Below are 56,675 nucleotides of genomic sequence, written 5' to 3' on the forward strand. Positions count from 1 at the left end.
AACACGATCGAATGCGCGGAGGTGATGTGCTGGAGCGCAAGCGCCGTCAGCAGGGGGAAGCCGACCACCACGCCGATCGAGACGATGGCGAGCGAGGCGAGATCCTTTCGCTGCGGCCGCGCCTGACGGAGCAGGCCGAGCACGGCCGCGCCTATCAGCGCGGCGATGACCGCGCGCGCCGACGTCAGGAACAGCGCGGAGAAGCCGCCGACCGCCACGCGCGTCGCCGGCAGCGAGCCGCTGAAGATGATGACGCCGAGAAGCCCGTTGCCCCAGCCGCTGCCCGCCGATTGCATGTCCGCCTCGCCTTCTTGGGCAGCGATACTCGGCCTTCACCGGTGGCAAGAACAGCCACAATCCAGTACAATCCGGCCAAACTGTATGGGTATGGAAGGCAGTACACCTTGGACAGCGGGGCGCTGACGAAGGGCCGGGGCGGCACCCGGACCGTTGATGTGATGAGCGCGATCCGCACCAAGGTCGCGGTCCGCGCGCTCGGTGCCGGCGACCGCCTGCCGTCGATCCGCAGCCTTGCCGCGACGATGGGTGTTTCGCCCTCCACCGTCGTCGAGGCCTATGATCGCCTCGCCGCCGAAGGCCTGATCCGCCCTCGTCGTGGCTCCGGCTTCTACGTCTCATCGACCGTCACGCCGCCCCTTGCGTTGACCGAGGTCGAGCCGCGCCGCGACCGGGAGGTCGATCCGTTCTGGGTTTCGCGGCAATCGCTCGATGCCGACGAAAGCGTGCTCAAACCCGGCTGCGGCTGGCTGCCGCCGGAGTGGATGCCGGAAGAGGCCCTGCGCCGCGCCGCTCGCGCGCTCGCCCGCACGGATGCGAGCGTATTGACCAATTACGGTTCGACATCCGGCTCCCTCGCCCTGCGCCGGCTGCTGCTGACGCGGCTCGCGGAAGACGCAATCGAGGCTTCGGCCGACCAGTTGATGCTGACGGGTTCAGGCACGCAGGCAACCGACTTGATCTGCCGCTTCCTGCTCCGTCCCGGCGACACGGTGCTGGTGGACGATCCGTGCTACTTCAATTTTCGCGCGCTGCTGCGAGCGCATCAGGCCAGGATCGTCAGCGTGCCCTACACGCCGTCGGGTCCGGATGTCGCGCGCTTCGAGCAGATTCTCGCCGGCGAGCGGCCACGGCTCTACATCACCAATTCAGCGCTGCACAATCCGACCGGCGCGACGCTCTCGCTCCAGACCGCGCACCGGCTGTTGACCGCGTCCGCGGCGCACGACCTCACCATCGTCGAGGACGACATTTTTGGCGACTTCGAGCCGGAGCGCTCGCCGCGCCTGGCCGCACTCGACGGCCTCAATCGCGTGATCCGCATCGGCAGCTTCTCCAAGACGCTGTCGGCCTCGGTGCGCTGCGGCTACATCGCAGGGCGCGCCGACTGGATCGAGCATCTCGTCGATCTCCAGGTCGCAACCAGTTTTGGCGGCCCGAGCCCGGTCGCGACCGACATCATCGCCAGGGTGTTGGCCGGCGGCAGCTATCGCAAGCACATGGACGAGCTCAGGCAAAGGCTCACGCGCGCCCGGCGCGAGGTGGCACGCAAGCTCCAGGCGCTCGGCATCGAGCCCTGGCTGATGCCGCGCGGCGGCTTCTTCCTCTGGTGCCGTCTCCCGGATGGACAGGATGCCATCGCCGTTGCGCGCGCCGCGCTCGAAGAGGATGTCGTGCTCGCACCGGGCAACGTCTTCAGCGTGTCGCAGACGGCATCGCGCTTCATGCGGTTCAACGTGGCGCAGATGAGCGATCCGCGGATGTGGGACGTGATGCGACGAGCGTTGAAGGCCAAATGATCGGCGCCTAGGACGCTGGTTTGAGGTCGAGCCGAGTTCGGCCGACAGCGATGCTCTCTCCGTTCCCTCCGTTGGGGGAGCAGGCGAGTCTCATCTCATCGGGTCCTAGTACAACGGCTCCTCGTACACCGGCTCGCCGTCGAGCAGCAGGCGCTTGATCGCGGCGCGGCCTGAGGGCAGCACGGCGGCGACGACCCGCAGCTTCTGCTGGTTGCGGGCCTGCTCGAGCTTCTTGCCCTCGCCTTCGGGCACGAAATAACTTTCGAGACCGTATTTGATTGTGAGCTTGTCGCAGAAGGTGCGGCCGGGCGAACCGCAGGAATAGGGGACACGGCCGCGGATCAGCACTTCGGCCGCCGTGACCGCGACAGGCTCGGCGTGAACCGAGACGGCCTCGTAAAGCCCGTTGGCATTGGGCGCGAGCTTGACGAACACAACGGAATTGCGCTCGGCCGCCGGCTTGCCGGCAAGCGCGCCGGCCGGCAGTTGCGAGATGTCGTAGCGGAGCACGACATAGTCGCCGCGCAAGAGATCGCGGGGATCGACTGGCTGCGTCTGCAAGGTCACCTCACGGCCTTCGCGCAGGATCTGCATGCGATCGGCGACCATCAGGACCAGCAGCACGCATTGGACCAGGACGGCGACACCGAATAGCACAGCTTTCGGGATGCGCTGCCAGAGCCTGATGACGGAAGCGACCAGTTCCATCATCGCCCCGCCCTCGGCAGTGCGCGATTGAGCGCGGTTGCAAATGCGACGGCAACGACGCCGGCCGCCGCAAGGAAGGCCGAGCGGCGCAGCAGCGAGCCCTTCACCGCCCAGGTGATGCCGGCGATGACGCCGGCGATCCCGAGCCAGCCGGCCACGATCCGCGGACGCACATCATCGAGCATGCCGGAGACGACGAGGCTGAGCATGGCGCAGAGCAGCGCAGCGTAGGCGAACCAGGGCTCTCCGGCGGTGGATACCGGCCACAGCGGAGCTGCGAGCAGGGCGAGCCCGATTGAACATCCTGCAAGGATTTCACCTGCGCGCTTGGTGATCCCGGCGGACGCGAGAGCGAGGATCACACCCGCAGCCCCGCACAGGATCGCCCAAAGCGGCTGGGCTGGCGCACTGCCGGTCCGAAAGCGAATGATATCGTCGACCGTCGTCACCTCCAGGAACGCGACCACGGCCAGCGAAAACGCCCCGTAAATCGATAGAACGGTCCCGAGACGAAGCGCTCTCGGCGGCGGCGCTGCGGCGATCGCGAGCCCGGCGCCGAACAGCAAGGCGGCGCCGTTCGCGAGCACGAATGACGGCTGAGCACCATCGAATTCGAAGCGAAGCGACGTCGCGATCCACCACGGCAGCACCGCGATCGCGACGAGGTGGGCCGCGACGCGGGAATTCCACGCAAACGCAAGAGCGGCGGCGAGGAGCCACACCGCCACGAACGGAAGATGCAGCGCGTCCGGCGCGTCGTAAGTCCGCATGCAGGTCCAGATGCAGGCGGCCACGAGGGCGACCGCAAGCGCGCCGCGCGATTCGGTCAGCAGCGCCGCTGCGAACGCGCCGATCGACCACAGCAGCATGCCGCCGGCAAAATCCTCGCCGAGATGGTACATCTGACCGACCAGGGCAATACCCGCGCCGAAGATGACCGCGCCGATGCTCGCGCAGAGATCGGCAAGAATCGTGCGCCCCTTCGCCGCGAACCACGCCCCAAGGCCCCCTGCGACGACCATGCCGGCAAGCAGGATTCCGAACCGCAGCAGCCGCGCGATCTCCGTCCAGTGCGCCGCGACGAAGGCGAGGAAAGCTGCTGCGATCAACAGGCCGCCAACGATGCCGACGACCACCGCGATGTTGACGCCGGGCGACAACGGCGGCAGCGCATTGCGGATCGAGACGGCGGCCGCTGGCGCGATCACGCCGTCCGCTTCCCATTGCGCCAGATCAGCTTCGAGGCGCTGCCGGTAGGTTTTGTCGAACATCGTCGTGAATCACCTCGCTCCCAGCCGGCCGGCGGGCTGCTGTTGGTCGGGCCGCGACGGTAGCAGGTTCAACCCGTCACTGCTGCGGTTGCGGCACACCGGGTTGTGGATTGCTGCGCAGTCAGCCGACAAGGCTCCGTTCGCGGATCGCCTGCGCACCCGCGAGAATGCCGCGCTGGAGCGCGCGTGCGGCCGGCGACAGATCGCGGCCGATGCGCCAGGAAGCTGCCCTCGCGGACGGTGCTGACAAACGGTCCCATAGCCTGAAGGCGATCTATCTTTTCATATTCTGCAAAAGAGATGCTCGGACTGCGCCAATGGTTTGAAGAGACTCAAGGCTGTAGCCTTCGGTCAACATGGCCGTAAACGGCCACGCTGCAACGGGGGGACTGCATCCATGGAATTCTTGGCGCAGCAGCGCGGCTATCATCAGACCTCGCGACAGGTGATCAACAACGTGGTCGAGCAGACCGGCGCGCGCAGCGGCCTGAGCGGTCGCCCCGTCGGGACGGTGAGGAGAGCGCTCCTGTGTCTCGTCGCCGCGACGACGCTGGCGCTCCAGGCCGGCGCCGCGGGGGCCCAGACGGCCGCGGAATCCTGGCCGGACCGCGCGATCACCTGGGTGGTGCCGTTCGGGGCTGGCGGCGTCACCGACCTCGTCTCGCGCAAGATCGCGGAGCTGCTGCGGACGCGGCTTGGGCAGCCGGTGGTGGTGGAGAACCGACCCGGCGCTGGCGGGACCATCGGGACAGAGTTCGTTGCCCGGGCCCAACCCGACGGCTACACCGTGCTCTACGCCTCCGGCGGGCCTATGACGATCCAGCCGAACCTGGGGCTGGCGAAGCTCAACTACGACCCGCTCAAGAGCTATATCCATGTCCGCGGCGTGAGCTCGGCAAACCAGATCCTCGTCGCAACCTCGGCAGCGCCCTACAGCACGCTGGCTGAGTTCGTCGCCTACGCGAAGACCAACCCGGGCAAGGTCAACTTCGGCTCCCCCGGCCCCGGCACCGCCCAGCACCTCGCCGGCGAGATGTTCCAGGCGGCCGCCGGCATCAAGCTGACCCATGTGCCCTACAAGTCGGGCTCGAGCCAGATGACCGACATGATGTCGGGCATCCTGGACGTCTCCTTCGACTACCTCACCGTGCTCAGGCCGCTGATCGACACCGGCAAGGTCAAGGTGCTCGGCACCACCGGCACGGCGCGGCTGGCCGCGTTGCCCGACGCGCCGACGGTGCTCGAGGCCGGCTACCCGGACGCCGTCAGTGTCGGTTCGACCTGGGTCTCGGTCCCGGCCGGGACCGACCCGAGAATCGTGGGCAAGCTCTCTGAGGCGCTGGCCGCGGTGCTCGCCGACCCCGGCATCGTCGCGGACCTCGCCACCAACGGCCAAGTGTCGATTGCCGACAAGGGGTCGGCCGAGATGGGACCGTTCATCGTCGAGGAGACCGCACGCTACAAGCGGGTGATCGAGAGCGCGGGCATCGCCGCGCATTAGCTCAGGCGCACGGTTGCGGGCATCGCACACTCGAGGGAGCGGCCGTCGGCGTGGCGCCGACCGATCGTGATGCCAGTTCTAGTTCGCCTTGATGCCAGCTTCGCTGATGAGCTTGCCCCATTTCGCGCTTTCGCTTTGAATGAAGCGGCCGAACTGCTCCGGCGACATTGGCGCGGGCTCTGCGCCGAGGGTCCTGATCTTCTCGGCCACCGAGGGGTCCTTCAGGGCTTTCGTGAAAGCCTCGTTCAGCCTGGCGACGATGTCGGCGGGCGTGCCGGCCGGCGCAACCAGCCCGAACCAGCCGACGGATTCGAAACCCGCAATGCCGCTCTCGGCCAGCGTCGGCACATCCGGCAGGGATGCAAGGCGGCGCGCTGAGGAGACGCCGATCGCGTTGAGCTTGCCCTCGAGGATCAGTTGCTTCGATGCGGGAATATCCAGCACCGCGAAGGGGACATGTCCTGCGAGGACGTCGACCGTCGCGGGCGCGGTCCCGCGATACGGGACCAGCTCCATGGCGATCCCGGTCCTCTGCGTGAACAGCGCGGCCGTCAGATGCATGGCCGTCGAATTGCCGCCATGTCCGATCGACAGCGTACCCGGCTTTGCCCTGGCGAGCGCCACCGTCTCCGCCGGGTTGTGCGCAGGTATGTTCGCGGAGGCAACGAGCACGAAGGGAATTTCCGCAAGCAGCGTGATCGGCGCGAGATCCTTCAGCTCGAACGGCATCGACGAATTGAGATGCGGGTTCACCGTCAGCGCGCCCGCCGGCGCGACGCCGAGCGTGTAGCCGTCGGGCTTGGCCTGCGCGACCGCGGCCATGCCGATATTGCCGCCGGCGCCGGCGCGATTCTCGATCACCAGGCTCTGCTTGAGCTCGGCGGTGACCAACGGCTCGAGCGCACGGATCACGGTGTCGGCGCTGCCGCCGGGCGGGAAGGTCACGATGATCTTGATCAATTGCTCCGGATAGGCGGCCTTGCCCGCCGTCAGCGGCAGCACGGCGAAAGTCGCGGCCGTCAGCACGGCCAGAATGCGGCGCCCTGCAACGTGAAACACGTTCCCCTCCTCGGTACGTTCTTGTTTGTGAACCACGACCGGGCGGCCCGCGCCGCCAGACCGTCCGCTTCAAGTTGCCTTACGCCGCAGCGCCGGTGATGCGCGCCAGCAAGCCTTGTGGATCCGCGGGCGCGACCTGCCCGCGCCAGGCGATGTGCTGGTCGGGCCGCGCCAGCACCAGCTTCTCGGCATAGGTGCCGTTCGCCTCATCGGGCGCGATGTCGACCAGCGCGAGCGGGATGCCGCGCTCCCTTGCGGCGGATTGCAGCCGCGCCACATCGATCGCCGGGTCGAACCGCAACAAGGTGTAGCCGGCTCCGAATGCATCGTAGAGCGATCGTCCGTCGCGCAGGAACAGATGCGGCGCGCGGGCGCCCGGCACAGTGGAGGGCGTGAAGCTGCCCATCGCGTAAGCCGGCGGCGTTTCGCCGTCATAGGCAATGATCGGCGAGGCATCGTAGTAGTAGCCGAAATTGAGACCCGCGCAGCAATATTGCTGCACGTTGAGATCGTAAGCCGCCCTGGCCAGCGTTGCGCGCGCCGCCTGGCCGCGCGGCGTGTCGTCCTCGATCTCCGCGGACACGCCGCCGCGCTGCGCCATCATCTTCATCGCGTGGTCCATCGCGAAGCGCGACACCTGCTCGGTGATGGGCTGACGCTCCGCTTCATATGCGTCGAGGATCGAAGCCGGCGCCCACCCGTTCAGATGCGCCGCCAATTGCCAGCAGAGATCGACAGCGTCGGCAATGCCCGCATTCATGCCGTAGCCGGCATAGGGCATCCACAGATGCGCGGCGTCGCCACAGATGAAGACCCTGCGGTCGCGGAAGCGATCGGCCACGAGGCGACGCCCGACCCAATCCTCCTTGCTGAGGACGCGGTATTCGAAGCGCTCGTCGACGCCGAGGATGGCGCGGATCGCCCAGTCGCGATCGACCGAATCGAACTCGGGCTCGTCGGGCTTCAGATGATTGTGGATCAGCCAGCGGTCGTGGCCGTCGATCGCAACCGTCGTGCCCGAGCGTCGCGGGTTGAGCGAGAGCACCATCCAGGCCGGCTTGTGCGCGCCCATCAGCTCCTTGAGCTGCGGGGCTTCGATGAAGGTCGATTGCACGCGCTGGATCACCGGCGTGCCGGAGAGGCTCGCGCCGATCGATTTGCGAACCAGGGAACGGCTGCCGTCACAGCCGATCACGAAGGACGCTTCGATGCGAAGCGAGCTCCCGCTGTCGAGGTCGCGCGCCAGTGCGACCACATGGTCGTCGCCCTGTTCGATGTCAGTGATTTCCGTGCGCGCCAGAATGGTGATGCGCGCTTGAGCGGCCGCATGGCTGAACAGGATCGGCTCGAGGTAGACTTGGTTGATCCGGTGCGGCGGCTCGGGCGTCGGCCACCAGGTGTCGGGACCGCCGGTTGCGCTGTAACGGCGCGCGCGGGAGGGAATGTCGATGCGGCACAGCTCGATGCCGGTCGCCGTGGTCCGATAGGAGCAATCGTTCGGGAAGTCCGCCGGCAGGCCTGCGTCGCGCAGCTTTGCGGCGACGCCGAGCCGGCGGAAGACTTCCATCGAGCGCGCCGAGACGTGATTGCATTTGACGCTGGGCGGATCGCCGGCATGGCGGATCTCCGCGACGACGACGTCGATCCCGCGCGAGGCCAGATCCATCGCCGCGGTCAGTCCCACGGGCCCGGCGCCCACGACCAGCACCTGTGTCCTCATGCTCGTCTCCGCTCCCCTTGCCGTACGGCGGATTCTCCGACCGCGCGGCATGCATTTTATTGCAGGCTCGCTTATGAGATAAGCCAGAAAGAACTCATCAATTCATGAGCCCTGCCTATGAATGTCACCTTGCGCCAATTGCGGGCCTTCACCGGCGTCTATCGCACCCGCAGCATCACGCGGGCCGCGCGCGAGCTCGGGATCACGCAGTCGGCGGCGAGCCTGTTGATCCAGCAGCTCGAAACCCAGCTCGGCGTCAAACTGTTCGATCGCTCCACGCGTTCGGTGCAGCCGACCTTGGCGGCCGACGAGGCGTTCCATTCCGCCGAACGGATGCTGGGCGATGCGCTGGGCCTGTCACGGCGCATGCGCGACCTCGCGCAAGCGCGCGCCGGCCGCGTCGCGTTTCTGGCATCGGCCGGCGCCGCCTCGGCGCTGCTGCCCCTGGTGCTGGCGAAATTCCGTGCGGCCCATCCCGACATCGAGATCGACATGCGGGATGTCGCCGCCGACGATCTCGTTCCGCGCCTGATCGCAACCGACGCGGAGTTCGCCATCGGCAGCGTGGAAGGTGAATTCGCGGAGATGACGATCGAGACGCTGACCCGCGGGCGCCTGAGCGCGATTGGCCGGAGCACAGCCGACTTCGCCGCGCGGCGCGCGCTGACATGGGACGAACTGGCACAGCTCCCGACGATCGCGATGCGGCGCGAGACGCGGATCCGCATGCAGATCGATCAGGCGCTCGGCGCGCAGGGCAAGCACCTCAATCCAACCTATGAGGTGACGCTGATCAACACCGCGCTCGCTATGACCGCGCAGGGCCTCGGCCTCGCCATTCTCCCCGCGACGATGCTGCCGGCCGATCAGTTCCCGACGCTGATCGCAAGACCGCTGATCCGCCCGGCCATCACCCGGCCGGTGTCGCTGCTGCAGCGTCAGGGCCGGACGCTGTCGCCGGCCGCGCAGGCGTTCGTGGCGATGGCGCGGACGGTGCTGGCGGGTCCGTAATCAATGTAACCCCTGCTCGGGCTACTCCGCCAGATTGTGCTGCTGCCAGCGCAGCAGATAGGCCTGCAATCGCCAGATCAGCGCGGACAGCGCAACGCCGACCAGCATCAGCACGATGACGGCGACCATCATGCCCGAGGCCTCCGCGCGCGCTTCGGACTCGATGATCAGGCGTCCGATTCCGCGTTCGGCGCCGATGAACTCGCCGACGATCACGCCGATCAGGGCGAAGGAGATCGCAGGCGTCAGCGAGGCGAAGACCCAGGCCATGGTCGATGGGATGACCACCGTGCGGGTGATCTGCCACTCGCTGGCGCCGAGCAGCCGCGCCGCGTTGACAAAGCCCTCGTCGATCGATCGTGCGCCTTCGAACGTGTTGAAGAAGACGAGGAAGACGACCACGATCCACGACGTCACGACCTTCGAGGTATCGCCGATGCCGAAGGCCAGCACGATGATCGGGGCCAGCGCGATGCGCGGGATCGAATTCACCGCGGTGATGAAAGGCTGGAAAATGGCGCTCAGTCGGTCCGAGCGGCCCAGCACGAGGCCCGCGGCAAAGCCGCTGCTGACGCCGGTCGCGAAGCCGAAGAAGGTGTTCTTCAGGGTGACGGCGGTCGCGATCCAGAGATTGTTCTCGGATCGCGCCATGCAGCGGGCGAATTCGCCATTGAACCAGCCGTTGAACACGCCGAGCTTGGACTTGAGACAGCTCAGGATCAGGAAATGCTCGAAGATGTCCGAGGGTCTTGACACGAAGTAGGGGTCGAGCAGATCAGGCACCAGCCAGGGAAGCCGGCCGTGCAGATCGTAACCCCATTGCCAGATCGACAGGAAGCAGGCGCAGATCGCCATTTGCCAGGCCAGGGTCCTGCCGGCGTTGCGCGCGCGTCTCATGGCTTGCGGCCCTTGATGAACTCTTCGCCGAGCGAGTGCCAGATCAGCTGGAACAGCTCGGCATAACGCGGCGTCTCCCGGATCTTCACCGCATTGCGTGGGCGGGCAAAATCCACATCGAAACTCTCCTTGATCCGGCCGGGCCGCGCGGAGAACAGAATGATGCGGTCTGCCAGCGTCAGGGCTTCGCCGAGATCATGGGTCACGAACAGCACGGTCTGCTGCTCGCGTTCCCAGATGCGAAGCAGCACGTCGTGCATGTCGATCTTGGTGTGGGTGTCGAGCGCGCCGAACGGCTCGTCCATCAGCAGGACCTGCGGCTCAACGACCAGCGTTCGCATCAAGGCGGCGCGCTGGCGCATGCCGCCCGACAATGCAGAAGGGTAGGCGTTGCCAAAGCCCTCCAGCCCGGCCTGCACCAGGCAGGCACGGACACGCTCCTTTCGCTCCGCCACCGGGACGCCCGCCAGCTCCAGGCCGTAGCCGATGTTGTCGGCGACTGTCCGCCAGGGAAACAGCGTATCGCGCTGGAACACGTAGCCGACGTCAGACGTCGCCCGTCCGGGGACAACAGGCGTTCCGTCGATCAGAATCTGACCGCTGGTCGGCTTGACCAGTGTCGCTATCATGTTGAGGACGGTGCTCTTGCCGGAGCCGGATGGCCCCAGCAGGGCGACGAATTCGCCGCGCCGGACATTGAAGGAGACGTCGCGCACCGCCTCGATGGCGGTGCCCGCCAGCTGGAAAGTCTTGCACAATCCGCGCACGTCGATGCGCCGCATCTCAGGCGGCGCGTCGGCGTGCGGCGCATGTAAGGCCTGCACGCTCAAGCCGGATAGGCCTTGCGTGCCGCTTCGATGAAGCTGGTGGTGACGACGTCGGCCATGGCGAGCGGCTTGATCCCGGTCATTTCACGGAACCAGACCTTCTGCCCGCGTGCAAAACTCTCCGCATCGATGACGCATTCGTAGTCGGTGACCTTCTTCATGATCCCAATGTCGAAAACATTCGCATCGCGCGACGTGCTCCCGACATAAGGCTCGATCGCATCGTAGATCTCTTCGGGGGAGTGCCCCTTGATCCACTGGGTCGCGCGCCACAGCGCCGTGACGAACGCCTGCATCTTCTGCGGGTCCTTGTCGATGGTCGACTGCAAGGTGAAATGAGACGTCACCGGGACCTTGCCGCCGATATACTTGGCCCAGACCGCCTCGTCGGTTCCGTCGAACAACAGCGCGCCCCAGCCCTGCTCGATCGAATCCTTCAGGATCGACGGCGAGTTGATGAGGACATCGACCTGTTTCGTTTTCAACGTCCCCATCATGGTGTCGACATTGCCGGTGCCGATCCAGGTCACCTTGTCGTCGAGCCCCATGGTTTCCATGTAATAGGAGGCCCAGACGTGGTTGGTGCCGCCAAGCGACGACACCGCAACGATCGGCTTGCGTCCGTCAGGCCGCTTCCACTTCGCCAGCGCCTCCAGCGTGGTGATGCCCTGATCGAACAGATCCTTGCGGATGATGAAGATCGCGGCGTTGCTGCGGGTATCGACCGGCATCAGCACGCGCGCGCTGCGGCCGTGATTGCTGAGCTGCATCGGGTGGGTGATGTCGCCGATGCCGATATCTCCCTGGGACGAAGCAATGATCTCACGGGTCTTCACGCCGCTGCCGCCCTGGATCAGCTTGCAGTCGAGGCCGGCCTCCCTGAAGAACCCGGCACGGTCGGCGACGAATTGGGACTGATACACCGGAATGGCCACCGGGTAGATCACGCGGCCCGACGGGGTATCCGCCCACGCCCGCCCCGCCGCCATGGAGACACCGGCGCCGGCGACAATCGTCAGCGCCGACCGTCTTGTGACCCAAGTTCTCATCACGCGTGCTCCCTCTCCTTGCCGACCACCTTGTCGAGCGCGTTCAGCACCGCATCGCCCATCTCCTGGGTCGAAAGTCTTTTTGCGCCGGGTTCGGCGATATCGGCCGTTCTTGCGCCGGCGGCCAGGGCCGTATCCACGGCCTTCTCCAGCAGCGCGGCATCTTCAGGCCGATGGAGGGTAATGCGCAACATCATTGCGACGCTGAGGATCGAGCCAAGTGGATTGGCGATGCCCTTGCCCGCAATGTCAGGCGCGCTGCCGTGAACCGGCTCATAGAGCGCCTTGCGACGTCCGAGCCGGTCCGGCGGCCCGAGCGAGACCGACGGCAGCATGCCGAGCGAGCCCGACGCCATCGCCGCGCAATCGGAGAGAATGTCTCCGAAGATATTGCAGGTCACCATGACGTCGAATTGCGAGGGTGCCCGCACGATCTGCATCGCGGCGTTGTCGACATAGAGATGCGTCAGCTCGACATCGGAAAACTCCGCTTCATGCAGCGCGGTGACCTCCTCGCGCCACAGCACACTGGTCTCAAGCACATTGGCCTTGTCGACGGAGCAGACCCGGCCCTTGCGCGTCCGTGCCAGCTCGAACGCGGTTCGCGCCACCCGGCGGATCTGGCTGGTGGTGTATTGCTGGGTGTTGAAGCCGCGGCGCTGGCCATCGGGCAGCGTTTCGATGCCGCGCGGCTCGCCGAAATAGATGCCGCTGGTGAGCTCGCGGATGATGATGAAGTCGACGTCCTTCAGCACCGCGGCCTTGAGCGGCGCGGAGTCCGCCAGCGCCGGATTGGCGACGATGGGCCGGAGATTGGCATAGAGGTCGTATTTGCTGCGCAGCGACAAGAGGCTTCCCGCCTTGCGCGCGGCCGGAGGGACCTCCGTCGTCTCCGGGCCACCGGTCGCGCCCCAGAGGATCGCGTCGGCCTCCTCCATCGCCTCGACGGTGTCATCCGGCAGCACCTTGCCTGTCGCGAGATACGGGATCAGACCGTATTGCGCTTCGCGCAGAATCACCGGAGCGCCGCGCCGGTCCGAGAACCATTTGAGAATGCGATGGGACTGATCGGTCACTTCCGGACCGATGCCTTCACCACCGACCACGGCCACCTTGATCGTGTTCGAGAGCGTGTTCATGCCTGATGTCCTGCAAAGTGAATCCACGGCCGCGCGGTGCGGTCGGATGCCTGGAATCCGCGGATCTCTTGGTCGCGCCGCAAGGTCAGCGAAATTTCGTCGAGGCCTTCGAGCAGGCCCGCACGTCTGCGCGGATCAATCTCGAAGACGTGCCTTAACCCCGATGGCGAGGTGACCGTCTGCTCCTGCAGATCGACCGTGAGGCGTCCCGCGCCCTGGCTCGCTTCGATGTCGGCGGCGAGGCTGTCGATGATGGCCTTGTCCAGCACCACCGGCAGGATGCCGTTCTGGAAACAGTTGGCGAAGAAAATGTCGCCGAAGCCGGATCCGATGATGGCGCGGATACCCATCTCCTGCAGCGACCACACCGCCGCCTCGCGCGATGAGCCGCAGCCGAAATTCGGACCCGTGACCAAAATTTCCGCCGCGCGATACGGCTCGCGATTGAGGATGAACTCCGGATTGTCCGAGCCATCAGGCAGATAGCGGAGCGAGCCGAACGCCCATTTGCCGAGATTGCCGCGGACGGAATTTCCGATCATGCGATTGATGCTGATGATGACGTCCGTATCGACATTGGTGCGCATGATCGGCGCGGCAATCGCGGTCAACTTGGTAAAGGGCTCCGCCATCTAGCGCTCCATGGTTCGGACATCGGCGATGGCGCCGGAGACCGCCGCCGCCGCGGCCATGGCCGGGCTCGCCAGGTGGGTGCGGGCACGCGGCCCTTGCCGGCCGATGAAATTCCGGTTCGACGTCGAGACCGAGCGCTGGCCGGGCGGCACGGTTTCGCCGTTCGCGGCGAGGCACATCGAGCATCCGGGCTCACGCCATTCGAAGCCCGCGTCGATGAAGATCTTGTCGAGCCCCTCGGCCACCGCATCGCGCTTGACGGTCTCCGAACCCGGCACGACCCAGGCGCGCACGCCGGGCGCGACCCTGCGGCCGCGCGCGACCTCGGCCGCGGCGCGCAGATCGCTGAGACGGCTGTTGGTGCAGGAGCCGATGAAGACCCAATCGACCGGCGTGCCGGCGATCGGCGCGCCCGGCGTCAGGCCCATATAGTCGAGCGCGATCTCGATCGCGCCGCGGCGCGCCGGATCGGCAATGTCCCGGGGATCCGGGATGCGGCCATCGACACCGAGGACATGTTCGGGACTGGTGCCCCAGGTGATCTGCGGGATGATGGTTGCGACATCGATCGACACCTCGCGATCGAACATTGCGTCGCTGTCGCTCCGAAGCGTCCGCCACGCCGTGACGGCCCGCTCCCACATCTCGCCTTGCGGCGCGTAGGGACGTCCCCGGACATAATCGAACGTCGTCTGGTCCGGCGCGATCAGCCCCATCTTGGCACCGAGTTCGACCGACAGATTGCAGATGGTGAGCCGCCCTTCGATCGGCATGTCCCTGATCGCGCTGCCGGCGTACTCGACCGCATAGCCGGTGCCGCCGGCGGCGCCGGCATGGCCGATCAAAGCGAGGATGAGATCTTTCGCCGTGACACCGAACGGCATGCGGCCGTCGAACGTCACGCGCATGGTTTTCGGCCGGCGCTGGATGATAGTCTGGGTCGCCAGCACATGCGTGAGCTCGCTGGAGCCGATGCCGAAGGCAAGCGCGCCGAGCCCGCCATGGGTGCAGGTGTGGCTGTCGCCGCAGACGATCAGGCAGCCGGGCAGGCTGAGACCGAGCTCCGGCCCGATGACATGGACGATGCCCTGCCCCGGCTGGTCGATGTCGAACAGCCGGATGCCGCTGGCGGATGTCTCGGTCCGCAACGCCGCCAGCAGCTCCTGCCCGGTCGTGATCGTGCCTGCGCGCCCGGACGCCGTGGAAATCGCATGATCGGGCGTGGCAAAAGTCAGCTCGGGATTGTGGACCGGGAGGTTGCGGCTCTTGAGGTCGATCAGCCCGCGGGAGCCGCCGAGATCGTGCAGCAGATGACGATCCACATGAAGCAGATCGGTGTCATCGCTGACATGGGCGATGACATGCTGGTCCCAGATTTTGGCCAGCAGCGTGCGACCACGCGTGTCCACGATCCGTCCTCCCCTGATCGGCATCTGACGTGCCGTAGTGCCGCCGATCATGCCGACCGAGGGCAATCCTGGGAAGCAGGATAGAAGCGCGTCCCGCAAATGTGCAGTGACGGTTTGGCAGGGTGCCATCGCGGCCGGCGATGGCAGGCGTTGACACGGGCGATGTCAGCCCCTGCTGCGGACGACCGTCAGCCGGTCGGAGACGCTGCTCGTGGTGAGACCCGTATCATCCTGGGTCCGCAAATGGTCCACCAGCAGCTTCGTCACCGGCGGCAACGATTTGTAGTCGCGCACGCCCATGACCAGCTCGCGTCGCGCCCAGGACTCATCGAGCGCGACGGTGACGAGGCTGTCGACACCGTAGCGGCCGCGAACGATCTCGAGCGGCACGACCCCGACCCCCATCCTGGCATCGATGACGCGGAACAGCGCATCGAAGCTGCTGACGCGGATGCGCACCTTCAGGTGCTGCCCGAGAGCGGCCGCCGCCCTGACACACAGCGTCTCGATCGAGCTGCCCTTCTCCAGGCTGACGAAGTCGAAATCGACCAGCTCGCGGAAGCGAACGCTGCTGCGACCGGCCAGCGGATGGTCGCGCGTGACCAGCGCGACCAGGCTGTCGCTGCGATAGGACAGCAGCTCCAGATCCTGTGCGTCGATGTTGCCGCCGAAAATGCCGATGTCGGCCCGGTTCTCCATCACCGCGCGCACGATCGCGGGGCTTAGATCCTCCTCGATGTCGATATGCACCAGCGGATGCCGCTCCAGGAACAGGCTGAGCTCGTCGGCGAGAGCTTCGAGGATCGCGGACTTGTTGGCGCAGACCCGGATCAGCCCGCGCTTGCCCTGCCGGTATCCGGTCAATTCGGTCTCGAGCCGGCTCAGGTTTCCAAGGACGATGCGGGCATGCTCGAGCAAGGCAAAGCCGGCCGGCGTCGGCTCGATCCCCTTCGAATGGCGATGCAGCAGCTCGACCTGGAAACGGTCCTCGATATCCGAGATGCGCCGGCTGACCGCGGACGCGGCGATGTTCTTCTTCTCCGCCGCCTTCGCGATGCTCTGCTCCTCAACGATCGCCACGAAGAGCTGCAGCGTCAGCAGATCGATTTTGGCCGTCATCCGTCGGGTCCTCGGGGCGGGCTATCATGACGGACATTGTGGAGAAGCTTGCCGCCCCGCCGCAAGTGCGGTGTCGGATTGCGGTCCCCTGGAGGCGACACCAGAAGCTGCTGCGATCTTGAGGATTCAGTGCTTGAGGCGAGGCTTTGAGGCCGATTGATATGGCGGAGAGGGAGGGATTCGAACCCCCGATAGGCTTGCACCTATGCCGCATTTCGAGTGCGGTGCATTCAACCACTCTGCCACCTCTCCTGAAGGCGCCAAGTAAGGAGCAGGGCCCCTGTGGTTGGGGGCGTTAATAGGCGAGGATGGCGGGCCAGACAAGGCGCGAAAGGGGAAAATCCGCTGCCTCTTTCAACCCCCATCCTTCGCCCGGGAGGAACCGCGATGGAGCATCTGACGATCAAGGCCAATGGCGCCAATTTCCACCTGGTTCGCGCTGGAAAGGGCAAACCGCTGCTTTTGCTGCATGGTTGGCCGGAATTCTGGCTGACCTGGGAGCCGGTGATGGTCCGGCTGGCCGATCGCTTCATGCTGATCGCGCCCGACCTGCGCGGCTTTGGCGACAGCGACAAGCCTGACGGGCCTTACGGGCCGGACGGCCATGCCGCCGACATGCTTGCGCTGATGGAGGGGCTCGGCATCGAGCGATTCGCCGTGGTCGGCCACGATGTCGGCGGCGCCGTGATGCAGCCCCTGGCGCGGCAGGCACCGGGCCGGCTCGCCGGTCTCTTCTTCTTCGATTTCGTCTATCCCGGCATCGGACCGCGCATGGCGGCGCCCGACCGGCTCAACCACATCTGGTACCAGTCCTTCCACCAGATGGAGATGGCCGTGCGGCTCGTCGGCGCGAGCCGCGAGAGCTGCCGGCTCTATATCAGTCACTTCCTGAAGGGCTGGGCGCATCGAAAAGACGCCTTCGACGACGTCCTCGACGCCTTCGTCGACAATTTCTCTAGGGTGGGCAACCTTGCCGGCGGCTTTGCGCATTATCGCGCCTCGCATGCCGGGCGCGTCGCGATGATGAAGGGCGAAGCTCCACAGCTTCCGCCGATCGACGTGCCGACCTGCGTCCGCTGGGCCGAGCACGATCCGCTGTTTCCCTATGCGTGGACCGACCGGCTCGGCGAGACGTTCAGCGCGCTCGATCTCGCGATGTTTCCCGGCGCCGGCCACTTCCCGCATCGGGAAAATCCCGACCACGCGGCCGCGGAGATCGCGGCGTTCTTTCAGCGCGTCGGCTGGAGTTGAGTCCAGATAAGGGGTGGGACCGCCAGACGCGGTAAACACTGGCGGTCCCGTGCCGCTCATTGCAATACTGACCGGGAAGGGCGGCTTCGCCGGCCAGGTGAGGCGACAGATTCGACCGTAGCGGGTGCCCCATGCACCGCAACGCAATCCGTCCCTTAACCTAACCAGTCAAGGTTACTCCTTGTCAGACTTGGCCTTTTTCTTCCCATTCTCGGTAGAATCACGGTCTTTCCCATTGTCCTTGCGGCGGTTGGTGAAGCGCGCATTGCCGAGGCCCGTGCCGATGGTGAGCACGCCCCAGCGCTCGACATCCTGCATGAACGGCACCTCGGAGAGGCCCTGAACCACGCCGTCATTGTGCATCAGGATCGCGGTGTCGTGCTCGCCGATCTCGGGAATGCCCTCGATCAGGCTCGCCGGCAGGTTGAACTTGCTGCTCTCCCAATTGCCCGGCAGGTTCTGCGCGCCCTTCTCGATCGAGCCGTCGGCGTCGATCACGCCGGGACAGGCGATGCCGATGAAGGGCGCGAGCTTGAAGCCTTCGGTCTCGGCCTCGGCGATCAGCCCCTTCAGCATCTTGGTGAGCCGCTTCACCGCGCCTTCGCGCGTCGGCTCGTCGTCGGCATGACGCCACAGCTCGGATGTCACGACCTTGGCCTTCGACAGGTCTTTTGCCTTTTTCCAGCTCGTTTCCACCAGGCCGCAGCGGATGTTGGTGCCGCCGATATCGACGGCGAGGATGCTGTCATGAGCCTCGAAGATCCATGATGGCGCCAGATGCAGCGCGCCGATCAGGCCGGCCTCATCGGGATGGGCGCGGATCGGCACCATGTCGATCTTGAAATCCTCGGCTTTGAGGATGATCTGGGTGCGCGCGATCGCGAGCTCGCCGAGCCTGGAATCGCGAAAACCGCCGCCGACCACAATGCGCTCGGTCTTGGCCCAGGCCTTGGTCTTGAGGAAGCGGCGGGTGACATGGGCGAGCTGCTGGGCGAAATCCTCGATCGCGCTGTGGACCAGCGCCGAGGCCTCGGTGTCGTCGCCGATCAGGATCGCATCCAGCGTCTTCTTGCTGATCTGGTCCGAGGGCTCCTTGCCGAACGGGTCCTCGCCGGTCTTGCGCAGCGGCTTGCGCCAGCGGTCGAGGATCTCGCGGAACGCGCCCTTGCTGGCGCGGTCGCCGAGAAAACCGTCCTCGTCCTTGATCTCGATGTTGAAACTGTCGACGTCCACCGACGGCAGGCGGCTCGCGCCGTGCTGCGCAATGCCCGTCGTCGCGACCAGTTCGTCCGTTGCCATGGGACCCTTGCCCGCTTGCGAAATCTGGGGGACAACGGCGCGGGAACCCGTTGGTTGCAACGCCGGGGGAGAATCGGCGGACGGGCGGGCTCCCGCCCAAATCCTTCAAATCCGGGCCTTTTTCAGCGGTTTTCCTTGACTTGCGGCGTCCGGCGGCTATAAGTCCCACACCCGGCGCGGGGCGTTTCTCGCGCCGCTTGTTTTTGCGTGGGTTTTCAAAGGGATAACTCCCGCCCGCACAAAACTCGCATAAACCCATAGCGACTGACAAAAAGCCGGCCCCGACAGACCGTCGCGAGGCCGGGATTGAACACGAAGGAAAACAACGATGTTCGCAGTCATCAAAACCGGCGGCCGGCAGTACCGCGTCGCTCCGGATGATGTCTTGGAAGTAGGCAAGATCGAAGGCGAAGTCGGCTCGATCGTGCAGCTGAATGAAGTTCTGGTGGTCGGCGGCGACACGCCGATCCTGGGTCTGCCCACGGTGGCCGGCGCGTCCGTTGCGGTCGAGGTGCTCGACCACAAGCGCGGCCCCAAGGTCATCGCGTTCAAGAAGCGCCGCCGCAAGAATTCGCGCCGCAAGCGCGGCTACCGCGACGAGATCACGGTGCTGCGCGTCAGCGAGATCCTGACGGACAACGCCAAGCCCACCAAGGGGCCGCGTCCGAAGAAGGAGAAGGTCGCCAAGGAAGCGGCCAAGGAAGACGCCGCCGCATAAATTGATCACGCCAATTCACGAATTGATGCGTGAGAAATTATGAAATGATTCCGTCAAGGAATTGATCTAGAACTACTCAGGATTTCGGAGACGAGCCATGGCTCACAAAAAAGCAGGCGGTTCATCGCGCAACGGTCGCGATTCAAAGGGCAAGCGCCTCGGCATCAAGGCGTTCGGCGGGGAAGTTGTGATTCCCGGCAACATCATTGCGCGTCAGCGCGGCACCACCTGGCATCCCGGCCTTAATGTCGGCATGGGCACGGACCACACTTTGTTCGCCAAGATCGAGGGTCGCGTCACGTTCCAAGCCAAAGCCAACGGCCGCACATTCGTATCGGTACTCCCGATCGCAGAGGCGGCTGAATAGACGGTGGATCAAATTTGGAGTCCGCCGGGTCCTGACCAAACCGGCGGAGTCCACAAATAGGCTCCAGGGGAGGCGGGAAACCGGCCTCCCCTTTCGTTTTGTCTTAGTGACTTCGACGGAGCCGGACATGTTGCAGGATTTTTCGAGCACCACCTTGCGGGAGGCGAGACCTGATGTCGTCGCCACCGAACGGCTGACCTTGCGGCGGCCGACCCTCGCCGACGTCAGGACCATCGCCCGGCTCGCCAATGATCGCCGCGTCGCCGAGAACACGCGCCGCCTGCCGCATCCCTATTCGCAGGACGACGCCATCGAATTCGTCCGTGCCACCGCCGAGATCGGCAGCGAGACCGTGTTCCTGATCGAGCACGACAGCGGGCCGGTCGGCATGGTCGGGATCGACTGCTCGAAGCCCGACAATGCCGAGCTCGGCTACTGGCTCGGCGTCGAGCATTGGGGCCAGGGCTTCGCCACCGAGGCCGCACGCGGCGCGATCGACTTCTTCTTCGAGGAGTTCGAGGACGACCACCTCCATGCCGGTGCGCGCGTCACCAACCCCGCCTCGCGCAAGGTGCTGGAGAAGTGCGGCTTCCAGTGGAGCGGCGTCCAGCTGCACCGCTTCCTGGCGCTGGGCTCGTCCACGCCCGTCGATTGCTTCCGCCTGTCGCGCGGGGTGTGGGCGTCGCTGAAGAGCTGGAGCAGCGCAAGACGGGTGAGGTAGGGCGCAGGCCGCGCCACAATCGACACTGTCGTCCCGGGGCGCGACGAAGTCGCGAGCCCGGGACCCATAATCCCAGGGAGAAGTGCGAGGCGAAGCGCCCACTCCGAGTCTTCGTCAAACCACTCCCTGTGGGTATGGGTCCCGGGCTCGCGCTGCGCGCGCCCCGGGACGACGTTGTGGCTACGCCGGCGGATTTACCTCGTTGCTCGGGCGCCCCAGATCGCGCTCACGCAAGTAGATATAGAACCCGGCGCCGATGATGATGGCGGCGCCGACGATCGTTGCTATCGACGGCACGTCGCCGAACACGACGAAGCCGAAGATCACGGCCCAGACGATCATCGAATATTGATAGGGCACGACGACGCTGGCCGGCGCGAGCTTGAGGGACCGGTTGACGCAGAACAGCGCCGTCACCGAGATGCATCCGGCCAGGGCGAAGATGACGAGGCTGCCTGATGTCGGCGGCACCCAGTGGAATGCCGACAACACCGCGCCCAGCAAAAACGTGCCGACGAATTGCGAGGACGCCATCACGATGTCGGGGGTCTTGCGCAGGCTGCGGGTGATCAGCATCAGGGTTGCAAAGGACAGGCTGCCGCCGAGCGCGATCAGCGCCGGCAGGCTGACGGTCTGCGCCGACGGCCGCAGCGCGATCACGACGCCGCAGAAACCGATCAAAATCGCCGTCCAGCGCCGCCAACCCACCTTCTCGCCCAGGAAGATCGCCGACATCGCGGTGACGAAGATGGGGCCGGCGAGGTAGTACGTGATGACGTCGGCAAGCGGCAGATAGACCGTCGCAAGGAAGAAGGCCGCCACTTCCAGCGTCGAGAGCACGACGCGAAACAGCTGCAAGCGCGGCCGCTCCAGATGCAGGAACTGGCGACGCTGCCGCCAGATCAGCGGCGACAGCAGCAACAGCGCCGCGCAGGCGCGCAGGAACAGCAGCTGCCCCACCGAATAGGTCCCGACCAGGAACTTGCCCATGGCGTCGCCGAACGAAAACATGAAGATCGACAGCACCATCAGCGCAATGCCGGCGAGGCGCGCGGAGCGGTCGTCATAGGCGGAGAGGTTCTTGAAGAAGGGCATTGAAACGAGTCGGAGTGTGAGAGGTCGTCATTGCGAGCGAAGCGAAGCAATCCAGACTGTCTCCACCGCGGCAGTCTGGATTGCTTCGTCGCTTCGCTCCTCGCAATGACGGGCGGAGAGAGCACGGAAAACCCGCGATTAGCGTCGCTTGCGGTCGTTTTAATGACGTGAGCGACTGGGACAAGCCCGCCACCGCCAAATTGAACGGATTGTCGCACCCTTCGCGTCGCGGTAGCGATAGGCGCCTCATCGACAAAGAGAGCTTTGACATGACCGACTTCGATCCGGCCCGGCACCGCATGATCCCCACGCAACGCTGGTTTGAGGATTTCGTCGTCGGCGAACGCTTCGTGCTGCCGAGCCGGACCCAGACCTCGGCGGTGTTCGCGGCGTTCCAGACCGCGAGCGGCGACACCCACCCCGTGCATTACGACGTGGAATATTGCCGCAGCCGCGGCATGCCGCATCTGCTCGCCCACGGCTTCCAGACCTTGATCCACACCGCGCCCGGCGCCGGCCTGTTTCCGTTCATGGTCGAGGACTCCCTGGTCGGCTTCCTCGAGCAATCGAGCCAGTTCCTCAAACCCGTGTTCGCCGACGACACCATCTATCCCGCGCTCGAGGTCACGGAGCTCGCGCCGGGACGCTCGACCGGCGTGGTGACGCTCAAAAGCACCGTGTTCAACCAGCGCAAGGAGCTGGTGCTGGAGGGCACGCAGAAATTCCTGATCCGGCGCCGCCCGCTCTGAAGTCGTCCTGGAAGTCAGCCTGGGGTTAAGCAAGGGGCGAAATTCGCGGAAATTCGGCCGGTTTGCGGGTAAGTCCGGGTTGCCGCGGGGGACCGGCTGGCCTACCTATGGCCCATGAAATTCCTCGACGAAGCAAAGGTCTATATCCGCTCCGGTGACGGTGGGAACGGCTGCGTGGCGTTCCGCCGCGAGAAGTTCATCGAATTCGGCGGCCCCTCAGGCGGCAATGGCGGTCGCGGCGGCAACGTCATCATCGAGGTCGCCGACGGGCTCAACACGCTGATCGACTACCGCTACCAGCAGCATTTCAAGGCCCAGAAGGGCGAGAATGGCGCAGGCTCGGACCGTCACGGCGCCAACGGCAAGAACATCGTGCTGAAGGTGCCGATGGGCACGCAGATCTTCGATGAAGACCGCGAGACGCTGATCCACGACTTCACCAATGTCGGCGAGAAATTCGTGCTCGCCGAGGGCGGCAATGGCGGCTTCGGCAACGCGCATTTCAAATCCTCGACCAACCGCGCGCCGCGCAACGCCAATCCCGGCCAGCCCGGCGAGGAGCGCTGGATCTGGCTGCGGCTGAAACTGATCGCGGATGCGGGCCTCGTCGGCCTGCCCAATGCCGGCAAGTCGACCTTCCTCTCCAAGGTCAGCGCGGCCAAGCCGAGGATCGCCGACTATCCCTTCACCACGCTGCATCCGCAGCTCGGCGTCGTGAATGCCGACGGCCGCGAATTCGTGCTGGCCGACATTCCCGGTCTGATCGAGGGCGCGCATGAAGGCGCGGGCCTCGGCGACCGCTTCCTCGGCCATGTCGAGCGCTGCCGCGTGCTGCTGCATCTCGTCGATGCGACCTGCGAGCACGCCGGCAAGGCCTACAAGACCGTGCGCACAGAGCTCGATGCCTATGGCGGCCTGCTTACCGACAAGATCGAGGTCGTCGCGCTGAACAAGATCGACGCGGTCGAGCCGGACGAGCTCAAGAAGCAGAAGGATCGGCTGAAGCGCGCCGCCAAGAAGACGCCGCTGCTGCTCTCCGCCGTGACCGGAGAGGGCGTGAAGGAAGCGTTGCGCGCGCTGGTCGCAGTGATCGGCGAGGCCCCGGTGTCCGCCAAGGCGAAGAGCGCCGCCGAAGCCGAGCCCTGGTCGGCTTAAACTATCTCCCCTGGGTCGTCCCGGCGAAGGCCGGGACCCATAACCACCGAATGCGATTTGGCGAAGATTGGTCATTGCCATCTCGCGCCATAACATCTTCTGAGGAGTATGGGTCCCGGCCTTCGCCGGGACGACATTGGAGTGTAGGTTGCGGGCACCCGCATCACTGGCAGGTTGTCACCGGCGCTCTAATATCGCAGCATTAAACAATCAAGAAACGGCAGGGATGACGCATGGCGCGCGCGAAGAACGTTCTCTGGATCATGTGCGACCAGCTTCGCTATGACTATCTCGGCTGCACCGGCCATCCCACGCTGAAGACGCCCAACATCGATGCCATGGCGAAGCGCGGCGTGCTCTTCAGCAAGGCCTACGTGCAGTCGCCGATCTGCGGGCCCTCGCGGATGTCGTTCTACACCGGCCGCTACATGCGCTCGCACGGCTCGCACTGGAACGGCTGGCCGCTGCGCGTCGGCGAGCCCACGCTCGGCGATCACCTCAAGAAGATCGGCGTGCGCAATGTGCTGGTCGGCAAGACCCACATGGCGCCCGACCTCGAAGGCATGAAGGCGCTCGGCATCCCGCCGGAGTCGATGATCGGCGTGCATGTCGCCGAATGCGGTTTCGAGCCTTACGAGCGCGACGACGGCCTGCACCCGACGGGACGGCCGCGCCCGAAATACGATGAATATCTGCGCAAGCAGGGATTCGAAGCCACCAATCCCTGGGAGCATTGGGCGAATTCAGGTGCGGCGGAAGATGGCAGTTTGCAGAACGGCTGGCTGCTGGTGCACGCCGACAAGGCCGCGCGGGTGCCGGAGGAGCATTCCGAGACGCCCTACATGACGCGGCGCGCGATGGACTTCATCAGTGAGGCCGAGACCGACGGCAAGCCGTGGTGCCTGCATCTGTCCTACATCAAGCCGCACTGGCCCTACATCGCGCCCGAACCCTACGCCAGCATGTATTCGACCGATGACATGATCCCGGTGATCCGCTCCGAGCGCGAGCGCCAGAATCCGCATCCGGTGTTCGGCGCCTATATGGACATGCGCTACTCCCGCAACATGGCGCGCGACGACGCTCGCGAGAAGGTGATCCCGACCTATATGGGCCTGATCACGCAGATCGACGACCAGATGGGCGCGCTGATGAAATTCCTGGAAGAGCGCGGCCTGCTGGACACCACCATGATCGTGTTCACCTCCGATCATGGCGACTATCTCGGCGATCACTGGATGGGCGAGAAGGATCTGTTCCACGAGCAGTCGGCAAAGATTCCGCTGATCATCATCGATCCCTCCCGGGAAGCCGACGCCACGCGCGGCACGCGCAGCGACGCGCTGGTGGAGGGCATCGATCTTGCGCCGACCTTCGTCGATTATTTCGGCGGCAAGGTGCCGGGCCACATTCTCGAAGGACGCTCGTTGCTGCCGCTGCTGCGCGGCGAAAAGCCGGAATGGCGCAAGGTCGCGTTCTCCGAATACGACTACGCCATGCAGGACGTGCGGCTGAAGCTGAACCAGCCGATCGAACGCTGCCGCCTGTTCATGGTGTTCGACGGCCGCTGGAAATACATCCACGCCTCGGGCTTCCGTCCGATGCTGTACGATCTCGAGACCGATCCGGAAGAGTTTTTGGATCGCGGCGATGATCCTGATTGCGCCGGCATCATCGCGCGGTTGCAGGCCGAGCTGTTCGACTGGGCGCTGCATCCCAACGACCACATCACCACGCCGCGCGAGAAGATCGCGGCTTATGCCGACAACCAGCTCCAGGTGAAGGGCGGTGTTTTGATCGGCATCTGGGACGAGGCCGAGCTTGCAGCGATCAAGGACGGCATCGCGCAGCGCGCGAAGCTTTGAGTCTGTCTTCGCCTCTCCCCGCAAGCGGGGAGAGGCGAAGAATTCAATTCTCGATCTTGTATCCCGTCGCCTTCACGATCGGCTGCCAGAACGCCGTGTTGGCGGCGAGCTCCTTGGTCAGCTCATCCGGGCTGCTGCCGACCGGGATCAGGCCGATCGCGGTGAGCTTCTCCTTCACCTCGGGCTTGGCGAGGGCAGCGCTCGCGGCGGCGCCGAGCTTGCCGGCGAATTCCGGCGGGCTGCCGACGGGAAGCCACATGCCGTACCAGGCATCCGCAACGAGAGCGATGCCGCTCTCCTTCAGCGTCGGCACCTCCGGCGCGAAGGGCGACCGTTCCGGGCTCGAGACCGCGATGATCTTCACGCCCTTGGCGCGGTGCTGCGGCAGCGCATCCGCCAATGTCACGATGCCGAACGACAGATGGCCGCCGATGAGATCGTTGAGGATCGGCGCGCTGCCGCGATAGGGCACGCGGGTCAGGGGAATACCGAGATCCTTCTCGAGCTTGGAGCCCATGAAATGCGGAATGGTGCCGTTGCTCGGCACCCCGAACGACGTCTTGTCCGGATGCGCCTTCAGCCAGGCCACGAATGACTTGAAATCGGCAGCATCGATCGCCGGGCCGATCACGACGGCGAATTCGAACCGCGCCAGCAGCGACACCGGCATGAAATCCTTGGCCGTGTCGAAGCTCGGCGTCGTCTCCACCATCGGCAGCAGATACATGGTGGGGCCCGTCGTCACCAGCACCATGCTGCCATCGGAGTTCGCACCCTTCACCGCCTTGATGCCGATCAGGCCGTCGCCGCCAGTGCGGTTCTCGACCACGATGGTCCTTTGCAGCACCGGCGCCATCTCCTGCGCGATCAGCCGGCACAGCGTGTCGCCGCCGGCGCCCGCCGCGAACGGAAAGATGATTTTTGAAAGCCCCGCCTGCGCTTGCGCCCCGCCCGCCTCTGCCAGCAGCGGCAGCCCAAGACCTCCTCCAAGACATCCGGCCATGAATTTGCGGCGATCCATACGTTTCCCCTTCCAGCCCGTTATTGGTTGCCGGCATTAGAACCGCCCCCGCGCTCAAGACAAGGCCGAAGACCAAGCCACGTTGCGCCGTTTACCGGGCCAGCCGCCTTGCGCCGGCCATCGTCCTGCTGCAAAAGCAGGCCTTACCGGCGCCGCTTGTTTGCTCCGCCGTTCCCGAACCCGAGCAATTCGTCACACGCGCCAACACATACACACATGGCCAGCCCCGAACTCAGTCAATTCCGCCGCATCGTCGTCAAGGTCGGCTCCGCTCTGCTGGTCGATTCCGACAAGGGCGAGGTGCGGACGTCCTGGCTCGCCGCGCTCGCCGACGACATGGCCAAGCTGCACAAGGAGGGACGCGACGTCCTCGTCGTCTCCTCGGGCTCGATCGCGCTCGGCCGCAGCCGGCTCAAGCTGCCGCGCGGCCCGCTGAAGCTGGAGGAGAGCCAGGCCGCCGCGGCCGTCGGACAGATCGCGCTGGCGCGGATCTGGTCGGAGGTGCTAGGGGCCCACGGCATCGACGCCGGGCAGATTCTCGTGACGCTCCAGGATACCGAGGAGCGCCGCCGCTATCTCAATGCGCGCTCCACCATCGGCAAGCTCCTGGAGTGGCGCGCCATCCCCGTGATCAACGAGAACGACACGGTCGCCACCACCGAGATCCGCTACGGCGACAACGACCGCCTCGCCGCGCGCGTCGCGACCATGGCGAGCGCCGATCTCCTGGTGCTGCTCTCCGATATCGACGGGCTCTACGACGCGCCGCCGAAGAACAACCCGAACGCAAAGCTCATTCCCGTCGTCGACAGCATCTCCTCGGAGATCGAGGCGGTGGCGGGCGACGCCGAGTCCGAGCTCTCGCGCGGCGGCATGCGCACCAAGGTCGAGGCGGCCAAGATCGCGACCACCGGCGGCACGCATATGCTGATCGCCTCCGGCAAGATCGAGCATCCGCTCCGGGCGATCGCCGATGGCGGCCGCTGCACCTGGTTCCTGACGCCGGCCAATCCCATTACCTCGCGCAAGCGCTGGATCGCGGGCACGCTGGAGCCGAAGGGCACGCTGACGATCGACGCCGGCGCGGTGACGGCGCTGCGTGCCGGCGCCAGCCTGCTGCCGGCCGGCGTGATCAAGGTCGAGGGCCAGTTCGCCCGCGGCGATGCCGTGATCGTGCGCGGCCCCGATACGAGCGAGATCGGCCGCGGCCTGATCGCCTATGACGCCGACGACGCCGAACGCATCAAGGGCCGCTCCTCCCCTGATGTGATGACCATCCTCGGCATCAGCGGCCGCGCAGAGATGATCCACCGTGACGATCTGGTGGTGGGCGGGTAAACCCGTTGCTCCGTCATTCCGGGATGGTCCGAAGGACCAGAGCCGGAATCTCGAGATTCCGGGTTCAATGCTCCGCATCGCCCCGGAATGACGCCCAAGGAAAACATGGACAAGCCCGCCACAACGTCGGGGCTGGGCCAATGACCCAGCCGTCGCGCGGCTGGGGAGACCTGCCATACCCTCCCCGCCCTTCGCAAAAGCGGGATTTCCGTGCTAGGACACCGTCTTAGCAGAAGGTTGAAACCCCATGGCCGCCCCCCTCAAAGCCGTTGACGGCAATGCCGATCTCCAGGCGCTGATGTCCGATCTCGCCGCCCAAGCCCGCGCTGCCGCGCGCGTGCTGGCGCTGGCGCCGCCGGAGCAGAAGAACCGGGCGCTGGAGGCCATGGAGCGGGCGATCCGCGCGAACGCGGCTCCGATTCTCGCCGCCAATGCCGAGGACGTCGCTGAGGCTCGCGCCTCCAGCAACATGACCGCGTCCTTCATCGACCGCCTGACGCTGACACCGGCGCGTGTGGAGAGCATGGCCGAGGGTATCGGCATCGTGCGCGGCATCGCCGATCCGGTCGGAATCGTCACCGAGAGCTGGCAGCGGCCGAACGGCATGACCATCGAGCGCGTGCGCGTGCCGCTCGGTGTCGTCGGCGTGATCTTCGAAAGCCGGCCGAACGTCGCAGCGGATGCCGGCGTGCTGTGCCTGAAGTCCGGCAATGCCGTGATCCTGCGCGGCGGCTCCGACAGTTTCCGCTCCTGCCGCGCCATCCATGAATGTCTGGTGCAGGGCCTGCGCGAAGCGGGCCTCCCCGAGGCTGCGATCACGCTGGTGCCGACGCGCGACCGCGCGGCGGTCGGCATGATGCTGTCGGGGTTGAACGGCGCGATCGACGTCATCGTGCCGCGCGGCGGCAAGAGCCTCGTCGCGCGCGTCGAGCAGGAAGCGCGCGTGCCGGTGTTCGCGCATCTCGAAGGCGTCAACCACGTCTATGTCGATGCCAGCGCCGACCTCGCCATGGCGAAGTCGATCGTGCTCAACGCCAAGATGCGGCGCACCGGCGTCTGCGGCGCAGCCGAGACGCTGCTGGTCGATCGCGCGGCTGCTGCGACGAGCCTGAAGCCGCTGGTCGAGATGCTGATCGAGGCCGGCTGCGAAGTGCGCGGCGACGACGTCGTGCAGAAGACAGACGCGCGCGTAAAGCCTGCGAACGACGACGATTGGGACACCGAATATCTCGACGCGATCATCGCGGCGAAGGTGGTGGACGGCGTCGACGGCGCGATCGCGCATATCCAGAACCACGGCTCGCATCACACCGATGCGATCGTGAGCGAGAACGAGGCCGCTGCGAAGAAATTCCTGAGCGAGGTCGATTCCGCCATCGTGCTGCACAACGCCTCGACGCAATTTGCCGATGGCGGCGAGTTCGGCTTCGGTGCCGAGATCGGCATCGCCACCGGCCGCTTTCACGCCCGGGGACCTGTCGGCGCCGAGCAGTTGACGAGCTTCAAATATCGCGTTCACGGCACCGGGCAGACGCGGCCGTAGATAACGTCGCGAGGCGCGGGCAATTGAGCAACAATTTCGTCGTGCCGCGTTTCGTGGCGCAAGCGATCCCGCCCTCGACCCCGGGCATGCGCGTCGGCCTGCTCGGCGGCTCCTTCAATCCGCCGCATCAGGCCCATCGCGCGATCAGTCAGTTCGCGCTCAAGCGATTGCAACTCGATCGCGTCTGGTGGCTGGTCACGCCCGGCAACCCGCTGAAGGAGAACGGCACGCTGCATGAACTCGGCGCGCGCATGCAGGCCGCGCGCGACGTCGCCAACGATCCCAGGATCGAGGTGAGCTGTCTCGAATCCGTCATTCGCACGCGCTACACTATCGACACGATCAACACCTTGCGCCGCCGTCTCCGCGGCCTGCGCTTTGTCTGGATCATGGGCGCCGACAACCTCGCTCAATTCCACCGTTGGCAGGACTGGCGGCGCATCGCCGGCCAGGTGCCGATCGCGGTCATCGATCGCCCGCCGCAGAGTTTTCGTGCCCTCGCCTCTCCTGCCGCCAAGGCACTATCGCGCTACCGCCTCCCCGAGAATGAGGCGGCGTTGCTGGCGGATCGGCCGGCGCCGGCCTGGGTCTTCCTCACCGGACTGAAGCTGAACCTGTCCTCGACGGGCCTACGGAACCCGGACGGGAGCTGGAAAGGTACGAAGTGAGACAGACTGTGCGGATCGGGGCTCTCTGGCATATTGAAACCCTTAACCCCACATGATGTAGTGTAACCCGCGAGGGTCGGATTCGGCTCTCGCGATACAGTGAAAGGAATGGTCCCTGGCCACATCTGTATTGTCCAAGTCTGTTTTACCCAAGGTTGCTAAGCCTACGCGTAAAACATCGACCAAAGCTGCGGCCTTGAAGGCGCAACCCGACGCCGACAAGACGCTGAGCCTGATCCTCTCCCGCCTCGAGGACATGAAGGCGGAAGAGACGGTCACCATCGACCTTCGCGGCAAATCGGCGTACTCCGACTACATGATCGTCACCACGGGCCGGGCCAACCGGCACGTCGGCGCGATCGCGGAAAACGTCACGAAGAGCCTCAAGGAAACCGGCATCAAGAACATCCACGTCGAGGGCTTGCCCAATTGCGACTGGGTGCTGATCGATTCCGGCGATGTGATCGTGCACGTGTTCAGACCCGAGGTCCGCGAGTTCTACAATCTCGAGAGATTGTACACGCAAGGCCCAGGGGCGGCGAAGGCGATCTAGAGGCTCAAAGAGCCGATTTCGAATCGGCTGACGCGCATGCTAGCGTCGTGCGCGCGCGAGATGCGCGCGGCCTCGAAAACACGACTCTGAACACATGCGTGTTGCTGTCATTGCGGTGGGCCGGCTGAAGCAGGGCCCCGAACGGGAGCTTGCCGACCGCTATTTCGAGCGGTTCGATGAGGCCGGCCGCAAGCTCGGATTCCGCGAGCTGTCGATCCACGAAATTCCCGAGAGCCGCGCGCGCGACGCCGCGACGCGGATGGCCGAAGAGGCTGCGGCGATCGGTGCGCACATCCCGGACAAGTCGATCCTGGTGGCGCTGGACGAACGCGGCCAGAATCTCGATTCCACCGTATTCGCACGGCACCTCGGGCGCTGGCGCGACGAGGGTGCCGGTCATACTATCTTCGTGATCGGAGGGGCGGACGGACTTTCGCCCGAATTGCGCCGTAAGGCCAAGCTCGCGATCGCGTTCGGCTCTGCGACCTGGCCGCACCAAATGGTCCGCGTCATGCTTCTGGAACAGCTTTATCGGGCCGCCACCATCCTGGCCGGCCACCCCTATCACCGCGCGTGATCCGCGCCACAACGAGCACCTTTGCCTAAAGCGATGCGAGCGCCTGTCCTCAACCTGCTGCTGATCGCGAGCGTCTCAGGCGCAAGTGTCTTGGATGCAAGTGTCTTGGGCGCAAGCCTCGCGCAAGCTCAGACGCCGGCACCGCAGACGGCAGCCGTCTCGCCCGATGCGATCAAGCAGCGCGAGCAGGAGCTGGAGGCCGCGCGCGCCAGGCAGAAGAGCGCGGAGGAGGCGCAGGCCAAGCTCAAGGCCGAGATCACCTCGCTCGGCCAGGACCGCACCCAGCTCAACCAGCAGCTGATCGACACCGCCGCCAATGTGCGCTCCGTCGAGACCAAGATCGACGAAGCCGAAGCGCGGCTGAAGACGCTCAACGGCCGCGAGCAGGCGATGCGCACCTCGCTTGATTCGCGCCGCGCCGACATCGTCGAGGTACTGGCGGCCTTGCAGCGCGCCGGCCGGCGTACGCCGCCCGCGCTGCTGGTGCGGCCCGAGGACGCGTTGCAATCGCTGCGCACGGCGATGCTGCTCGGCGCCGTCGTGCCGGAACTGCGCGGCCGCGCCGAAAAAATCGCGAGCGAGCTCGGCGAGCTCGTGGCTCTGCGCAAGAACATCGCCACCGAACGCGACCAGCTCGCCTCCGATCGCGACAGGGTCCGCAACGACCAGAGCCGGCTCGCCGCATTGGTCGACGAACGGCAGCGCCAGCAGGCCGCGCGCGAAAAGGACCTCGATGCCGAGAACTCGCGCGCCATCATGCTTTCAAGGCAGGTCGGCGATCTCCAGGGCCTGATCGCCAAGATGGAGCAGGACCTGCAAAGCGCCGCCAAGGCGGCGGAGAAGGCAGCCGAGGCCGCCAGGCAGGCGGAGGCAAAAGCGGCCGCCGGCGCCAAGTCGGGCCCGGGCGCTTTCAAGGACCGGTCCCGGACCAGCCCCGCGATCGCCTTCGCTTCGGCCAAGGGCCTGCTGCCGCTTCCGGTTAACGGTAACAAGATCAGGGACTTTGGCGGTTCCGATGGGGTCGGCGGGGTCCAGAAGGGCATTTCGCTGGCCACCAAGCCGGGCTCCCAGGTCACGACGCCGTGTGATGGCTGGGTGGTCTATGCCGGCCCGTTCCGCAGTTATGGACAACTCTTGATCCTCAACGCCGGGGGCGGGTATCATGTCCTGATCGCCGGGATGGAGCGCATTTCGGTCAACATCGGACAGTTTGTGCTCACGGGGGAGCCGGTCGCGACCATGGGGTCGACCTCTCAAGTCGCCTCCATTCTCGCCACGAACGCGAGTCAACCTGTGCTGTATGTCGAGTTCCGCAAAGACGGCACTCCAATCGATCCAGGCCCATGGTGGGCCGCAAATGAAGGCGAGAAGGTTCGCGGATGATGCGCAAGACTTCAGTTATCCTCCTCAGCGCGGCCACCGGTGCGGCGCTGACGCTGTTCGTGACCCAGCCGCGCGCGGTCTTCATGGGCTCCAGCGCGCGGGCCGCCACCGCGGACACCTATCGCCAGCTCAATCTGTTCGGCGACGTCTTCGAGCGCGTGCGCTCCGACTATGTCGAGAAGCCCGACGACACCAAGCTGATCGAATCCGCCATCAGCGGCATGCTCACCGGCCTCGATCCGCATTCGAGCTACATGGACGCCAAGAGCTTCCGCGACATGCAGGTGCAGACCCGCGGTGAGTTCGGAGGCCTCGGCATCGAGGTCACGATGGAAGACGGCCTGATCAAGGTCGTCTCGCCGATCGACGACACACCGGCCTCGCGCGCCGGCATCATGGCCAACGACATCATCACCAATCTCGACGACGAAGCGGTGCAGGGCCTGACCCTGAACCAGGCGGTCGAGAAGATGCGCGGTCCGGTCAACACCAAGATCAAGCTCAAGATCATCCGCAAGGGCCAGGACAATCCGCTCGACGTCACCTTGGTGCGCGACAACATCCGCGTCCGCTCGGTGCGCGCCCGCATCGAGGCCGACGACATCGCCTATATCCGCATCACCACCTTCAACGAGCAGACCACCGAAGGCCTGAAGCGCGAGGTCGCTAGCCTCTCGAATCAGATCGGCGACAAGCTGAAGGGCTACATCATCGACCTGCGCAACAATCCGGGCGGCCTGCTCGAGGAAGCGGTCACCGTCTCCGACTCGTTCCTGGAGAAGGGCGAGATCGTGTCGACCCGCGGCCGCAATGCCGAGGAGACCCAGCGCCGCACCGCGCACGCCGGCGACCTCACCAAGGGCAAGCCGGTCATCGTTCTGGTCAATGGCGGCTCGGCCTCGGCGTCCGAAATCGTCGCCGGCGCGCTGCAGGACCACAAGCGCGCGACCATCGTCGGCACGCGCTCGTTCGGCAAGGGCTCGGTGCAGACCATCATCCCGCTCGGCTCGGGCAACGGCGCGCTGCGCCTGACCACGGCGCGCTACTACACGCCGTCGGGCAAGTCGATCCAGGCCAAGGGTATCGTGCCCGATATCGAAGTGCTGCAGGACGTGCCGGACGAGTTGAAGTCGCGCACCGACACCAAGGGCGAGGCTTCGCTGCGCGGCCATCTGAAGAACGACGGCGACGAGAAGACCGGCTCGCAGTCCTACGTCCCGCCGGACGCCAAGGACGACAAGGCGCTCAAGCTCGCCGACGACCTGCTCCACGGCATCAAGAACAGCGCCTCCGCGGCGCCCACGCCGGGTACCGACAAGGCCGCGGCCGACAAGCCCAAGGCGGCGAACTGAGTCGGCGCGACCTGCGCGATCCAACGCAAAGGGCGGCTCCCGGAGCCGCCCTTTTTTGTTTGGAGCTCCTGGCATCCCCGGCCTATCCCGGCCTGCCGCCGCTTGACCTCGGCGTGGTATCGTCGGCAGCAGTGATTCGGGATCGCGCATGACTGAAACGGCCGATGATCTGAGCGCCCCGCTCGGACAGGACAAGCCGCGCCGAAAACGCCGGCTGCGGCTGCCGTTCACGGCCATGCAGGCGCTCGCCATGCTGCTCGGCCTATTCCTCGTTACCTTTGCCGGCTTCGCGATCTTCAACAAGGATCCGCTCGGCGGCGAGCCGATGACGCGGATCGCGATCCGCGAGCCCAAAGCCACCGACGAGAAGCCGGCCGCCTCCGGCCACGGCCAGGACAGCAAGCAGGAGAGCAAGCACGAGACCAGGGAGGCGCCGAAGCAGGCCGCCCCCGGCGAGCAGAAGACCGTCACCATGATCGACGGCTCCACCGGCGCGCGCCACGACGTGGTGATCGGCGCCGGCGAGGCCGCCGACAAGGGCGAGGCGGCGTCCGCACCGCCGCCCGTCATGGCCGGAATTGACCCGAAGCTGCTGGAGAAGTCGCGCTACGGCATGATCCCGGTGGTCGCCGACGGATCGAAGCCGTTCAACGTCTACGCGGCCGACGCCGACCGCGCCAAGGCCGCCAAGATGCCGGTGGTCGCGATCGTGATCGGCGGGCTCGGCGTCGGCGCCGCCAAGACCACCGACGCGATCATGAAGCTGCCGGCCGCGGTGACGCTGGCCTTCACGCCCTATGGCTCCGATCCAGGAAAACTCGCCGAGCGGGCCCGCGCCCAGCGCCACGAGATCTTCCTCCAGATCCCGATGGAGCCCTACGACTTCCCTGACAACGACCCGGGCCCGCAGACGCTGCTGACCTCGCTCAGCGCCGACCAGAACATGGACCGCCTGTACTGGCACCTGAGCCGGATGCAGGGCTATGCCGGCATCACTAATTTCATGGGCGCCCGCTTCGTGGCGACGGACGCGGCGATGCAGCCGATCATCCGCGAGGCGGCCAAGCGCGGCCTCGGCTTCTTCGACGACGGTTCCTCGCCCCGCAGCATCGCGCCCCAGGCCGCAGCGAGCCAGGCGATGCCGTTCGGCAAGGGCGACATCGCGATCGACGTGGTGCCGACCCCGGCCGAGATCGACCGTGCCCTGAACAAGCTCGAATCGGCGGCGCGCGAGCGCGGCACGGCCATCGGCACCGCCTCCGCCCTACCCGTCTCGATCGAGCGCATCGGCGCCTGGACCAAGACATTGGGCGACCGGGGTATCCTTTTGGTGCCATTGACAACCGCGATGCTGAAATCAAAATCCAGCTAAATCAACGAATTGGTACGGTACGGGTCCCGCGGGGCCGAGATGCCCTGCCGGAAGCACGCGAGAGGTTTGGCGGAATGGCGCGTTACGAGGATCTGCCCTACCGGACTTGCGTCGGAGTGATGCTGATCAACGCGAAGGGACTGGTGTTCATCGGCCGCCGCGCCGGTGGCATCGAGCATATCGACGACACCCATGTCTGGCAGATGCCGCAAGGCGGCGTCGATCCCGGCGAGGACACCTGGGCGGCCGCCAAGCGCGAGCTCTATGAGGAGACCAGCGTGCGCTCGGTCGAGCGGCTCGGCGAGGTTCCGGACTGGCTGATCTACGACATTCCGCGCACCGTCGCAGGCCGCGCCTGGAAGGGCCGCTACCGCGGCCAGCGCCAGAAATGGTTCGCGGTGCGCTTCACCGGCAAGGACAGCGAGATCAATGTCGAGAACCCCGGCGGCGGCCACAAGGCCGAGTTCGTCAGTTGGCGCTGGGAGCCGATGAAGAATCTTCCCGGACTGATCATCCCCTTCAAGCGCCCGGTCTATGAGCGCGTGGTGAAGGAGTTTTCCGCGCTGGCGGAGGAATAGTTTGCACCGTCACTCCGGGGCGTGCGAAGCACGAACCCGGGATCTCGGAATTCCGGGGCTGGTCTTTCGGACCATCCCGGAATGACGATCAGAGAAGTGACCGCATGTCGAACGACAACAAACCCTACCGTCCCAATGTCGGGATCGCGCTGTTCAATGCCGAAGGCCGCGTGCTGATCGGCCACCGCTTCAAGGGCGACGGCCCCGAGATCATCCTGCCGGGTCTCGACTGGCAGATGCCGCAGGGCGGCGTCGACGAGGGCGAGGACCTGCGCGATGCGGCGATGCGCGAGCTCTGGGAGGAGACCAATGTCGTCAGCGCGAGCTATCTCGGCGAGACCGATTGGCTCACCTACGAATTCCCGCCCTATGACGGACCGCAGACGCATCGGCTGGCGAAGTTTCGCGGCCAGCGCCAGAAATGGTTCGCGCTGCGCTTCACCGGCAAGGACGACGAGATCGATCCGCTGACGCCGCAGAACGGGCAGCCCGCGGAATTCGACGCGTGGCGCTGGGAGCAGCTCGATCGCGTCGCCGATCTCGTGGTGCCGTTCCGCCGCGAGGTCTATCGGGCCGTGGCGCAGCAGTTCGCGCCCTTCGCGAGCTAAACTGCGAAAACAACCCCATGCACAGTAGAATGGTGGTTGAAATCATTGGGACATTCTCGACGGAAATTTGCGCGTGCGGGCCGCACGATTCTCTCGTTCCTCCCCCCTTGTTGGGGAGGGAACGCACCTTTGTTGGCGCGTTCGTCGGGCCCAATCAGAGCAAGCGCTAGTTCGTCGGCCCGACCGTAAACGGGCCGATCGCGATCACGTGGCAGTCGCTGTCGCGCCTCGCGCAATCGGCCAGCGCGGAATTGACCGCGGTCTGCTCGTCGGCGGCCTTCAGGCCGAGGCCGGGGCGTCCTGCGGTGCCGACGGCGACGGCATTCCAGCCCATGCCGTCCGCGAGCTTGCGCACGACCTCGTCGCGGGCGTCGGCCACGATCGAGGCATTGCTCGCAGCATGGAAGAAGCCGGTGATCCTGAGCAGGGTCGGAATCGGCACGACGAAATTATCGTCCACCGCGACGATCATGCAAGCGACGCCCGCGATCGCGCCGCACGATTCCAGCGCACGCCGCGCCGATTCCTCGGGCGATGATGAGCCCAGCACCATGAAATATTGTCCGCCCGGGCCGAGCGCGACCGACCGGGATTTCGCCGCCGGCACGAACATGTTCTCGAGCCGGACCTTTTGCGGATCGCGCACCATCGGAAAGTCCTTCGACGCAAAGGTTCGCTCGGTCATCGCGTCATGCCGAAAATAGGGAGACGGCGGCATCGGCGGCTTGCCATGCGTGTAGACGACATTGTTGCCGACCGCATAGAGCTCGCAGCGCCGCGGCGATTGCGCGGCATCGGCGCGCTTCTGGCACTGATCGAGCGCGGCGTTGCGCGCGGCCTCCTCGTTCGGCTGGTTCAACGCTGAACCGGTGAAGCCGCCGATATTGAGCGCGAAGGCCTTGTAGTCGCCGGCGGCGGAATAGTCCCCGGCCAGGTAGTTGCGGATGCGCTCGTTGATGAAGGGCACGCTGTCGGCAGCAAACTTGCCCGTCATCGGCGAGGCGGATGGCGACGGTGCGGGCATCGGAGCCATCGCAGCGCCGGCATTCGGCGGCGCCGTCGGCGCTACCTGCGCCTTTGCGAGCTGGGTCGGCGTCGCGCTCGGCGCGGCACTGGGTGTCGCGGCCGGCGTCGCCACGGCGGTCGCCGTCTGCTTGAGCTTGGTGTTGTAGAGGAAGCCGGTGACAACGATGGCAACGACCGAGACGACTGCCACCACCAGCGGCCACATCCACACGGGTGCGGCGGCGAGCCTGGAGGCGGGCTTCTTCAACTGCGGCTTCGAATAGCTGCCGTCCTCGCGCCGCATCGCCACCATGTAGGCATGCACCGGCGTCGGGATGTTCTTCACCTCCTGCGCGCCGATATCGGCGAACTGCACCGACAGCTTGTTGGCGACCTGCTCGTGCACGGCACGGGAAACGCAGATGCCGCCGACCTCGGCGAGGCCTTCCAGCCGCGCGGCGATGTTGACGCCGTCGCCGAGCAGATCGCCGTTGCGCTCGACCACGTCGCCGATGGTGATGCCGATGCGGAACGACATCTGCCGGCTCGGCGGATAGGCCATGTTGCGGGTCCGCAAGGACTCCTGGATGTCGATCGCGCAGCGCACCGCGTCCACCGCGCTCGGAAATTCCGCGAGCACGGCATCGCCGGCGGTGTTGAAGATGCGACCGTTCGCCTTTGCGATGAAATCGTCGATGACTTCGCGGTAGGAGGCCAGGCGCCGCAGCGTCTCCTCCTCGTCTTCCGCGACCAGCCTCGAATACCCGGCAATATCGGCTGCGAAAATCGCTGCGATCTTGCGTTTCATCTGTGACCCGCCCCGGAACAAATTCGCGGGCGAAGAATGCCGCTATCGGCTGCGCAGTGCAACAAAGTTTCAGCGCCCGCCACTTCCGTGACGAGCGCTGAACTTATTCAGGAATTTCTTGCAGGAATTTCGCGTTCGAGCCCCGAAGCGATGCCTCGGGGCTTAATGCATAGCCGTCGAGCTGAGCTGCTGCTGGATGCTCTTGTAGTGGTCCAGCCGCTCGATGGCCAGATCGAGCTCGCCGCCTTCGTGCTCCTTCAGGCCCTCCTCCATCTCCGCGATGGTCTCGGCGAACTGGGCACGATCGAGCTCGTCCAGCGAGGTCGCGACGTCGGCGAGCACGGTGAGGCCCTTTTCGGAGACTTCGGCGAGGCCGCCGAGCACGATGATCTTCTCGTGGCGGCCGGCGGTGGTGACGGTGAGGATGCCCGGCCGGATTGCAGCCACGACCGGCGCATGTCCCGCCAGCACGCCGAAGTCGCCCTCGACGCCGGGGATGTCGACCTGGTCGACCTCACCCGAGAATGCGAGCTTTTCCGGCGAGACGAGATCGAAGTGGAAGGTGGCCATGGAGAACCTGCGAATAGCGAGTGGCGAATGGCGAGCGGCGAGTGGGAGCGGCGACTATTCGCTACTCCCCATTCGCCATTCGCTTCTTAGGCCGCTTCAGCGGCGAGCTTCTTGCCCTTCTCGACCGCCTCTTCGATGGTGCCGACCATGTAGAAGGCGGCTTCCGGCAGGTGGTCGTACTTGCCTTCCACCAGGCCCTTGAAGCCCTTGATGGTGTCGGCGAGGTCGACGAACTTGCCGGGCGAGCCGGTGAAGATTTCGGCGACGTGGAACGGCTGCGACATGAAGCGCTCGACCTTGCGGGCGCGGGCCACCGTCAGCTTGTCCTCTTCCGAAAGCTCGTCCATGCCGAGAATGGCGATGATGTCCTGGAGCGCCTTGTAGCGCTGCAGGACCTGCTGGACCTGACGGGCGACCGCGTAGTGCTCCTCGCCGACGACCAGCGGGGAGAGCATGCGCGAGGTCGAGTCGAGCGGGTCCACCGCCGGGTAGATGCCCTTTTCGGCGATCGAGCGCGACAGCGTGGTGGTCGCGTCCAAGTGCGCGAACGAGGTCGCGGGCGCCGGGTCGGTCAAGTCGTCGGCCGGAACGTAGATGGCCTGCACCGAGGTGATCGAGCCCTTCTGCGTGGTGGTGATGCGCTCCTGCAGCGCGCCCATGTCGGTCGCGAGCGTCGGCTGATAACCCACCGCCGAAGGAATACGGCCGAGCAGCGCCGACACTTCCGAGCCGGCCTGGGTGAAGCGGAAGATGTTGTCGACGAAGAACAGCACGTCCTGGCCCTTGTCGCGGAAGTCTTCCGCGATGGTCAGACCGGTGAGCGCGACGCGGGCGCGGGCGCCCGGCGGCTCGTTCATCTGGCCGAACACCAGCGCGCACTTCGACTTCACGCTCGGATCCGGATTGTGCGGATCGGCGTTGACCTTGGACTCGATGAACTCGTGATAGAGGTCGTTGCCCTCGCGGGTACGCTCGCCGACGCCGGCGAACACGGAGTAACCACCGTGCGCCTTCGCGACGTTGTTGATCAGCTCCTGAATCAGCACGGTCTTGCCGACGCCGGCGCCGCCGAACAGGCCGATCTTGCCGCCCTTCGCATAGGGAGCCAGGAGATCGACGACCTTGATGCCGGTGACGAGAATTTCAGCTTCGGTGGACTGGTCGGTGTAGGTCGGCGCTTCCTGGTGGATGGCGCGCAGGCCTTCCGACTTGACCGGGCCGGCTTCGTCGATCGGCTCGCCGATGACGTTGATGATGCGGCCGAGCGTGCCTTCGCCGACGGGAACGCGGATCGGCGAACCGGTGTCGGTCACTTCCTGGCCGCGGACCAGACCCTCGGTGGTGTCCATCGCGATCGTGCGCACGGTGGATTCGCCGAGATGCTGGGCGACTTCGAGCACCAGGCGGTTGCCGCCGTTCTTGGTCTCGAGCGAATTGAGAATGGCCGGGAGGTGGCCTTCGAACTGCACGTCGACGACGGCGCCGATGACCTGGGTGACGCGACCGGACTGGGCTGCCATTGAATGTCTCCTTCGATCCGAACTTCTAGACCACGGTCAACTGACCGGGATGTTGGGTTTAACGGGCAATGAAGCGCCTTGATCAGACGGCCTCGGCACCCGAGATGATTTCGATCAGTTCCTTGGTGATCTGCGCCTGACGCGTGCGGTTGTAGACCAGCGTCTGCTTGCGGATCATCTCACCGGCGTTGCGCGTCGCGTTGTCCATCGCGCTCATCTGCGCGCCGTAGAACGAGGCGTTGTTCTCGAGCAGCGCGCGGAAAATCTGGACCGCGAGGTTGCGCGGCAGCAGGCGCGTGAGGATCTCGTCCTCTTCCGGCTCGTATTCGTAAGACGTCGTGCTGGCGGCAGTGCCCTCCTCGACGACCAGCGGGATGATCTGCTGGGCGGTCGGGATCTGGGCGATCACCGAGCGGAAGCGCGAATAGAACAGCGTGCAGACGTCGAATTCACCGGCCTCGAAGCGCGCCAGAACCTTCTTGGCGATGTCCTCGGCGTTGACGAAGCCGAGCTGGCGAACGCTGCGCAGGTCGAGATGCTCGACGATCTGCTTGTCGAACTGGCGGCGCAGCTGCTCGTAACCCTTGCGGCCGACGCAGAAGAATTTCACTTCCTTGCCCTGCGCCATCAGCGCCAGCGCGCGCTCACGGGCGAGACGCACGATCGAGGAGTTGAAGGCGCCGGACAGGCCGCGCTCGCCGGTGCAGACCAGCAGCAGGTGGACCTGGTCCCTGCCGGTGCCGGCCAGCAGCGCCGGCGCGCCGGGCGAGCCCGCCGCGGCTCCGGCGATGTTGGAAATCACCGCGCTCATCTTGTCGGCATAGGGACGCGCAGCTTCGGCCGCGGTCTGCGCGCGGCGCAGCTTCGAGGCCGCGACCATCTGCATGGCCTTGGTGATCTTTTGCGTCGCCTTGGTGGAGGCGATGCGGACGCGCATGTCTTTAAGTGACGCCATTCTTCGTCCCCGACGGTTCGAGCCCTTGCGGCCAAACCGCTAGCCTGTCTCTGTCGTCATGCCCGGGCCTGTCCCGGGCATCCACGTCTTCGTCTCCCACGCGGTAAGGCGTGGATGGCCGGGACATCAAATGCGAAGACGCGCTTCGCGCTTTTGGCCCGGCCGTGACGGTTCTTACGCGAAGCTCTTCGCAAAACCTTCGACCACCGACTTCAGCTTGGCAGCGGTGTCGTCGGAGAGGTCGCGGCTGTCGCGGATCGAATTGAGGATCTCGACGTTCTTGCCGCGCAGCAGCGAGAGCAGACCGTCCTCGAACGCGCGCACCTTGTTAACGGGGAGCGGATCGAGATAGCCGTTGGTGCCAGCCCAGATCACGCAGACCTGCTCTTCCATCTTCAGCGGCGAGAACTGCGGCTGCTTCAGGAGCTCGGTCAGGCGCGAACCGCGGTTGAGCAGGCGCTGGGTCGAGGCGTCGAGGTCGGAGCCGAACTGCGCGAACGCCGCCATTTCGCGATACTGCGCGAGCTCGCCCTTGATCTTGCCGGCGACCTTCTTGGTGGCCTTGGTCTGCGCGGACGAACCGACGCGCGACACCGACAGACCGACGTTCACCGCGGGACGGATGCCCTGGAAGAACAGGTCGGTTTCCAGGAAGATCTGGCCGTCGGTGATCGAGATGACGTTGGTCGGGATGTAGGCCGACACGTCGTTGGCCTGGGTTTCGATAATAGGCAGCGCGGTCAGCGAGCCCGAGCCATGATCCTTGCTGAGCTTCGCCGCGCGCTCGAGCAGGCGGGAGTGCAGATAGAACACGTCGCCCGGATAGGCTTCGCGGCCCGGCGGACGGCGCAGCAGCAGCGACATCTGGCGGTAAGCGACGGCCTGCTTGGACAGATCGTCATAGATGATGACGGCGTGCATGCCGTTATCGCGGAAGAATTCGCCCATGGTGCAGGCGGTAAAGGGGGCAATGTACTGCATCGGCGCCGGATCCGAGGCGGTGGCGGCGACGATGATCGAGTATTCGAGCGCGCCCTGCTCTTCCAGCACCTTCACGAACTGGGCGACGGTCGAACGCTTCTGACCGACTGCGACGTAGACGCAGTACAGCTTGATGTTCTCGTCGGGCTGCGCGTTGAGCGGCTTCTGGTTCAGGATGGTGTCGAGCGCGATCGCGGTCTTGCCGGTCTGGCGGTCACCGATGATCAGCTCGCGCTGGCCGCGGCCGATCGGGATCAGGGCGTCGATCGCCTTGAGGCCGGTCGCCATCGGCTCGCTCACCGACTTGCGCGGAATGATGCCGGGCGCCTTGACGTCGACGCGCATACGCTTGTCGGCCTGGATCGGGCCCTTGCCGTCGATCGGGTTACCGAGCGCGTCGACGACGCGGCCGAGCAGGCCCTTGCCGACCGGCGCGTCCACGATGGCGCGGGTGCGCTTGACGGTCTGGCCTTCCTTGATCTCGCGGTCGGCACCGAAAATAACGACGCCGACGTTGTCGGTTTCGAGGTTCAGCGCCATGCCGCGGGTGCCGTTCTCGAACTCGACCATCTCACCGGCCTGGACGTTGTCCAGACCGTAGACGCGGGCGATACCGTCGCCGACGGACAGCACCTGTCCGACTTCGGAGACTTCAGCTTCCTGGCCGAAATTCTTGATCTGGTCCTTGAGGATCGCGGAAATTTCCGCGGCGCGGATGTCCATCAGCCTGCCTCTTTCATCGCGTGCTTGATCGAATTGAGTTTGGTGCGAAGCGAACCATCCACCATGCGGCTGCCCAGCTTGACGACGAGGCCACCGATGATCGAGGGATCGACTTTCACGTTCAGCGCGACGTCCTTGCCGGTCACCGACTTCAGGGCAACCTTGAGGGCGTCGAGATTCTTGTCCGAGAGCGCCTCCGCCACGGTGACATCAGCGGTCGCCTCGCCCTTGAACTTGGCGACGAGGGCGCGGTAGGCGCGGATGACGTCAGCCACCACGAACAGGCGGCGGTTGGCGGTCAGCACTTTCAGGAAATTGGCAGAGATGCCGGCGATGCCGACCTTGTCCAGCACGGCCGTGAGGGCCCTGGACTGGGCATCGGCCGCGAACACCGGGCTGCGGACGAGGCGCTTCAGATCGGCGCTCTCGCCGAGCAAGGCCTCGAACCTGTCGAGGTCGGCCTTGACCTCGTCGACCGCTTTCTGGTCGCGGGCCAGTTCAAACAAGGCCGTTGCATAACGGCCGGACACACCGGAAACGGACGTATCTTCTGCAGCCACAGACGCGCTCTTTTTGCTGTCAAATTCGCAAGGGAAAAACCGTCGCCACGAAGCGGCGCCTAGCGATCCAAGCCCTTGGAATTCAAGCGGGACTTCGATTTTCGACCAGCACGGGAAGTGCCGGGCTCGTTAAAATCGCGGCTTTGCTAACATAGCAGGCGCGCACGTGCAACATGACGCCAAATTAAAGGCACGAGGTTCTGTCGCCAGTTCGTCGCACTCGACGGCGCTTCAATGACGAGGGGTCGGCGACCTCGACGATGACCTGCCACGCCACGGAATTGCCGCGAGCCTTGCGGCGGTGCGGCGCCGTTGGTTCCTGCTCTCAGCGCATAGCGGCCATGAACACGGATCGCTGAGGCGTGAATTCGGCCCCGGTCGCGCCGCCCGCTGAATACTTACCCAATTCTAAATGCTGAGAGCGATGACTTCACTCTACAGTATTCATAAGTAATAGTTAAGTTAATGAATCGTTAAAGTTAAAGATTACGGAATGTCGGATGAATATACCGGTAGGTCACAAGATATTTCACGACGAAACAGAATGGAATTACTGCCCAATTCATGCCGCATTGCGCAACGAAACGCCAAACCGCTCACAAACTGATGAGGGCTCCACTGGCCACATATGTGGCAATACTAGCTTAGGGACCACTAAATGCTGTCTTTCAAGACGCTGGGCACTGTGACCCGGCCGCGCACGGCGATCGCTTTCATAGCCGCAACCCTCTTCATCGGTGGAACCGCCACCGAAGCTTCCGCCAAATCCAGGCATCACCGGCACCATCATCGCCACCACGCCCAGACCGACGCCAATGCAGGCTCTGATTGGCGCAATGCCAATGCGGCGATGACGCCGTCCTCGGGCACCGGGCACAGCTTCTCCGGCATGGCCTCCTATTACGGCAACGAGTCCGGCAGCAGGACCGCCTCGGGCCAGCGCTTCAACCAGAACGCCATGACCGCGGCACACCGTTCGCTGCCGTTCGGCACCAAGCTGCGCGTCACCCACGGCGGCTCGAGCGTGATCGTCACCATCAATGACCGTGGCCCGTTCATTCGCGGCCGTGTGCTCGACCTCTCCACGGGCGCTGCCCGCGCCATCGGCCTCACCGGCGCCGGCGTCGGCCGCGTCACCGCGGAAGTCATCTCCTAAGGCGCCACGGCGCCTCACATTGCCCGCGCACTTTCCATCAGTTTGATGCGCGCATGAAACAAGCCCGCCGTCTTGGGGGACGGCGGGCTTTTTGTTGTCGTCATTCCGGGGCGATGCGCAGCATCGAGCCCGGAATCCATCGGGCGGCAGGGCCCGCGGTGAAATGGATTCCGGGCTCGCGACTTCGTCGCGCCCCGGAATGACAGCGGAGAATGTGGCGGCGACGGCAGCCTTACAAAAAGCTCTGCGGATCGACGTCCACCTCCAGCTTCTGATTGCCCTTCGGCTTCGGACAGACCGCGAGCCAGTTGCGCAAATAGTCCGACAGGTCGAAACCGCGCGCCGATTTCACCAGGATGCGGAAGCGGTAGCGGCCCTTGATGACGGCGAGCGGCGCTTCCGCCGGGCCCAGCACCACCACGCGCTCGTCGCGCGGCGCGAGCGCAACGAGGCGGCGGCCAAAGCCTTCCGCGCTCGGGCGGTCGCCGGCCGAGATGATCAGGCTGGCGAGCCGGCCGAACGGCGGATACAGCGTGCGCTCGCGAAGATCGATCTCGCTGTCGTAGAAGGCTTCGCGGTCGCAGGCGATCAGCGCCTTCATCACGGGATGATCGGGCTGGTGGGTCTGGAGATAGCCGACGCCGCGGCCCTGCTCGCGTCCGGCGCGGCCGATCACCTGGTTGAGCAACTGCCAGGTGCGTTCCGCCGCGCGCGGATCGCCATTGGAAAGGCCGAGATCCGCATCCACGACGCCGACCAGATTGAGCCGCGGGAAATTGTGGCCCTTGGCGACGAGCTGCGTGCCGATGATGATGTCGACGCGGCCCTCCGCGATCTCGGCAAGCTCGGAGCGCATGGTCTCGATCGAGGTGATGAGATCGCTCGACAGCACCATGGTGCGCGCCTCCGGGAACAGCGCGGCCGCTTCTTCCTGCAGGCGCTCGACGCCGGGGCCGACCGCGACCAGCGATTCCTCCGCCGAACAGTTCGGACAGACATGCGGGCGCGGCATCGAGAAGCCGCAATGGTGACAGACGAGGCGCTGGCGGAAGCGATGATCGACCAGCCAGGCATCGCAGATGGTGCAGGCGAAGCGGTGGCCGCAGGCGCGGCACAGCGTCAGCGGCGCATAGCCGCGGCGATTGAGGAACAATAGCGCCTGCTCGCGCCGCTCGATCGCGGTCCTGATCTCGCCCGCCAGGCGCGGCGAGATGAAGCGGCCGCGCGCCGGCGGCTCGCGGCGCATGTCGATCGCCTCGATATGCGGCATGTGCTGGCCGCCGAAGCGCGAGGGCAGCGCGATGCGCTGATAGCGGTTCTTGCGCGCATTGACCTCGGATTCGACCGACGGCGTCGCGGAGGCCAGCACGATCGGAATTTTTGCGATATGCGCGCGCACCACCGCCATGTCGCGGGCATGGTAATGCACGCCCTCGTCCTGCTTGTAGGCCTGGTCGTGCTCTTCGTCGACGACGATGAGGCCGAGATTGGCGTAGGGCAGAAACAGCGCCGAGCGCGCGCCGACCACGACCGGCGCGCTGCCTTCGGAGATCGCCGCCCAGTTGCGCGCGCGGGTGCGCGGGGTGAGCTCGGAGTGCCATTCGATCGGCCGCACGCCAAAACGCTGCGCGAAGCGGTCGAGGAACTGGCCGGTGAGCGCGATCTCCGGCATCAGGATCAGCGACTGCCTGCCGCGGCGGATCGCCTCCGCGACCGCCTCGAAATAGACCTCGGTCTTGCCCGAGCCGGTGACGCCGTCGAGCAGCGCGACGTGGAAGGTGCCGTTGGCCGCGAGCGCGCGCATCGTATCGACCGCGGTGCGCTGGAGCGGTGTGAAATCCGGCCGGCCGAAATCCGGATCGGGGGCCGGCGGCGGCGGCGGCGGCGGCATCGGCTCGACCGTGAGCGTGCCTTCGTCCACCAGGCCGTCGATCACGCCGGCCGAGACGCCCGCCTCCTTGGCCGCTTCGGACTTGCCGTGCAGCAGCCGGTCCGACAGCACCTCGATCACGCGTTGCCGCGCCGGCGTCAGCCGCCTGGGGGGATCGCCGACCAGGCGCACGCCGGGGCGCACCCGCTCGGGGCCGAGATTCTCGCCCATCCGCAGGCACATGCGCAGCACCATGCCGCGCGGGCTCAGCGTGTAATTGGCGACCCAGTCGACGACCGAACGCAACTCGGGCTTCAGCGGCTGGAGGTCGAGCTTCTCGCTGACCTCCTTGAGGCGGTTGTGCAGGCGCGGATCGGGATTGGCGTTTTCGGCCCAGACCACGGCGAGCACCTCGCGGGGCCCAAGCGGCACGCCGACGAGATCGCCCGCCTTCAGCTCCATCCCGCGCGGCACCTTGTAGGAATAGGTCTGGTCGAGCGCGACCGGCACCAGCACGTCGACCATGCGGGTCGCGTTGGCGGAGGCGGTGCTGCTGCGGGAGGTGTGGTCCATGAACTGAGAATCGGAACCCGGGGGCCTCAAGGCTAGCGCCGTGAGGCGGCCTTAGCGAACGATAAACGAGTGTGATGCGATATACTGTGCGGAATCACCACGTCCAGAGCGCATGAGCAAAGCGGCCGCCCCACAAATCGAGCTCGCCAGCGCCGATCCCTCGATCGCGCAGGAGATGACGCGCTGGCTGTCGCATCTCGGTGCCGAGCGGCGGCTGTCGCCGAAGACGCTGGAGGCCTATGGCCGCGACTTGCGGCAGTGCCTGGATTTCCTCTGCAATCACTGGGGCGAACGCGTCACGCTCAAGCGCTTCGCCGCGCTGGAGGCCACCGACGTGCGCGCCTTCATGGCGATGCGCCGGGCCGACGACATTGCCGGTCGCTCGCTGATGCGCGCGCTGGCGGGCCTGCGCTCGTTCGGCCGCTTCCTCGAGCGCGAGGGCAAGGGCAAGGTCGGCGCGCTCTCCGCGATCCGCGCGCCGAAAGTCGCAAAGAGCCTGCCGAAGCCGCTGCCGATGGCGTCGGCCAAACGTCTTGCGGACGCCGACGAGCGCGCCGGCGAAGAACGCGAGACCTGGATTCTGGCGCGCGATGCGGCGGTGATGGCGCTGCTGTATGGCTCCGGCCTGCGCATCTCCGAAGCGCTCGGCCTGAAGCGCCGCGAGGTGCCGAAGCCGGGCGAAGGCGACGTGCTCGTCGTCACAGGCAAAGGCAACAAGACCCGCATGGTGCCGGTGCTGCAGAACGTGCTGGCGCTGGTGCAGGAATATGTTTCGATGTGCCCGTATCCGCTGCCGGCGGAAGGGCCGATCTTCGTCGGCGCGCGCGGCGGTCCCTTGAGCCCGCGCATCATCCAGCTCGCGATGGAGCGGCTGCGCGGCGCGCTCGGCCTGCCAGACAGCGCGACGCCGCACGCGCTGCGCCATTCCTTTGCCACGCATCTTCTGTCGCGCGGCGGCGATCTGCGCGCGATCCAGGAACTGCTCGGCCATTCCTCGCTCTCGACCACGCAGATCTACACCGGCATCGATTCCGAGCGGCTGCTGGAAGTCTATGCGAGCGCGCATCCGCGGCGGTGAATTCTGACATCAAGCTGTCATAGCAAGCTCTTGGCGCGCATGCCTCTTGCGCGGCGCCCGCGGTTCGGTCAATCGTGGGGCATAAAGGCAGGAGGGATTTATGAGCGCACATGAAAGCATGGAGCATGCCGAGCACGCCGAACACGCGTCCGGCTCGAACAAGAAGATCGCCCTTCTGATCGCCGTGCTGGCCCTGTTCCTGGCGATCTCGGAGACGCTCGGCAAGGGCGCCCAGACCGAATCGATCAGCAAGAACGTCGAGGCCGCCAATCTCTGGGCGTTCTTCCAGGCCAAGAGCATCCGCCGCACCGTGGTGGTGACCGCGGCCGAGCAAGGCAAGCTCACGGTCGTCGGCGCGACCGACGACGCCATGAAGGCGGCGGTGCAGAAGCAGGTCGACGACTGGACCAAGACCGCGCAGCGCTATCGCTCCGAGCCCGAGACCGGCGAAGGCACCGAGCAGCTCGCCGAGAAGGCCAAGCATGCCGAGCACGAGCGCGACGAGGCGACTGCGAAATACCATCACTTCGAGCTGGCGTCGGCCGCCTTCCAGATCGGCATCGTGCTGGCCTCGGCCACCATCATCACCGGCATCTTCGCGCTCGCCTATGTCGGCGGCCTCCTGACGCTCGCCGGCCTGCTCATGACCGCGCTCGGCCTGTGGTGGCCGCATCTGCTGCATTTGCATTGAGGGGGTGAGGCGGCTTACTCCGCCGTCGTCCCGGCGAACGCCGGGACCCATACCGCGTGATCTATCGATTACTCGCGGTGGGAGTACCGAACGACGAATCTTCGCCAAACTACTCCCTGGGGTTATGGGTCCCGGCCTTCGCCGGGACGACACCTGAGAATTGGCGCGAGCCCTGGCTCGACAACTGAAAGCGCAATCACCGCGCCTGATGCACGCTCTTGCGGAAGCGCTGGATCAGGCGGAGCGTGCGGGCGGACCAGCCTTCGCCGTTGCCGGTGATCAGCTCGCGGATGCGCTGCTTGATCGGGTCGACCAGCAGGTGCGCCTTGGCACGCACCTTCATCACGAGATCGTAGATCCGCTCGAACCAGTGCATCTCCAAAAGCTTGTCGCGCGTGACGTCGAACACGAAGGCGGTGACGCCGACGCCGACGAGCTTTGCGAACAGGATCGTGAAGACGGCGCTGGTCCAGTATTCATGCGTGAGCAGCCACAGGCCGACGAGCTTGAGCGGAAACAGCGGGATGATGGGGACCGCGAACACGATCAGCGTCATGGCCGGCGACAGCGCGTCGACACGCTCCGTCAGCCATTGCTTGAAGCGCGCGAGCGGGATAGCTGCGACAACCCGCGCGACGATCGGTTCGAGATGGTCCCACAGCCAGGCTTCGATCAGGAAAATGATCGCAAGCAGGACCCAGACCGGTTGGAGAAGGCGGCGCAGCATGTGTTGTCCCGCCCGATTCGGCTCGGGGCGTCGCCTACATATGGATGGCCCGCTTGCCGACTGCAAGCGCGGCTTCCTTGATGGCCTCCGAGCGGGTCGGATGCGCGTGGCAGGTGCGCGCGAGATCCTCCGCACTGCCGCCAAACTCCATGAGAACGCACGCTTCATGGATCATTTCGCCGGCTTCGCGGCCGATAATGTGCACGCCGAGCACGCGATCGGTCTTCGCATCTGCGAGAATCTTCACAAAGCCATCGGTGGTCTGGTTGACCTTGGAGCGGCCGTTGGCGGTAAAGGGAAACTTCCCGACGGTATAAGCCACGCCCGCCTGCTTCAGTTCCTCCTCGGTCTTGCCGACGGAGGAGACTTCCGGCGTGGTATACACGACGCCTGGGATAACGTCGTAATTCACGTGGCCGGCCTGGCCTGCGATGATCTCGGCAACCGCAACGCCTTCGTCCTCGGCCTTGTGCGCGAGCATCGGGCCCGCGACGACGTCGCCGATGGCATAGACGCCCTTCAGGCTGGTGGCGAAATGCGGATCGATCTGCACGCGGCCGCGATTGTCGAGCGCAACGCCGGCTTCCTTCAGGCCGAGCCCATCGGTGTAGGGCACGCGGCCGATGCAGACGAGCACGACGTCGGCTTCCAGCGTCTCCGCAGCGCCGCCGGCGGCGGGCTCGATCGTCGCCTTCAGCGTCTTGCCGGAGGTATCAACGGCGGTGACCTTGGCGCCGAGCTTGAATGCAAAGCCCTGCTTCTCGAGGATGCGCTGGAATTGCTTGGCGATCTCGCCGTCCATGCCGGGCATGATGCGATCCAGGAATTCGACGACGACGACTTCGGCGCCGAGCCGCTTCCACACCGAGCCGAGCTCAAGGCCGATCACGCCGGCGCCGACGACGAGCAGCTTGCCGGGGACCTTGTCCAGCGACAGCGCGCCGGTGGACGAAACGATGCGCTTCTCGTCGATCTCGATGCCCTTGAGACGCGCGATGTCCGAGCCGGTGGCGATCACGATGCTCTTGGTCTCGACGACCTGCGACTTGCCGTCGGCGGAGACTTCGACCTTGCCGGTGCCAAGGATCTTGCCGGTGCCCTTGAGCACGTCGATCTTGTTCTTCTTCATCAGGAACTCGACGCCCTTGACGTTGCCGTCGATGCCCTGCTGCTTGAAGTTCATCATCGCCGGCAGCTCGAGCTTCGGCGCGGAGACCGACACGCCCATCTTGGCGAAGGAGTGCGCGGCCTCCTCGAACATTTCGGAGGCGTGCAGCAGCGCCTTCGAGGGCATGCAGCCGACATTGAGGCAGGTGCCGCCGAGCGTTGCGTTCTTTTCGACCACGGCGACTTTCATGCCGAGCTGGGCTGCGCGCACCGCGCAGACATAACCGCCCGGTCCGGTGCCGATGACGACGAGATCGTAGGTAGCCATGAGAGAAAGTCCCGTGAGTTTAGCGTGGAAAGATGCGTCAGCGTCCGCGCGGCGCGTCAGCGTCCGCCGGACACATCGAGAATGGCTGAGGTGACGTAGGAGGCATCGTCCGACATCAGCCAGACGATGGCGTTGGCGATTTCCTCGGCGGTGCCGACGCGCTTCATCGGCACCAAATGGGCCAGACGATGGGCGCGGTCGGGCTCGCCGCCGGCGGCGTGGATTTCGGTGTCGATCAGGCCGGGCCGGATCGCCGCGACGCGGATGCCTTCGCCAGCGACCTCGTAGCCGAGCCCGACGGTGAAGGAATCGACCGCGCCCTTGGATGCGGCGTAATCGACATAGGTGTTGGGTGCGCCGAGCCGAGCTGCGACCGACGACAGGTTCACGATGACGCCGCCCTTGCCGCCGTGCCTGGTCGACATCCGCTTCACCGCCTCGCGCGCGCAGAGGATGGAGCCGGTGACGTTGACCGCCATCACGCGCTGGATGCGTTCGGCCGACATCTCGTCGACGCGCACGCCGCTCTTGCCGACGATGCCGCCGTTGTTGACGAGTGCGCCGAGCGTGCCGAACTTGTCCGCCTGCTTGAACAGCTCGAGGATGTCGCTTTCCTCGGCGACATCGCATTTCACCGCGATGGCCTTGCCGTTGCTGGCCGCGATCTGCGCGACGACTTCATCCGCAGCCTGCTTGTTGCTGGCGTAGCCGACCACGACACGGAAGCCGCGTGCGGCCGCCGCGATCGCGGTCGCCCGCCCGATGCCGCGGCTCCCGCCGGTGATGACAACGACTTTATGGGTCATGCGCGCCTCCATGGTTCGACACGCGCCGTCGCGTGAGGGCGACGGCGCTCGCAGAGCATCAGCGATCAGAGATCGAGCACCAGGCGCGCCGGATCTTCCAGGCTCTCCTTGACGCGGACGAGGAAGGTGACGGCTTCCTTGCCGTCGATGACGCGGTGATCGTAGGACAGCGCCAGGTACATCATCGGGCGGACCTCGATCTTGCCGCCGACGACCATCGGCCGCTCCTGGATCTTGTGCATGCCGAGGATGCCGGACTGCGGCGCGTTGAGGATCGGGGTCGACATCAGCGAACCGTAGATGCCGCCATTGGTGATGGTGAAGGTACCGCCCTGCATCTCGTCGATCTTGAGCTGGCCGTCACGGGCGCGGCGGCCGAAATCGGCGATGCCCTTCTCGATGTCGGCGATCGACTTGTGGTCGCAGTCACGCACCACGGGCACGACGAGGCCCTTGTCGGTGCCGACGGCGACGCCGATGTGATAGTAGTTCTTGTAGATCAGGTCGGTGCCGTCGATCTCGGCGTTGACGGCCGGGATGTCCTTCAGCGCCTGCACGACGGCCTTGGTGAAGAAGCCCATGAAGCCGAGCTTGCTGCCGTGCTTTTTCTCGAACGCGTCCTTGTAGTGCGCGCGCAGCGCCATGACGTTGGTCATGTCGACCTCGTTGAAGGTCGTGAGCATCGCCGCGGTGTTCTGCACGTCCTTGAGGCGGCGCGCGATGGTCTGGCGCAGCCGGGTCATCTTGACGCGCTCTTCGCGGGCGGCGTCATCGGCCGGCGACAGCGCGCGGACCTGAACGGCGGCGGCGGGCTGGTTGACCGGGGTCGGCGCGGAAGCGGCGCGCTCGATCGCGGCGAGCATGTCGCCCTTGGTGACGCGGCCGTCCTTGCCGGAGCCCGGAACGGTCGAAGCGTCGATGCCGGTCTCGGCCGAGAGCTTGCGCACGGAGGGGGCGAGCGGAGCATCGGCCGGCGGCGCCTTCGCGGCCGGAGCCGGTGCGGCAGCAGCCGCCGCGGCGGCCGGAGCAGCAGCGGGCTTGGCGGGAGCAGCGGCTGGCTTGGCCGCGCCGGCGGCGCCTTCGGTGATCTGGCCGAGCAGCGCGCCCACGGCAACGGTCGCGCCGTCAGCGGCGATGATCTCGCTCAGCGTGCCGGCGGAGGGCGCCGGGACTTCGATGGTGACCTTGTCGGTCTCGAGCTCCACCAAGGGCTCGTCAACGGCGACGGGGTCGCCGGCCTTCTTGAACCAGCGGCCGATGGTGGCCTCGGTGACGGATTCGCCGAGCGTCGGCACACGAATTTCAGTCATGGTCTTTTCCTTAAGGGATCGCCAATGCGGTCATGAATTCCAATTGTCACGGCCAGCGAAAAGCAGGCCATCCAGCAAGCCGGGACGTTCGCATTCACGAGGACGCCATGGCATGCCGGATGCCCCGCTTTTGGCGGGGCATGACGCAGTTCAAAAAGTTCAGCTCAGTGCTTCGTCCAGGAACGCCTTCAGCTGAGCCTGATGCTTGGACATCAGACCCGTGGCGGTCGCGGCGGAAGCGGCGCGGCCGACATAACGCGGACGCCGGCTCACACCGTTCACCTGGTTCAGCACCCACTCCAGATAGGGCTCGATGAAGTGCCAGGCACCCATGTTGCGGGGCTCTTCCTGGCACCACACCACTTCGGCCTTCTTGAAGCGCGACAGCTCGGCCACCAGCGCCTTCAGCGGCACCGGATAGAGCTGCTCGACGCGCATCAGGTAGATGTCGTCGATGCCGCGCTTCTCGCGCTCCTCGTAGAGGTCGTAATAGACCTTGCCGGAGCAGAGCACGATGCGGCGGATCTTCTCGTCCGGAACGAGCTTGATGGCATCGGTCGGCAGCATCTGGGCGTCGTCGTACAGGATGCGGTGGAAGGTCGTTCCCTTCGCAAGCTCCTCGAGACGCGACACCGCCCGCTTGTGACGCAGCAGCGACTTCGGCGTCATCAGGATCAGGGGTTTACGGATCTCGCGATGCAGCTGCCGGCGCAGCACGTGGAAGTAGTTCGCCGGCGTGGTCGGGTAGACCACCTGCATGTTGTCTTCCGCGCACATCTGCAAGTAACGCTCGAGGCGCGCCGAGGAGTGCTCCGGTCCCTGCCCTTCATAGCCGTGCGGCAAGAGGCAGACGAGGCCGGACATGCGCAGCCATTTGCGCTCGCCCGAGGAGATGAACTGGTCGAACACGACCTGCGCGCCGTTGGCGAAGTCGCCGAACTGCGCTTCCCACAGGGTCAGCGTGTTCGGCTCGGCGAGCGAATAGCCATATTCGAAGCCGAGCACGGCTTCTTCCGACAGCAGCGAGTTGATGACCTCGTAATGGCCCTGCTCGTGGCCGAGATGGTTGAACGGCGTGTAGCGGCTCTCGTCTTCCTGGTCGATCAGGACCGAGTGGCGCTGCGAGAAGGTGCCGCGCTCGGAATCCTGGCCGGACAGCCGGACGTGATGGTTCTCGTTGAGCAGCGAGCAGAACGCCAGCGCTTCGCCGGTCGCCCAGTCGATGCCGGCGCCGCTGTCGATCGCCTTGGAGCGGTTCTCCAGGAAGCGCTGGATGGTGCGGTGGACGCGGAAACCATCCGGTACCTTGGTGATCTTGCGGCCGATATCCTTCAGCGCGGTGATGTCGACGCCGGTGACGCCGCGGCGGGCGTCCTCTTCCTGGTCGGCGATCTTGAAGCCCGCCCACTTGCCGTCGAGCCAGTCGGCCTTGTTAGGCTTGTAGGAGGTGCCGGCCTCGAACTCGGCATCGAGCCGCGCGCGCCAGTCGGCCTTGGCCTTGTCGACCTCGCCCTCGGTCATCACGCCTTCGCTGATGAGGCGGCGGGCGTAGAGCTCGAGCGTGGACGGATGCGCCGCGATCTTCTTGTACATCACCGGCTGGGTGAACGCCGGCTCGTCGCCCTCGTTATGGCCATGCCTGCGGTAGCAGAACATGTCGATGACGACGGGCTTGTGGAATTTCTGCCGGAACTCGGTCGCGACCTTGGCTGCGAACACCACGGCTTCCGGATCGTCGCCGTTCACATGGAAGATCGGCGCGTCGATCATCTTCGCCACATCCGACGGATAGGGCGAGGAACGCGAGTAACGCGGATAGGTGGTGAAGCCGATCTGGTTGTTGACGATGAAGTGCACGGAGCCGCCGGTGCGGTAGCCCTTCAGGTCCGACAGACCGAAGCATTCCGCGACCACGCCCTGGCCGGCGAACGCGGCGTCGCCGTGCATCAGCAGCGGCATGACGGAGATGCGCATATCCGGCGGATCGCCGTGCTGGTCCTGCTTGGCGCGGACCTTGCCGAGCACGACGGGATCGACGATCTCGAGATGCGAGGGATTGGCGGTCAGCGACAGATGGATGCGGTTGCCGTCGAACTCGCGGTCCGAGGAGGCGCCGAGGTGATACTTGACGTCGCCGGAGCCTTCGACCGCGTCGGGGTTGGCCGAGCCCCCCTTGAACTCGTGGAACAGCGCGCGGTGCGCCTTGCCCATCACCTGGGTGAGCACGTTGAGGCGGCCGCGATGCGGCATGCCCAGCACGATTTCCTTCACGCCGAGATTGCCGCCGCGCTTGATGATCTGCTCGAGCGCGGGGATCAGGGATTCAGCACCGTCGAGACCGAAACGCTTGGTGCCGGTAAACTTGGTATCGCAGAACTTTTCAAAGCCCTCGGCTTCGACCAGCTTGGTCAGGATAGCGCGGCGGCCTTCGCGGGTGAACGAGATTTCCTTATCCGGTCCCTCGATGCGCTCCTGGATCCAGGCCTTCTGCGCGGCATTGCTGATATGCATGAACTCGACGCCGAGCGTCTGGCAGTAGGTGCGCTCGCAGATCGCGGTGATCTCGCGCAGCGTGCCGTATTCGAGGCCGAGCACGTGATCGAGGAAGATCTTGCGGTCAAAATCGGCTTCGCTGAAGCCGTAGGTGCGCGGGTCGAGCTCTTCGCGGTTGCGCGGCGCCTCGATGCCGAGCGGATCGAGCTTGGCGTGGAAGTGGCCGCGCATGCGGTAGGAGCGGATCAGCATCAGGGCGCGGACCGAGTCGCGCGTCGCCTGGAGCAGATCGGCGGAGGAGATATCGGCGCCCTTGGCCTGCGCCTTGGCGGCGATCTTGCCGCCGACCGCCTTCTCGACCTCGGCCCAATTGCCGTCGAGGGCGGAGGTCAGGTCGTCCTGCGGCGTCAGCGGCCAGTTGGCGCGCTCCCAGGACGGGCCCTCGGCGTTCTTGCGGACGTCGTCCGGCTGGTCCTTCAGGCTCTTGAAGAACTCCTGCCACTCGGCGTCAACCGAGGACGGGTCCTTCTCGTAGCGGGCGTAGATTTCGTCGATGTAGGTGGCGTTGGTGCCCTGCAAAAAGGATGAGAGGGCAAAGGCTGCGTTCGCGTCTTGGCGAGACATACTTGAGTTCCTGGCGATTTCGGTTCGCGCATAACAAACGGCGCTGGCGCTGGGCTCCCCGGCAGAGGCCCAGCGCGATTGGCACCATTTACCCTATTTGCTGCGAAACTTCGCCCGGAAAAGCACGAAGAAGTGAATTAGCCTTTCAACTTTTCGGCAAGCGTGTGCCCGAGGCGGGCGGGAGACGGCGACACTGTAATCCCAGCCGATTTCATCGCGTCGGTCTTGGAACCGGCGTCGCCCTTGCCGCCCGAAATGATCGCGCCGGCATGACCCATGCGGCGGCCGGGAGGGGCGGTGACGCCGGCGATGAAGCCGACCATCGGCTTCTTGCGGCCGCGCTTGGCCTCGTCCTTGAGGAACTGGGCGGCGTCCTCCTCGGCGGAACCGCCGATCTCGCCGATCATGATGATCGAT

Annotated in this window: 51 protein-coding genes and 1 tRNA gene (2 of these 52 only partly in view); 23 read left to right on the forward strand and 29 right to left on the reverse strand. The window is 65.5% G+C overall.

Going from position 1 to position 56,675, the window contains the following annotated elements; genetic code table 11:
* Positions 1-296: the start of a DMT family transporter gene (locus ACE10W_RS40900; protein WP_304549576.1), read on the reverse strand. The gene continues 565 nt to the left of window position 1, outside the view; only the first 296 of its 861 coding nucleotides appear in the window; the start codon lies at positions 294-296; its stop codon lies off the left edge, out of view.
* Between the two features lie 162 nt (positions 297-458).
* Here ACE10W_RS40900 and ACE10W_RS40905 point away from each other — a divergent pair, with 162 nt between their 5' ends.
* Positions 459-1,817, forward strand: a complete 1,359-nt coding sequence (locus ACE10W_RS40905) for a PLP-dependent aminotransferase family protein (protein WP_304549578.1) — start codon at positions 459-461, stop codon at positions 1,815-1,817.
* A gap of 105 nt (positions 1,818-1,922) precedes the next feature.
* Here ACE10W_RS40905 and ACE10W_RS40910 read toward each other — a convergent pair whose 3' ends face one another.
* Complete coding sequence (locus ACE10W_RS40910) at positions 1,923-2,528, reverse strand: GDYXXLXY domain-containing protein (protein WP_028174838.1); 606 nt, start codon at positions 2,526-2,528, stop codon at positions 1,923-1,925.
* The gene (locus ACE10W_RS40915) at positions 2,525-3,796 is read right to left on the reverse strand and encodes a DUF2157 domain-containing protein (protein WP_304549579.1); all 1,272 of its coding nucleotides are present in this window, start codon (positions 3,794-3,796) and stop codon (positions 2,525-2,527) included. The genes ACE10W_RS40910 and ACE10W_RS40915 overlap by 4 nt, the downstream gene beginning before the upstream one ends.
* Positions 3,797-4,193: 397 nt before the next feature.
* On the opposite strand from ACE10W_RS40915, the gene ACE10W_RS40920 reads away from it, so the two are divergent.
* Positions 4,194-5,297 carry a tripartite tricarboxylate transporter substrate binding protein gene (locus ACE10W_RS40920; protein WP_304549581.1) on the forward strand — a complete coding sequence of 368 codons (1,104 nt, stop codon included), beginning with the start codon at positions 4,194-4,196 and terminating at the stop codon, positions 5,295-5,297.
* Positions 5,298-5,375: 78 nt separating this feature from the next.
* Here ACE10W_RS40920 and ACE10W_RS40925 read toward each other — a convergent pair whose 3' ends face one another.
* A complete protein-coding gene (locus ACE10W_RS40925) occupies positions 5,376-6,356 on the reverse strand; it encodes a tripartite tricarboxylate transporter substrate binding protein (RefSeq protein ID WP_304549583.1) in 981 nt (326 codons plus the stop codon).
* 79 nt (positions 6,357-6,435) lie between these two features.
* Positions 6,436-8,076 (reverse strand): FAD-dependent oxidoreductase, encoded by a 1,641-nt coding sequence (locus ACE10W_RS40930; protein WP_162603452.1) that lies wholly within the window; start codon positions 8,074-8,076, stop codon positions 6,436-6,438.
* A gap of 117 nt (positions 8,077-8,193) precedes the next feature.
* Here ACE10W_RS40930 and ACE10W_RS40935 point away from each other — a divergent pair, with 117 nt between their 5' ends.
* Positions 8,194-9,087, forward strand: coding sequence for a LysR family transcriptional regulator (locus ACE10W_RS40935; protein WP_011083242.1), 894 nt, complete (start codon positions 8,194-8,196; stop codon positions 9,085-9,087).
* 21 nt (positions 9,088-9,108) lie between these two features.
* Here ACE10W_RS40935 and ACE10W_RS40940 read toward each other — a convergent pair whose 3' ends face one another.
* The 8 genes from ACE10W_RS40940 to ACE10W_RS40975 form a co-directional block, all read right to left on the reverse strand.
* Positions 9,109-9,984 carry an ABC transporter permease gene (locus ACE10W_RS40940; protein ID WP_011083243.1) on the reverse strand — a complete coding sequence of 292 codons (876 nt, stop codon included), beginning with the start codon at positions 9,982-9,984 and terminating at the stop codon, positions 9,109-9,111.
* Positions 9,981-10,766 carry an ABC transporter ATP-binding protein gene (locus ACE10W_RS40945; RefSeq protein ID WP_049832547.1) on the reverse strand — a complete coding sequence of 262 codons (786 nt, stop codon included), beginning with the start codon at positions 10,764-10,766 and terminating at the stop codon, positions 9,981-9,983. Before ACE10W_RS40945 ends, ACE10W_RS40940 begins: the two co-directional genes overlap by 4 nt.
* Positions 10,767-10,810: 44 nt before the next feature.
* Complete coding sequence (locus ACE10W_RS40950; protein ID WP_304549587.1) at positions 10,811-11,860, reverse strand: ABC transporter substrate-binding protein; 1,050 nt, start codon at positions 11,858-11,860, stop codon at positions 10,811-10,813.
* Complete coding sequence (gene leuB, locus ACE10W_RS40955; protein WP_304549588.1) at positions 11,860-12,999, reverse strand: 3-isopropylmalate dehydrogenase; 1,140 nt, start codon at positions 12,997-12,999, stop codon at positions 11,860-11,862. Before leuB ends, ACE10W_RS40950 begins: the two co-directional genes overlap by 1 nt.
* The gene (leuD, locus tag ACE10W_RS40960; RefSeq protein ID WP_161532709.1) at positions 12,996-13,631 is read right to left on the reverse strand and encodes a 3-isopropylmalate dehydratase small subunit; all 636 of its coding nucleotides are present in this window, start codon (positions 13,629-13,631) and stop codon (positions 12,996-12,998) included. The genes leuB and leuD overlap by 4 nt, the downstream gene beginning before the upstream one ends.
* Complete coding sequence (gene leuC / locus ACE10W_RS40965; protein ID WP_370205829.1) at positions 13,632-15,065, reverse strand: 3-isopropylmalate dehydratase large subunit; 1,434 nt, start codon at positions 15,063-15,065, stop codon at positions 13,632-13,634.
* A gap of 141 nt (positions 15,066-15,206) precedes the next feature.
* Positions 15,207-16,160, reverse strand: a complete 954-nt coding sequence (locus ACE10W_RS40970; protein ID WP_028174848.1) for a LysR family transcriptional regulator — start codon at positions 16,158-16,160, stop codon at positions 15,207-15,209.
* Between the two features lie 162 nt (positions 16,161-16,322).
* A tRNA-Ser gene (locus tag ACE10W_RS40975) sits at positions 16,323-16,412 on the reverse strand.
* A gap of 135 nt (positions 16,413-16,547) precedes the next feature.
* Between ACE10W_RS40975 and ACE10W_RS40980 the strand changes: the two genes are divergently transcribed.
* Positions 16,548-17,411 (forward strand): alpha/beta fold hydrolase, encoded by an 864-nt coding sequence (locus ACE10W_RS40980; protein ID WP_060909735.1) that lies wholly within the window; start codon positions 16,548-16,550, stop codon positions 17,409-17,411.
* 174 nt (positions 17,412-17,585) lie between these two features.
* Here the strand turns inward: ACE10W_RS40980 and ACE10W_RS40985 are convergent, their stop codons facing one another.
* Complete coding sequence (locus ACE10W_RS40985; RefSeq protein WP_304549589.1) at positions 17,586-18,710, reverse strand: ROK family protein; 1,125 nt, start codon at positions 18,708-18,710, stop codon at positions 17,586-17,588.
* Positions 18,711-19,038: 328 nt separating this feature from the next.
* Between ACE10W_RS40985 and rplU the strand changes: the two genes are divergently transcribed.
* From rplU to ACE10W_RS41000, 3 genes are all read left to right on the forward strand, one after another.
* Positions 19,039-19,428 (forward strand): 50S ribosomal protein L21, encoded by a 390-nt coding sequence (gene rplU, locus ACE10W_RS40990; RefSeq protein ID WP_060909734.1) that lies wholly within the window; start codon positions 19,039-19,041, stop codon positions 19,426-19,428.
* Positions 19,429-19,525: 97 nt separating this feature from the next.
* Positions 19,526-19,795: a 50S ribosomal protein L27 gene (rpmA, locus tag ACE10W_RS40995; RefSeq protein WP_011083253.1), complete on the forward strand. Its 270-nt coding sequence runs from the start codon at positions 19,526-19,528 to the stop codon at positions 19,793-19,795.
* 127 nt (positions 19,796-19,922) lie between these two features.
* Positions 19,923-20,516, forward strand: coding sequence for a GNAT family N-acetyltransferase (locus tag ACE10W_RS41000; RefSeq protein WP_060909733.1), 594 nt, complete (start codon positions 19,923-19,925; stop codon positions 20,514-20,516).
* Between the two features lie 180 nt (positions 20,517-20,696).
* Here ACE10W_RS41000 and ACE10W_RS41005 read toward each other — a convergent pair whose 3' ends face one another.
* Entirely contained in the window at positions 20,697-21,611 is a 915-nt protein-coding gene (locus ACE10W_RS41005) for a DMT family transporter (protein WP_060909732.1), read from the reverse strand.
* A gap of 269 nt (positions 21,612-21,880) precedes the next feature.
* Between ACE10W_RS41005 and ACE10W_RS41010 the strand changes: the two genes are divergently transcribed.
* The 3 genes from ACE10W_RS41010 (at position 21,881) to ACE10W_RS41020 (ending at position 25,380) form a co-directional block, all read left to right on the forward strand.
* Positions 21,881-22,360 (forward strand): MaoC family dehydratase, encoded by a 480-nt coding sequence (locus tag ACE10W_RS41010; protein ID WP_304549598.1) that lies wholly within the window; start codon positions 21,881-21,883, stop codon positions 22,358-22,360.
* 114 nt (positions 22,361-22,474) lie between these two features.
* A complete protein-coding gene (gene obgE / locus ACE10W_RS41015) occupies positions 22,475-23,515 on the forward strand; it encodes a GTPase ObgE (RefSeq protein ID WP_304549601.1) in 1,041 nt (346 codons plus the stop codon).
* Between the two features lie 233 nt (positions 23,516-23,748).
* A complete protein-coding gene (locus ACE10W_RS41020; protein WP_304549602.1) occupies positions 23,749-25,380 on the forward strand; it encodes an alkaline phosphatase family protein in 1,632 nt (543 codons plus the stop codon).
* A 43-nt stretch (positions 25,381-25,423) separates the two neighbouring features.
* Here ACE10W_RS41020 and ACE10W_RS41025 read toward each other — a convergent pair whose 3' ends face one another.
* The gene (locus ACE10W_RS41025) at positions 25,424-26,401 is read right to left on the reverse strand and encodes a Bug family tripartite tricarboxylate transporter substrate binding protein (protein ID WP_304549604.1); all 978 of its coding nucleotides are present in this window, start codon (positions 26,399-26,401) and stop codon (positions 25,424-25,426) included.
* Positions 26,402-26,617: 216 nt separating this feature from the next.
* On the opposite strand from ACE10W_RS41025, the gene proB reads away from it, so the two are divergent.
* The 10 genes from proB to ACE10W_RS41075 all read left to right on the forward strand — a co-directional run bounded on the left by proB (position 26,618) and on the right by ACE10W_RS41075 (position 36,373).
* On the forward strand, positions 26,618-27,739 hold the full coding sequence (proB, locus tag ACE10W_RS41030; protein WP_028174855.1) for a glutamate 5-kinase: 1,122 nt from the start codon (positions 26,618-26,620) through the stop codon (positions 27,737-27,739).
* Between the two features lie 247 nt (positions 27,740-27,986).
* Positions 27,987-29,282, forward strand: a complete 1,296-nt coding sequence (locus tag ACE10W_RS41035) for a glutamate-5-semialdehyde dehydrogenase (RefSeq protein ID WP_060909729.1) — start codon at positions 27,987-27,989, stop codon at positions 29,280-29,282.
* 23 nt (positions 29,283-29,305) lie between these two features.
* The gene (locus ACE10W_RS41040) at positions 29,306-29,950 is read left to right on the forward strand and encodes a nicotinate-nucleotide adenylyltransferase (RefSeq protein WP_038965055.1); all 645 of its coding nucleotides are present in this window, start codon (positions 29,306-29,308) and stop codon (positions 29,948-29,950) included.
* Between the two features lie 196 nt (positions 29,951-30,146).
* Positions 30,147-30,503, forward strand: coding sequence for a ribosome silencing factor (gene rsfS, locus ACE10W_RS41045; RefSeq protein ID WP_027523570.1), 357 nt, complete (start codon positions 30,147-30,149; stop codon positions 30,501-30,503).
* A 94-nt stretch (positions 30,504-30,597) separates the two neighbouring features.
* Positions 30,598-31,080 carry a 23S rRNA (pseudouridine(1915)-N(3))-methyltransferase RlmH gene (gene rlmH / locus ACE10W_RS41050; RefSeq protein WP_028174858.1) on the forward strand — a complete coding sequence of 161 codons (483 nt, stop codon included), beginning with the start codon at positions 30,598-30,600 and terminating at the stop codon, positions 31,078-31,080.
* 33 nt (positions 31,081-31,113) lie between these two features.
* A complete protein-coding gene (locus tag ACE10W_RS41055; protein ID WP_028174859.1) occupies positions 31,114-32,463 on the forward strand; it encodes a murein hydrolase activator EnvC in 1,350 nt (449 codons plus the stop codon).
* Complete coding sequence (locus tag ACE10W_RS41060) at positions 32,460-33,815, forward strand: S41 family peptidase (RefSeq protein WP_304549608.1); 1,356 nt, start codon at positions 32,460-32,462, stop codon at positions 33,813-33,815. Before ACE10W_RS41055 ends, ACE10W_RS41060 begins: the two co-directional genes overlap by 4 nt.
* Positions 33,816-33,963: 148 nt before the next feature.
* Complete coding sequence (locus ACE10W_RS41065) at positions 33,964-35,187, forward strand: divergent polysaccharide deacetylase family protein (protein ID WP_304549610.1); 1,224 nt, start codon at positions 33,964-33,966, stop codon at positions 35,185-35,187.
* A 74-nt stretch (positions 35,188-35,261) separates the two neighbouring features.
* Complete coding sequence (locus tag ACE10W_RS41070) at positions 35,262-35,765, forward strand: RNA pyrophosphohydrolase (RefSeq protein ID WP_011083268.1); 504 nt, start codon at positions 35,262-35,264, stop codon at positions 35,763-35,765.
* 104 nt (positions 35,766-35,869) lie between these two features.
* The gene (locus ACE10W_RS41075; RefSeq protein ID WP_011083269.1) at positions 35,870-36,373 is read left to right on the forward strand and encodes an RNA pyrophosphohydrolase; all 504 of its coding nucleotides are present in this window, start codon (positions 35,870-35,872) and stop codon (positions 36,371-36,373) included.
* Between the two features lie 166 nt (positions 36,374-36,539).
* Here the strand turns inward: ACE10W_RS41075 and ACE10W_RS41080 are convergent, their stop codons facing one another.
* The 6 genes from ACE10W_RS41080 to ACE10W_RS41105 all read right to left on the reverse strand — a co-directional run bounded on the left by ACE10W_RS41080 (position 36,540) and on the right by ACE10W_RS41105 (position 43,495).
* Positions 36,540-38,186, reverse strand: a complete 1,647-nt coding sequence (locus ACE10W_RS41080; RefSeq protein ID WP_304549613.1) for an adenylate/guanylate cyclase domain-containing protein — start codon at positions 38,184-38,186, stop codon at positions 36,540-36,542.
* Between the two features lie 162 nt (positions 38,187-38,348).
* Positions 38,349-38,756, reverse strand: coding sequence for a F0F1 ATP synthase subunit epsilon (locus tag ACE10W_RS41085; RefSeq protein ID WP_011083271.1), 408 nt, complete (start codon positions 38,754-38,756; stop codon positions 38,349-38,351).
* 86 nt (positions 38,757-38,842) lie between these two features.
* Positions 38,843-40,276, reverse strand: a complete 1,434-nt coding sequence (gene atpD, locus ACE10W_RS41090) for a F0F1 ATP synthase subunit beta (protein ID WP_011083272.1) — start codon at positions 40,274-40,276, stop codon at positions 38,843-38,845.
* Positions 40,277-40,358: 82 nt separating this feature from the next.
* Positions 40,359-41,231 (reverse strand): F0F1 ATP synthase subunit gamma, encoded by an 873-nt coding sequence (locus ACE10W_RS41095; RefSeq protein WP_011083273.1) that lies wholly within the window; start codon positions 41,229-41,231, stop codon positions 40,359-40,361.
* 174 nt (positions 41,232-41,405) lie between these two features.
* Positions 41,406-42,935, reverse strand: a complete 1,530-nt coding sequence (atpA, locus tag ACE10W_RS41100) for a F0F1 ATP synthase subunit alpha (RefSeq protein WP_011083274.1) — start codon at positions 42,933-42,935, stop codon at positions 41,406-41,408.
* Positions 42,935-43,495 carry a F0F1 ATP synthase subunit delta gene (locus ACE10W_RS41105; RefSeq protein ID WP_011083275.1) on the reverse strand — a complete coding sequence of 187 codons (561 nt, stop codon included), beginning with the start codon at positions 43,493-43,495 and terminating at the stop codon, positions 42,935-42,937. Before ACE10W_RS41105 ends, atpA begins: the two co-directional genes overlap by 1 nt.
* Positions 43,496-44,153: 658 nt before the next feature.
* Between ACE10W_RS41105 and ACE10W_RS41110 the strand changes: the two genes are divergently transcribed.
* Positions 44,154-44,651 (forward strand): septal ring lytic transglycosylase RlpA family protein, encoded by a 498-nt coding sequence (locus ACE10W_RS41110; RefSeq protein ID WP_011083276.1) that lies wholly within the window; start codon positions 44,154-44,156, stop codon positions 44,649-44,651.
* A 232-nt stretch (positions 44,652-44,883) separates the two neighbouring features.
* Here ACE10W_RS41110 and ACE10W_RS41115 read toward each other — a convergent pair whose 3' ends face one another.
* The gene (locus ACE10W_RS41115; protein ID WP_271554581.1) at positions 44,884-47,094 is read right to left on the reverse strand and encodes a primosomal protein N'; all 2,211 of its coding nucleotides are present in this window, start codon (positions 47,092-47,094) and stop codon (positions 44,884-44,886) included.
* Between the two features lie 112 nt (positions 47,095-47,206).
* Between ACE10W_RS41115 and ACE10W_RS41120 the strand changes: the two genes are divergently transcribed.
* Both ACE10W_RS41120 and ACE10W_RS41125 read left to right on the forward strand, forming a co-directional pair.
* Entirely contained in the window at positions 47,207-48,172 is a 966-nt protein-coding gene (locus ACE10W_RS41120; RefSeq protein WP_011083278.1) for a tyrosine recombinase XerC, read from the forward strand.
* 100 nt (positions 48,173-48,272) lie between these two features.
* Positions 48,273-48,863 (forward strand): DUF4337 domain-containing protein, encoded by a 591-nt coding sequence (locus ACE10W_RS41125; RefSeq protein ID WP_060909718.1) that lies wholly within the window; start codon positions 48,273-48,275, stop codon positions 48,861-48,863.
* 196 nt (positions 48,864-49,059) lie between these two features.
* Here ACE10W_RS41125 and ACE10W_RS41130 read toward each other — a convergent pair whose 3' ends face one another.
* From ACE10W_RS41130 to sucD, 6 genes are all read right to left on the reverse strand, one after another.
* The gene (locus tag ACE10W_RS41130) at positions 49,060-49,590 is read right to left on the reverse strand and encodes a hypothetical protein (RefSeq protein WP_011083280.1); all 531 of its coding nucleotides are present in this window, start codon (positions 49,588-49,590) and stop codon (positions 49,060-49,062) included.
* Between the two features lie 34 nt (positions 49,591-49,624).
* Complete coding sequence (gene lpdA / locus ACE10W_RS41135; protein ID WP_028174863.1) at positions 49,625-51,025, reverse strand: dihydrolipoyl dehydrogenase; 1,401 nt, start codon at positions 51,023-51,025, stop codon at positions 49,625-49,627.
* A 56-nt stretch (positions 51,026-51,081) separates the two neighbouring features.
* Positions 51,082-51,831 carry an SDR family oxidoreductase gene (locus ACE10W_RS41140; protein ID WP_304549618.1) on the reverse strand — a complete coding sequence of 250 codons (750 nt, stop codon included), beginning with the start codon at positions 51,829-51,831 and terminating at the stop codon, positions 51,082-51,084.
* 65 nt (positions 51,832-51,896) lie between these two features.
* Complete coding sequence (odhB, locus tag ACE10W_RS41145) at positions 51,897-53,141, reverse strand: 2-oxoglutarate dehydrogenase complex dihydrolipoyllysine-residue succinyltransferase (protein ID WP_060909716.1); 1,245 nt, start codon at positions 53,139-53,141, stop codon at positions 51,897-51,899.
* 159 nt (positions 53,142-53,300) lie between these two features.
* Positions 53,301-56,258 (reverse strand): 2-oxoglutarate dehydrogenase E1 component, encoded by a 2,958-nt coding sequence (locus ACE10W_RS41150; protein WP_304549620.1) that lies wholly within the window; start codon positions 56,256-56,258, stop codon positions 53,301-53,303.
* A 137-nt stretch (positions 56,259-56,395) separates the two neighbouring features.
* Positions 56,396-56,675 carry the end of a succinate--CoA ligase subunit alpha gene (gene sucD, locus ACE10W_RS41155; RefSeq protein ID WP_011083285.1) on the reverse strand. 605 nt of this gene lie beyond the right edge of the window, so the window shows 280 of its 885 coding nt (coding positions 606-885); its start codon lies beyond the right edge, outside the window; it ends in the stop codon at positions 56,396-56,398.

Source organism: Bradyrhizobium sp. B025 (assembly GCF_042257955.1).
Lineage (GTDB): Bacteria > Pseudomonadota > Alphaproteobacteria > Rhizobiales > Xanthobacteraceae > Bradyrhizobium > Bradyrhizobium diazoefficiens.

Excerpts from the sequence above, each read along its gene's own strand:
- ACE10W_RS41055 (WP_028174859.1), top strand. The coding sequence starts at position 31,114 with ATGCGAGCGCCTGTCCTCAACCTGCTGCTGATCGCGAGCGTCTCAGGC.
- ACE10W_RS41060 (WP_304549608.1), top strand. The coding sequence starts at position 32,460 with ATGATGCGCAAGACTTCAGTTATCCTCCTCAGCGCGGCCACCGGTGCG.
- odhB (WP_060909716.1), bottom strand. The coding sequence starts at position 53,141 with ATGACTGAAATTCGTGTGCCGACGCTCGGCGAATCCGTCACCGAGGCC.
- ACE10W_RS41130 (WP_011083280.1), bottom strand. The coding sequence starts at position 49,590 with ATGCTGCGCCGCCTTCTCCAACCGGTCTGGGTCCTGCTTGCGATCATT.
- obgE (WP_304549601.1), top strand. The coding sequence starts at position 22,475 with ATGAAATTCCTCGACGAAGCAAAGGTCTATATCCGCTCCGGTGACGGT.
- ACE10W_RS40950 (WP_304549587.1), bottom strand. The coding sequence starts at position 11,860 with ATGAGAACTTGGGTCACAAGACGGTCGGCGCTGACGATTGTCGCCGGC.
- ACE10W_RS41140 (WP_304549618.1), bottom strand. The coding sequence starts at position 51,831 with ATGACCCATAAAGTCGTTGTCATCACCGGCGGGAGCCGCGGCATCGGG.
- ACE10W_RS40920 (WP_304549581.1), top strand. The coding sequence starts at position 4,194 with ATGGAATTCTTGGCGCAGCAGCGCGGCTATCATCAGACCTCGCGACAG.
- ACE10W_RS41065 (WP_304549610.1), top strand. The coding sequence starts at position 33,964 with ATGACTGAAACGGCCGATGATCTGAGCGCCCCGCTCGGACAGGACAAG.
- rplU (WP_060909734.1), top strand. The coding sequence starts at position 19,039 with ATGTTCGCAGTCATCAAAACCGGCGGCCGGCAGTACCGCGTCGCTCCG.
- ACE10W_RS40945 (WP_049832547.1), bottom strand. The coding sequence starts at position 10,766 with ATGCGGCGCATCGACGTGCGCGGATTGTGCAAGACTTTCCAGCTGGCG.
- ACE10W_RS41150 (WP_304549620.1), bottom strand. The coding sequence starts at position 56,258 with ATGTCTCGCCAAGACGCGAACGCAGCCTTTGCCCTCTCATCCTTTTTG.
- ACE10W_RS40910 (WP_028174838.1), bottom strand. The coding sequence starts at position 2,528 with ATGATGGAACTGGTCGCTTCCGTCATCAGGCTCTGGCAGCGCATCCCG.
- rlmH (WP_028174858.1), top strand. The coding sequence starts at position 30,598 with ATGCGTGTTGCTGTCATTGCGGTGGGCCGGCTGAAGCAGGGCCCCGAA.
- atpA (WP_011083274.1), bottom strand. The coding sequence starts at position 42,935 with ATGGACATCCGCGCCGCGGAAATTTCCGCGATCCTCAAGGACCAGATC.
- ACE10W_RS40940 (WP_011083243.1), bottom strand. The coding sequence starts at position 9,984 with ATGAGACGCGCGCGCAACGCCGGCAGGACCCTGGCCTGGCAAATGGCG.
- ACE10W_RS41125 (WP_060909718.1), top strand. The coding sequence starts at position 48,273 with ATGAGCGCACATGAAAGCATGGAGCATGCCGAGCACGCCGAACACGCG.
- ACE10W_RS41085 (WP_011083271.1), bottom strand. The coding sequence starts at position 38,756 with ATGGCCACCTTCCACTTCGATCTCGTCTCGCCGGAAAAGCTCGCATTC.
- ACE10W_RS40915 (WP_304549579.1), bottom strand. The coding sequence starts at position 3,796 with ATGTTCGACAAAACCTACCGGCAGCGCCTCGAAGCTGATCTGGCGCAA.
- ACE10W_RS40905 (WP_304549578.1), top strand. The coding sequence starts at position 459 with ATGAGCGCGATCCGCACCAAGGTCGCGGTCCGCGCGCTCGGTGCCGGC.
- ACE10W_RS40930 (WP_162603452.1), bottom strand. The coding sequence starts at position 8,076 with ATGAGGACACAGGTGCTGGTCGTGGGCGCCGGGCCCGTGGGACTGACC.
- ACE10W_RS41115 (WP_271554581.1), bottom strand. The coding sequence starts at position 47,094 with ATGGACCACACCTCCCGCAGCAGCACCGCCTCCGCCAACGCGACCCGC.
- ACE10W_RS41035 (WP_060909729.1), top strand. The coding sequence starts at position 27,987 with ATGGCCGCCCCCCTCAAAGCCGTTGACGGCAATGCCGATCTCCAGGCG.
- ACE10W_RS41075 (WP_011083269.1), top strand. The coding sequence starts at position 35,870 with ATGTCGAACGACAACAAACCCTACCGTCCCAATGTCGGGATCGCGCTG.
- lpdA (WP_028174863.1), bottom strand. The coding sequence starts at position 51,025 with ATGGCTACCTACGATCTCGTCGTCATCGGCACCGGACCGGGCGGTTAT.
- ACE10W_RS41025 (WP_304549604.1), bottom strand. The coding sequence starts at position 26,401 with ATGGATCGCCGCAAATTCATGGCCGGATGTCTTGGAGGAGGTCTTGGG.
- rpmA (WP_011083253.1), top strand. The coding sequence starts at position 19,526 with ATGGCTCACAAAAAAGCAGGCGGTTCATCGCGCAACGGTCGCGATTCA.
- atpD (WP_011083272.1), bottom strand. The coding sequence starts at position 40,276 with ATGGCAGCCCAGTCCGGTCGCGTCACCCAGGTCATCGGCGCCGTCGTC.
- ACE10W_RS40985 (WP_304549589.1), bottom strand. The coding sequence starts at position 18,710 with ATGGCAACGGACGAACTGGTCGCGACGACGGGCATTGCGCAGCACGGC.
- ACE10W_RS41120 (WP_011083278.1), top strand. The coding sequence starts at position 47,207 with ATGAGCAAAGCGGCCGCCCCACAAATCGAGCTCGCCAGCGCCGATCCC.
- ACE10W_RS40970 (WP_028174848.1), bottom strand. The coding sequence starts at position 16,160 with ATGACGGCCAAAATCGATCTGCTGACGCTGCAGCTCTTCGTGGCGATC.
- ACE10W_RS41010 (WP_304549598.1), top strand. The coding sequence starts at position 21,881 with ATGACCGACTTCGATCCGGCCCGGCACCGCATGATCCCCACGCAACGC.
- leuB (WP_304549588.1), bottom strand. The coding sequence starts at position 12,999 with ATGAACACGCTCTCGAACACGATCAAGGTGGCCGTGGTCGGTGGTGAA.
- leuD (WP_161532709.1), bottom strand. The coding sequence starts at position 13,631 with ATGGCGGAGCCCTTTACCAAGTTGACCGCGATTGCCGCGCCGATCATG.
- ACE10W_RS40935 (WP_011083242.1), top strand. The coding sequence starts at position 8,194 with ATGAATGTCACCTTGCGCCAATTGCGGGCCTTCACCGGCGTCTATCGC.
- ACE10W_RS41020 (WP_304549602.1), top strand. The coding sequence starts at position 23,749 with ATGGCGCGCGCGAAGAACGTTCTCTGGATCATGTGCGACCAGCTTCGC.
- ACE10W_RS41000 (WP_060909733.1), top strand. The coding sequence starts at position 19,923 with ATGTTGCAGGATTTTTCGAGCACCACCTTGCGGGAGGCGAGACCTGAT.
- proB (WP_028174855.1), top strand. The coding sequence starts at position 26,618 with ATGGCCAGCCCCGAACTCAGTCAATTCCGCCGCATCGTCGTCAAGGTC.
- ACE10W_RS40980 (WP_060909735.1), top strand. The coding sequence starts at position 16,548 with ATGGAGCATCTGACGATCAAGGCCAATGGCGCCAATTTCCACCTGGTT.
- ACE10W_RS41070 (WP_011083268.1), top strand. The coding sequence starts at position 35,262 with ATGGCGCGTTACGAGGATCTGCCCTACCGGACTTGCGTCGGAGTGATG.
- ACE10W_RS41005 (WP_060909732.1), bottom strand. The coding sequence starts at position 21,611 with ATGCCCTTCTTCAAGAACCTCTCCGCCTATGACGACCGCTCCGCGCGC.
- ACE10W_RS41110 (WP_011083276.1), top strand. The coding sequence starts at position 44,154 with ATGCTGTCTTTCAAGACGCTGGGCACTGTGACCCGGCCGCGCACGGCG.
- ACE10W_RS41080 (WP_304549613.1), bottom strand. The coding sequence starts at position 38,186 with ATGAAACGCAAGATCGCAGCGATTTTCGCAGCCGATATTGCCGGGTAT.
- ACE10W_RS41095 (WP_011083273.1), bottom strand. The coding sequence starts at position 41,231 with ATGGCGTCACTTAAAGACATGCGCGTCCGCATCGCCTCCACCAAGGCG.
- leuC (WP_370205829.1), bottom strand. The coding sequence starts at position 15,065 with ATGCCGATCAGGGGAGGACGGATCGTGGACACGCGTGGTCGCACGCTG.